Origin of the sequence: Sporosarcina sp. P13 (assembly GCF_002743055.1) — a bacterium.
Lineage (GTDB): Bacteria > Bacillota > Bacilli > Bacillales_A > Planococcaceae > Sporosarcina.
The window spans coordinates 1-55682 of record NZ_PDYM01000004.1; the positions used below are offsets into that span (position 1 = coordinate 1).

At 42.1% G+C, this 55682-nt stretch carries 71 protein-coding genes, 1 riboswitch and 1 other annotated feature (1 of these 73 running past the window's edge); all 71 genes read left to right on the top strand.

From position 1 onward, the window contains the following. Positions 1-179: 179 nt before the first annotated feature. A complete protein-coding gene (cysE, locus tag CSV79_RS03145; RefSeq protein ID WP_099687595.1) occupies positions 180-854 on the top strand; it encodes a serine O-acetyltransferase in 675 nt (224 codons plus the stop codon). Then, positions 835-2235, top strand: coding sequence for a cysteine--tRNA ligase (gene cysS / locus CSV79_RS03150; protein ID WP_099687596.1), 1401 nt, complete (start codon positions 835-837; stop codon positions 2233-2235). The genes cysE and cysS overlap by 20 nt, the downstream gene beginning before the upstream one ends. A 4-nt stretch (positions 2236-2239) precedes the next feature. Then, the gene (locus CSV79_RS03155; protein ID WP_304442580.1) at positions 2240-2659 is read left to right on the top strand and encodes a Mini-ribonuclease 3; all 420 of its coding nucleotides are present in this window, start codon (positions 2240-2242) and stop codon (positions 2657-2659) included. Continuing rightward, complete coding sequence (gene rlmB, locus CSV79_RS03160; protein WP_099687597.1) at positions 2656-3414, top strand: 23S rRNA (guanosine(2251)-2'-O)-methyltransferase RlmB; 759 nt, start codon at positions 2656-2658, stop codon at positions 3412-3414. Before CSV79_RS03155 ends, rlmB begins: the two co-directional genes overlap by 4 nt. After that, a complete protein-coding gene (locus CSV79_RS03165; protein WP_099687598.1) occupies positions 3411-3926 on the top strand; it encodes an NYN domain-containing protein in 516 nt (171 codons plus the stop codon). The genes rlmB and CSV79_RS03165 overlap by 4 nt, the downstream gene beginning before the upstream one ends. An 82-nt stretch (positions 3927-4008) precedes the next feature. Next, a complete protein-coding gene (gene sigH, locus CSV79_RS03170; RefSeq protein ID WP_099687746.1) occupies positions 4009-4647 on the top strand; it encodes an RNA polymerase sporulation sigma factor SigH in 639 nt (212 codons plus the stop codon). 83 nt (positions 4648-4730) lie between these two features. Beyond that, positions 4731-4877: a 50S ribosomal protein L33 gene (gene rpmG, locus CSV79_RS03175; RefSeq protein ID WP_369824913.1), complete on the top strand. Its 147-nt coding sequence runs from the start codon at positions 4731-4733 to the stop codon at positions 4875-4877. Between the two features lie 56 nt (positions 4878-4933). Then, positions 4934-5119, top strand: a complete 186-nt coding sequence (gene secE, locus CSV79_RS03180) for a preprotein translocase subunit SecE (protein WP_099687600.1) — start codon at positions 4934-4936, stop codon at positions 5117-5119. A gap of 107 nt (positions 5120-5226) precedes the next feature. Continuing rightward, entirely contained in the window at positions 5227-5763 is a 537-nt protein-coding gene (nusG, locus tag CSV79_RS03185) for a transcription termination/antitermination protein NusG (protein WP_099687747.1), read from the top strand. 172 nt (positions 5764-5935) lie between these two features. After that, a complete protein-coding gene (gene rplK, locus CSV79_RS03190; RefSeq protein WP_029053289.1) occupies positions 5936-6361 on the top strand; it encodes a 50S ribosomal protein L11 in 426 nt (141 codons plus the stop codon). A 121-nt stretch (positions 6362-6482) separates the two neighbouring features. Further along, complete coding sequence (gene rplA / locus CSV79_RS03195) at positions 6483-7181, top strand: 50S ribosomal protein L1 (protein ID WP_099687601.1); 699 nt, start codon at positions 6483-6485, stop codon at positions 7179-7181. A gap of 43 nt (positions 7182-7224) precedes the next feature. Continuing rightward, positions 7225-7364, top strand: a sequence feature (ribosomal protein L10 leader region). Between the two features lie 30 nt (positions 7365-7394). After that, positions 7395-7895 (top strand): 50S ribosomal protein L10, encoded by a 501-nt coding sequence (gene rplJ, locus CSV79_RS03200; RefSeq protein WP_099687602.1) that lies wholly within the window; start codon positions 7395-7397, stop codon positions 7893-7895. A gap of 66 nt (positions 7896-7961) precedes the next feature. Continuing rightward, entirely contained in the window at positions 7962-8321 is a 360-nt protein-coding gene (rplL, locus tag CSV79_RS03205; RefSeq protein ID WP_099687603.1) for a 50S ribosomal protein L7/L12, read from the top strand. Between the two features lie 88 nt (positions 8322-8409). Next, a complete protein-coding gene (locus CSV79_RS03210) occupies positions 8410-9012 on the top strand; it encodes a class I SAM-dependent methyltransferase (RefSeq protein WP_099687604.1) in 603 nt (200 codons plus the stop codon). A gap of 220 nt (positions 9013-9232) precedes the next feature. Continuing rightward, positions 9233-12778, top strand: a complete 3546-nt coding sequence (gene rpoB, locus CSV79_RS03215) for a DNA-directed RNA polymerase subunit beta (protein ID WP_199171863.1) — start codon at positions 9233-9235, stop codon at positions 12776-12778. A gap of 293 nt (positions 12779-13071) precedes the next feature. Next, positions 13072-16665 (top strand): DNA-directed RNA polymerase subunit beta', encoded by a 3594-nt coding sequence (gene rpoC / locus CSV79_RS03220; RefSeq protein WP_099687606.1) that lies wholly within the window; start codon positions 13072-13074, stop codon positions 16663-16665. A 301-nt stretch (positions 16666-16966) separates the two neighbouring features. Continuing rightward, complete coding sequence (gene rpsL / locus CSV79_RS03225) at positions 16967-17386, top strand: 30S ribosomal protein S12 (protein WP_099687607.1); 420 nt, start codon at positions 16967-16969, stop codon at positions 17384-17386. 34 nt (positions 17387-17420) lie between these two features. Then, positions 17421-17891, top strand: a complete 471-nt coding sequence (gene rpsG / locus CSV79_RS03230; RefSeq protein WP_099687608.1) for a 30S ribosomal protein S7 — start codon at positions 17421-17423, stop codon at positions 17889-17891. 48 nt (positions 17892-17939) lie between these two features. Then, positions 17940-20018 (top strand): elongation factor G, encoded by a 2079-nt coding sequence (gene fusA / locus CSV79_RS03235; protein WP_099687609.1) that lies wholly within the window; start codon positions 17940-17942, stop codon positions 20016-20018. A 119-nt stretch (positions 20019-20137) separates the two neighbouring features. Continuing rightward, the gene (gene tuf, locus CSV79_RS03240; RefSeq protein ID WP_099687610.1) at positions 20138-21325 is read left to right on the top strand and encodes an elongation factor Tu; all 1188 of its coding nucleotides are present in this window, start codon (positions 20138-20140) and stop codon (positions 21323-21325) included. Positions 21326-21674: 349 nt separating this feature from the next. After that, a complete protein-coding gene (rpsJ, locus tag CSV79_RS03245; RefSeq protein WP_029053278.1) occupies positions 21675-21983 on the top strand; it encodes a 30S ribosomal protein S10 in 309 nt (102 codons plus the stop codon). Positions 21984-22020: 37 nt separating this feature from the next. Then, on the top strand, positions 22021-22650 hold the full coding sequence (gene rplC, locus CSV79_RS03250) for a 50S ribosomal protein L3 (protein ID WP_099687611.1): 630 nt from the start codon (positions 22021-22023) through the stop codon (positions 22648-22650). Between the two features lie 25 nt (positions 22651-22675). Then, on the top strand, positions 22676-23299 hold the full coding sequence (gene rplD, locus CSV79_RS03255; RefSeq protein ID WP_099687612.1) for a 50S ribosomal protein L4: 624 nt from the start codon (positions 22676-22678) through the stop codon (positions 23297-23299). Then, positions 23299-23583: a 50S ribosomal protein L23 gene (gene rplW, locus CSV79_RS03260; RefSeq protein ID WP_099687613.1), complete on the top strand. Its 285-nt coding sequence runs from the start codon at positions 23299-23301 to the stop codon at positions 23581-23583. Before rplD ends, rplW begins: the two co-directional genes overlap by 1 nt. 32 nt (positions 23584-23615) lie before the next feature. Continuing rightward, complete coding sequence (gene rplB / locus CSV79_RS03265) at positions 23616-24446, top strand: 50S ribosomal protein L2 (protein ID WP_099687614.1); 831 nt, start codon at positions 23616-23618, stop codon at positions 24444-24446. A 60-nt stretch (positions 24447-24506) separates the two neighbouring features. Further along, the gene (rpsS, locus tag CSV79_RS03270; protein WP_081243208.1) at positions 24507-24785 is read left to right on the top strand and encodes a 30S ribosomal protein S19; all 279 of its coding nucleotides are present in this window, start codon (positions 24507-24509) and stop codon (positions 24783-24785) included. 19 nt (positions 24786-24804) lie between these two features. Continuing rightward, positions 24805-25149, top strand: coding sequence for a 50S ribosomal protein L22 (gene rplV / locus CSV79_RS03275; RefSeq protein ID WP_099687615.1), 345 nt, complete (start codon positions 24805-24807; stop codon positions 25147-25149). A gap of 3 nt (positions 25150-25152) precedes the next feature. Next, on the top strand, positions 25153-25809 hold the full coding sequence (rpsC, locus tag CSV79_RS03280) for a 30S ribosomal protein S3 (protein ID WP_099687616.1): 657 nt from the start codon (positions 25153-25155) through the stop codon (positions 25807-25809). A gap of 2 nt (positions 25810-25811) precedes the next feature. Continuing rightward, complete coding sequence (gene rplP, locus CSV79_RS03285; protein WP_099687617.1) at positions 25812-26246, top strand: 50S ribosomal protein L16; 435 nt, start codon at positions 25812-25814, stop codon at positions 26244-26246. Further along, a complete protein-coding gene (gene rpmC, locus CSV79_RS03290) occupies positions 26236-26436 on the top strand; it encodes a 50S ribosomal protein L29 (protein ID WP_009499049.1) in 201 nt (66 codons plus the stop codon). The genes rplP and rpmC overlap by 11 nt, the downstream gene beginning before the upstream one ends. A gap of 17 nt (positions 26437-26453) precedes the next feature. Further along, complete coding sequence (rpsQ, locus tag CSV79_RS03295; RefSeq protein ID WP_081243204.1) at positions 26454-26717, top strand: 30S ribosomal protein S17; 264 nt, start codon at positions 26454-26456, stop codon at positions 26715-26717. Between the two features lie 38 nt (positions 26718-26755). Continuing rightward, a complete protein-coding gene (rplN, locus tag CSV79_RS03300) occupies positions 26756-27124 on the top strand; it encodes a 50S ribosomal protein L14 (protein ID WP_099687618.1) in 369 nt (122 codons plus the stop codon). A gap of 36 nt (positions 27125-27160) precedes the next feature. Continuing rightward, positions 27161-27472 (top strand): 50S ribosomal protein L24, encoded by a 312-nt coding sequence (gene rplX, locus CSV79_RS03305; RefSeq protein ID WP_099687619.1) that lies wholly within the window; start codon positions 27161-27163, stop codon positions 27470-27472. A gap of 26 nt (positions 27473-27498) precedes the next feature. Beyond that, positions 27499-28038 (top strand): 50S ribosomal protein L5, encoded by a 540-nt coding sequence (rplE, locus tag CSV79_RS03310; RefSeq protein ID WP_099687620.1) that lies wholly within the window; start codon positions 27499-27501, stop codon positions 28036-28038. A gap of 20 nt (positions 28039-28058) precedes the next feature. Next, entirely contained in the window at positions 28059-28244 is a 186-nt protein-coding gene (locus CSV79_RS03315) for a type Z 30S ribosomal protein S14 (protein WP_008298870.1), read from the top strand. Positions 28245-28274: 30 nt separating this feature from the next. Further along, entirely contained in the window at positions 28275-28673 is a 399-nt protein-coding gene (gene rpsH / locus CSV79_RS03320; protein WP_029053265.1) for a 30S ribosomal protein S8, read from the top strand. Positions 28674-28703: 30 nt separating this feature from the next. Further along, complete coding sequence (gene rplF / locus CSV79_RS03325) at positions 28704-29243, top strand: 50S ribosomal protein L6 (protein WP_099687621.1); 540 nt, start codon at positions 28704-28706, stop codon at positions 29241-29243. Between the two features lie 33 nt (positions 29244-29276). Beyond that, positions 29277-29639: a 50S ribosomal protein L18 gene (gene rplR / locus CSV79_RS03330; RefSeq protein ID WP_099687622.1), complete on the top strand. Its 363-nt coding sequence runs from the start codon at positions 29277-29279 to the stop codon at positions 29637-29639. 22 nt (positions 29640-29661) lie between these two features. Further along, positions 29662-30162: a 30S ribosomal protein S5 gene (rpsE, locus tag CSV79_RS03335; protein ID WP_099687623.1), complete on the top strand. Its 501-nt coding sequence runs from the start codon at positions 29662-29664 to the stop codon at positions 30160-30162. 13 nt (positions 30163-30175) lie between these two features. After that, positions 30176-30358, top strand: a complete 183-nt coding sequence (rpmD, locus tag CSV79_RS03340) for a 50S ribosomal protein L30 (protein ID WP_099687624.1) — start codon at positions 30176-30178, stop codon at positions 30356-30358. A gap of 32 nt (positions 30359-30390) precedes the next feature. Beyond that, entirely contained in the window at positions 30391-30831 is a 441-nt protein-coding gene (rplO, locus tag CSV79_RS03345; RefSeq protein ID WP_099687625.1) for a 50S ribosomal protein L15, read from the top strand. Beyond that, entirely contained in the window at positions 30831-32123 is a 1293-nt protein-coding gene (gene secY, locus CSV79_RS03350) for a preprotein translocase subunit SecY (protein ID WP_099687626.1), read from the top strand. The genes rplO and secY overlap by 1 nt, the downstream gene beginning before the upstream one ends. A 47-nt stretch (positions 32124-32170) precedes the next feature. Beyond that, positions 32171-32824, top strand: a complete 654-nt coding sequence (locus CSV79_RS03355; RefSeq protein ID WP_099687627.1) for an adenylate kinase — start codon at positions 32171-32173, stop codon at positions 32822-32824. 345 nt (positions 32825-33169) lie between these two features. Continuing rightward, entirely contained in the window at positions 33170-33388 is a 219-nt protein-coding gene (gene infA / locus CSV79_RS03360; RefSeq protein WP_040759924.1) for a translation initiation factor IF-1, read from the top strand. Positions 33389-33426: 38 nt separating this feature from the next. Further along, the gene (gene rpmJ / locus CSV79_RS03365; RefSeq protein WP_076758849.1) at positions 33427-33540 is read left to right on the top strand and encodes a 50S ribosomal protein L36; all 114 of its coding nucleotides are present in this window, start codon (positions 33427-33429) and stop codon (positions 33538-33540) included. A 24-nt stretch (positions 33541-33564) separates the two neighbouring features. Beyond that, complete coding sequence (gene rpsM, locus CSV79_RS03370; protein ID WP_099687628.1) at positions 33565-33930, top strand: 30S ribosomal protein S13; 366 nt, start codon at positions 33565-33567, stop codon at positions 33928-33930. 25 nt (positions 33931-33955) lie between these two features. Further along, on the top strand, positions 33956-34345 hold the full coding sequence (gene rpsK / locus CSV79_RS03375; RefSeq protein ID WP_099687629.1) for a 30S ribosomal protein S11: 390 nt from the start codon (positions 33956-33958) through the stop codon (positions 34343-34345). A 124-nt stretch (positions 34346-34469) separates the two neighbouring features. Continuing rightward, on the top strand, positions 34470-35414 hold the full coding sequence (locus CSV79_RS03380; protein WP_009499030.1) for a DNA-directed RNA polymerase subunit alpha: 945 nt from the start codon (positions 34470-34472) through the stop codon (positions 35412-35414). A 31-nt stretch (positions 35415-35445) separates the two neighbouring features. Next, positions 35446-35826: a 50S ribosomal protein L17 gene (gene rplQ, locus CSV79_RS03385; protein WP_099687630.1), complete on the top strand. Its 381-nt coding sequence runs from the start codon at positions 35446-35448 to the stop codon at positions 35824-35826. Positions 35827-36094: 268 nt separating this feature from the next. Next, on the top strand, positions 36095-36952 hold the full coding sequence (locus CSV79_RS03390; protein WP_099687631.1) for an energy-coupling factor ABC transporter ATP-binding protein: 858 nt from the start codon (positions 36095-36097) through the stop codon (positions 36950-36952). Next, positions 36928-37803 carry an energy-coupling factor ABC transporter ATP-binding protein gene (locus CSV79_RS03395; RefSeq protein WP_099687632.1) on the top strand — a complete coding sequence of 292 codons (876 nt, stop codon included), beginning with the start codon at positions 36928-36930 and terminating at the stop codon, positions 37801-37803. The genes CSV79_RS03390 and CSV79_RS03395 overlap by 25 nt, the downstream gene beginning before the upstream one ends. Next, complete coding sequence (locus tag CSV79_RS03400) at positions 37797-38594, top strand: energy-coupling factor transporter transmembrane component T family protein (protein ID WP_099687633.1); 798 nt, start codon at positions 37797-37799, stop codon at positions 38592-38594. The genes CSV79_RS03395 and CSV79_RS03400 overlap by 7 nt, the downstream gene beginning before the upstream one ends. A gap of 5 nt (positions 38595-38599) precedes the next feature. Then, positions 38600-39337 carry a tRNA pseudouridine(38-40) synthase TruA gene (truA, locus tag CSV79_RS03405; RefSeq protein ID WP_099687634.1) on the top strand — a complete coding sequence of 246 codons (738 nt, stop codon included), beginning with the start codon at positions 38600-38602 and terminating at the stop codon, positions 39335-39337. Between the two features lie 172 nt (positions 39338-39509). Further along, positions 39510-39947 (top strand): 50S ribosomal protein L13, encoded by a 438-nt coding sequence (gene rplM, locus CSV79_RS03410; protein WP_099687635.1) that lies wholly within the window; start codon positions 39510-39512, stop codon positions 39945-39947. A gap of 19 nt (positions 39948-39966) precedes the next feature. After that, entirely contained in the window at positions 39967-40359 is a 393-nt protein-coding gene (gene rpsI, locus CSV79_RS03415; RefSeq protein WP_099687636.1) for a 30S ribosomal protein S9, read from the top strand. A 232-nt stretch (positions 40360-40591) separates the two neighbouring features. Continuing rightward, positions 40592-40768, top strand: a riboswitch (cobalamin riboswitch). A gap of 132 nt (positions 40769-40900) precedes the next feature. Continuing rightward, positions 40901-42559, top strand: coding sequence for a precorrin-3B C(17)-methyltransferase (cobJ, locus tag CSV79_RS03420; protein WP_099687637.1), 1659 nt, complete (start codon positions 40901-40903; stop codon positions 42557-42559). A gap of 9 nt (positions 42560-42568) precedes the next feature. After that, a complete protein-coding gene (cobK, locus tag CSV79_RS03425) occupies positions 42569-43351 on the top strand; it encodes a precorrin-6A reductase (RefSeq protein ID WP_099687638.1) in 783 nt (260 codons plus the stop codon). Further along, positions 43341-44006: a precorrin-8X methylmutase gene (locus CSV79_RS03430; protein ID WP_099687751.1), complete on the top strand. Its 666-nt coding sequence runs from the start codon at positions 43341-43343 to the stop codon at positions 44004-44006. Before cobK ends, CSV79_RS03430 begins: the two co-directional genes overlap by 11 nt. A gap of 16 nt (positions 44007-44022) precedes the next feature. Beyond that, entirely contained in the window at positions 44023-45117 is a 1095-nt protein-coding gene (locus CSV79_RS03435; protein ID WP_369824914.1) for a cobalt-precorrin-5B (C(1))-methyltransferase, read from the top strand. Then, positions 45092-46285, top strand: coding sequence for a precorrin-6y C5,15-methyltransferase (decarboxylating) subunit CbiE (gene cbiE, locus CSV79_RS03440; RefSeq protein ID WP_099687750.1), 1194 nt, complete (start codon positions 45092-45094; stop codon positions 46283-46285). The genes CSV79_RS03435 and cbiE overlap by 26 nt, the downstream gene beginning before the upstream one ends. Continuing rightward, complete coding sequence (cobI, locus tag CSV79_RS03445; protein ID WP_099687639.1) at positions 46285-46989, top strand: precorrin-2 C(20)-methyltransferase; 705 nt, start codon at positions 46285-46287, stop codon at positions 46987-46989. Before cbiE ends, cobI begins: the two co-directional genes overlap by 1 nt. Beyond that, complete coding sequence (gene cobM, locus CSV79_RS03450; RefSeq protein ID WP_099687752.1) at positions 46989-47771, top strand: precorrin-4 C(11)-methyltransferase; 783 nt, start codon at positions 46989-46991, stop codon at positions 47769-47771. Before cobI ends, cobM begins: the two co-directional genes overlap by 1 nt. Next, positions 47764-48900: a cobalt-precorrin 5A hydrolase gene (locus CSV79_RS03455; RefSeq protein ID WP_099687640.1), complete on the top strand. Its 1137-nt coding sequence runs from the start codon at positions 47764-47766 to the stop codon at positions 48898-48900. Before cobM ends, CSV79_RS03455 begins: the two co-directional genes overlap by 8 nt. Beyond that, on the top strand, positions 48897-50255 hold the full coding sequence (locus tag CSV79_RS03460; protein ID WP_099687641.1) for a cobyrinic acid a,c-diamide synthase CobB: 1359 nt from the start codon (positions 48897-48899) through the stop codon (positions 50253-50255). The genes CSV79_RS03455 and CSV79_RS03460 overlap by 4 nt, the downstream gene beginning before the upstream one ends. Next, positions 50252-50881: a precorrin-2 dehydrogenase/sirohydrochlorin ferrochelatase family protein gene (locus CSV79_RS03465; protein WP_099687642.1), complete on the top strand. Its 630-nt coding sequence runs from the start codon at positions 50252-50254 to the stop codon at positions 50879-50881. The genes CSV79_RS03460 and CSV79_RS03465 overlap by 4 nt, the downstream gene beginning before the upstream one ends. Then, complete coding sequence (cobA, locus tag CSV79_RS03470; RefSeq protein ID WP_099687643.1) at positions 50878-51639, top strand: uroporphyrinogen-III C-methyltransferase; 762 nt, start codon at positions 50878-50880, stop codon at positions 51637-51639. Before CSV79_RS03465 ends, cobA begins: the two co-directional genes overlap by 4 nt. Next, on the top strand, positions 51633-52187 hold the full coding sequence (locus CSV79_RS03475) for a nitroreductase family protein (protein ID WP_099687644.1): 555 nt from the start codon (positions 51633-51635) through the stop codon (positions 52185-52187). Before cobA ends, CSV79_RS03475 begins: the two co-directional genes overlap by 7 nt. Before the next feature lie 13 nt (positions 52188-52200). Further along, positions 52201-52740: a cob(I)yrinic acid a,c-diamide adenosyltransferase gene (locus CSV79_RS03480; RefSeq protein ID WP_099687645.1), complete on the top strand. Its 540-nt coding sequence runs from the start codon at positions 52201-52203 to the stop codon at positions 52738-52740. Continuing rightward, positions 52740-54221 (top strand): cobyric acid synthase, encoded by a 1482-nt coding sequence (locus tag CSV79_RS03485; protein WP_099687646.1) that lies wholly within the window; start codon positions 52740-52742, stop codon positions 54219-54221. The genes CSV79_RS03480 and CSV79_RS03485 overlap by 1 nt, the downstream gene beginning before the upstream one ends. A 36-nt stretch (positions 54222-54257) precedes the next feature. Further along, complete coding sequence (locus tag CSV79_RS03490; protein WP_099687647.1) at positions 54258-55097, top strand: class I SAM-dependent methyltransferase; 840 nt, start codon at positions 54258-54260, stop codon at positions 55095-55097. Then, positions 55090-55682, top strand: the 5' portion of a protein-coding gene (locus CSV79_RS03495) for a FecCD family ABC transporter permease (protein ID WP_099687648.1). The gene runs 448 nt beyond the window's last position; 593 of the gene's 1041 nt are visible here — the first part of the coding sequence; the start codon lies at positions 55090-55092; the stop codon falls past the right edge of the window. Before CSV79_RS03490 ends, CSV79_RS03495 begins: the two co-directional genes overlap by 8 nt.

Genomic DNA, 55682 nt, shown 5'->3' on the forward strand with positions numbered 1-55682 from the left:
GGAAAGCGCCGTTCAGCCTCGAAAGGCGTTGGAGGGCTAGTCACAAAAGGTGCGCACTTTGCACCTTTTTGAAAAGACCGAAACGACCCGAGAGGCTGGCGCTTGGAACTGGATGTAATCAAAAGTGGAAAGCGTCGCCTAGTCTAGGGGTTTATATAAGAAAAAAAGGGGGAAGTTCATTGTTTAAACGCATGAAAGAAGATATCCACTGCATTTTTGAGCAAGATCCAGCTGCTCGCAGCACAGTTGAAGTGATTTTGACGTATTCAGGGTTACATGCCATTTGGTTGCATCGTGTGGCGCACGCTTTCTATAAGCGCAATCTTCGCTTTTTAGCCCGTGTTGTCTCGCAGGTTAGTAGGTTTTTTACAGGTATCGAAATTCATCCAGGGGCAGTGATTGGAAGAAGGCTTTTTATTGACCACGGAATGGGTGTAGTCATTGGGGAAACTTGTGAAATTGGGGATGATGTTACGCTTTATCAAGGCGTGACGCTAGGTGGAACGGGGAAAGAAGGCGGTAAGCGACACCCGACGCTGTGCGATAACGTATTAGTCGCGTCGGGGGCCAAAGTTCTTGGATCAATTACGATCGGAGAAAACAGCAAGGTGGGCGCTGGATCAGTTATTCTTAAAGAAGTACCACCTAATTCCACAGTTGTTGGAATACCGGGTAAAATAGTCATATCAAACGGTGTTCGTGTAAAAGATAAACTAGACCATTCATTGCAAGATCCTATATCAGATGAAATCAAACGTTTAGAACAGCAAATTCAAGAGTTACAGCTGCGGACGCAACAGCTAGAAACACCGAACGAAAAAAAAGGAGATTTACATGAGCATTCAACTTTATAACACATTGACTCGAAAAAAAGAAAGGTTCGTTCCATTGGAAGAAGGAAAGGTCAAAATGTATGTCTGTGGCCCAACGGTCTATAACTATATTCATATTGGTAATGCACGGCCTGTTATCGCATTTGATACCGTCCGTCGCTACCTAGAATACCGTGGATATGAAGTAAACTACGTCTCGAACTTTACAGATGTTGACGATAAAATCATTAAAGCGGCAAACGATTTGAATGAAGAAGTTGGAGAACTGACAGAACGTTTTATTCAAGCGTATTTCGAAGATGTTCACGCGCTAGGTTGTGAGAAAGCGACAGCTCACCCGCGGGTAACAGAACATATTGAAGATATCGTTAAGTTTATTCGATTACTAATCGAAAAAGGGTATGCGTATGAAACCAATGGTGATGTTTACTACCGCACACGTGAATTTGATGGGTACGGTAAGTTGTCTCACCAATCTATTGATGAATTAAAGGTTGGAGCGCGTATTGAAGAAAATGTGATAAAATCGGATCCGCTAGATTTTGCATTATGGAAAACAGCTAAAGAAGGCGAGGTCTCATGGGATAGTCCGTGGGGGAAAGGACGTCCAGGTTGGCATATTGAATGTTCTGTTATGGCAAGAGAACTTCTTGGTGACACGATTGATATTCATGCGGGCGGGCAAGATTTAACATTCCCTCATCACGAAAATGAAATTGCGCAATCCGAAGCGGCAACAGGTAAGACATTTGCCAACTACTGGATGCATAATGGATATATTAATATCGATAATGAAAAGATGTCCAAATCACTTGGAAACTTCGTTTTAGTACATGATATCCGTAAGCAAATCAATCCGAAAGTGCTTCGTTTCTTTATGCTTTCTGTTCATTATCGTCATCCGGTTAACTTTGCACAAGAGTTAGTGGAAAGTGCTGCGAATGGACTAGAGCGAATTCAGACAGCGTACAATAACTTGCAACACAGACTTACGCTTTCTGCTGATTTGGCGGAGGATTCGCAACAGTGGATCACGGGTATTGACGAACAAATCACAGCATTTGAAACGGCGATGGATGATGATTTCAATACAGCGAATGCTATTGCGGTTGTTTTTGAATTATCGAAACAGGCAAATATCTATTTACTAGAAAAAAATACGGATTCTTGCGTGCTGCAACGATTCATTGAAGCTTTCGATTTGTTGATGGGCGTGCTTGGCTTGCCTTTCGAAACGGCAGCTGAATTAGTGGATGATGAAGTAGATTCTCTTATCCAAGAGCGTTTGGAAGCACGTAAGAACCGTGACTTTTCGCGAGCGGATGAAATTCGCGATGAATTGAAAGCAAAGGGTATTGTGCTAGAGGATACAGCGCAAGGTACTCGCTGGAAAAGAGGGTAATCGCGTGGGGAATTTGCGTGATATAGACGTCAAACAACTAAACGCTCTTGCTCTCGCATATATGGGAGATGCGGTGTATGAACAAGCGGTTAGAGAACATTTATTGCGAAGTGGCCGTGTGAAACCGCAAATTCTGCATAAAGAGGCTACACAATTTGTCTCTGCTAAAGCTCAGGCGCGAATTATTATGACGATGAAAGAACGAAAACTGTTGACAGAGGAAGAAGAGGCCGTCATGCGCCGTGGCCGTAACGCGAAAGCGGGCTCTGTTCCTAAAAGTACGGATGTTACTACGTATAATTATAGTTCCGCGTTCGAAGCAGTTCTTGGGTATGTGTATCTTTTGAACCGACAAGAACGTCTTGCTGAGTTGATAGCTAAAGCGATTCGATACGTAGAACACCCTGAGGAGGAAATGGTATGACAGAGCAAGAAGTTGAATTGATCGGCGGTAGAAATCCGGTTGTTGAAGCATTACGGTCTGGTCGGCAACTAAATAAAATATGGGTTGCGGAAGGAGTCAATAAGAAAAGTATTGGCGAAATTATGAAGCTTGCGAAAGAAGCGGGAGTAATCGTTCAGACATCTCCAAAACAAAAGTTGGATGGAATGACGGATATTAGTCATCAAGGGATTGTTGCTTCGGTTGCAGCATACGGTTATGCGGAACTAGATGATTTATTTGCAGTTGCAAAAGAGAGAGTGCAGGATCCTTTGTTCATCATTCTTGATGAACTTGAAGATCCTCATAACTTAGGTTCTATTTTGCGAACTGCAGATGCTTCCGGCGTTCATGGGATTATTATTCCGAAAAGAAGAGCGGTTGGCTTGACGGGGGTTGTAGCGAAAGCGTCAACAGGTGCAATTGAGCATATCCCGGTTGTGCGAGTAAATAATTTAGCGCAAACAGTGGAAGACTTAAAAAAACGTGGGGTGTGGATTGCTGGAACGGACGCGGCCAATTCAACTGATTATCGCCATATGGATGCGACATTACCACTCGCTATCATTATCGGTAGTGAAGGTAAAGGGATGTCAAGAATCTTACGTGAGAAATGTGATTTTCTTTATAGTTTGCCTATGGTTGGGCAAGTAACCTCTTTAAATGCTTCGGTAGCGGCAGCTTTGCTGATGTATGAAGTTCTACGAAAGCGTCAATCTGCCCAGGCTACATCATGAAAAAAGATGTGCTGCTCGTTGATGGCTACAATGTCATCGGGGCATGGCCGGAATTACAAGAATTAAAAAAAGATGATTTAGCGCAAGCGCGAGATCGTTTAATAGAGCGGATGGCGGAATTCCAAGCGACCAAGGGATGGCGTGTCATTATTGTGTTCGACGCGCATCTCGTTCCGGGAATTGAAAAGCGCAAGAAGCAATACCGTGTGGAAGTGGTCTTTACTAGAGAAAATGAAACTGCGGATGAGCGAATTGAAAAACTCGTATCAGAATTATCGAATCGATTAACACAAATCCACGTCGCAACTTCCGATCTGGTAGAACAATGGGTTGTGTTTGCGCAAGGAGCCTTACGAATATCGGCTCGTGAACTAGAAATTGCTATGAAAGAAGTCGATTACTTAATTGCCCGGAAAGTTAGGAATTCCAGGGAAGAACGTCCTCTTTCAAAGATACCGCTGTCAGAAGAAGTTGCTAAAGCATTTGAAAAAATGAGACGTGGGGAACAATGAGCGGTTGACGGAAAAAAGTACCACGTCTATACTGACTTGATAAAACCAATAAAACTCTGGGGTGGAGAGGTTGGTGCGGAATATGGAATATGAGAAGACTAGAAATGACTTTTCTGTACTTTCAGATGAAGAGATGATTGAACTGATACATCTGGGAAACTCCGATGTGCTAGAATTTTTGATCACTAAATTTCAGCCGATTGTTCGGATGAAAGCTAGAACGTATTTTATCATTGGCGGAGATAGGGAAGATATCGTACAAGAAGGAATGATCGGACTTTATAAGGCAATTCGAGATTTTCGACCGGATCGATTGAGTTCTTTCAAAGTGTTTGCTGAGCTTTGTATTACAAGACAAATTATTACGGCTATTAAAACGGCGACCCGGCAAAAACATATTCCGCTTAATACTTCAGTTTCGCTGGACAAGCCTATATATGACGAAGAGCAAGAACGCACACTGTTAGATATCATTGCTGGCTCTACAATTGATGATCCTGAAGACTTGATGATTCATAAAGAAAGCTTTTCTTTTATGGAAGAGGAGATGAATAAAGTATTGAGCGCACTAGAAAAAGAAGTACTCACACTTTATTTGGAGGGTCAATCCTATCGGGAAATTTCAGAAGTGTTGAATCGCCAAGTGAAGTCTATTGATAATGCACTTCAACGCATCAAACGTAAGCTGGAGCATTCAATGGCAATGGATCTTGTACGCTGACCGCGTGGAAAGTGAATTGACATGTCGTGTGTTAAATGGTACTCTTTAGCAAGACTATTGTCTTGAATAGGTGAAACTACGTGGTGAAAAAAATAATCATTTGCTGTGAAAAATGCGGCTCGCGAAACTATACTTTACCTGCTAGTAATCAAGCGCGTGAAGGAAGAATTGAATTGAAAAAGTTTTGCAGTCATTGCAACGCGCACACGCTGCATAAGCAAACCATTTGACCAGTTACATAGAGTTCTAGGTTGGACGCTATGTCATTCGGAAGGGTTGGAGAAGAATGAGCAAGATCAGCGATTTTTTGAAAAAGGTCATTTCGGAAATGCGGAAAGTCAGTTGGCCGAAGCGTAAGGAATTGACGAAGTATACTGTGGTTGTTATTTCAACTGTCATTTTTATGGCTGTTTATTTTGGGCTAGTAGATATGGGTATTTCAGGTGTTATGAAATGGTATACTGGTCTCTAATAGTGAAAGTATGAATAGCTTGAGAATATCCCGTTTTGATGAATAAACGGGTTTTTTCAGTTCTAATTAGAAGGAGGGACGGACGCGCAGTCCTCAACATGATGGAAATGGATAAAAATTGGTATGTAGTCCATACATACTCGGGATATGAGAATAAAGTAAAAGCGAATCTTGAAAAACGTGTTGAAACAATGGGTATGTCAGATAAAATTTTCCGTGTCGTCATTCCGGAAGAAGAAGAAACGGATATTAAGGAAGGCAAAAAGAAAACGGTTATGCGTAAGACGTTCCCTGGTTATGTGCTTGTGGAATTGATTATGACAGACGATTCTTGGTACGTTGTACGTAATACGCCGGGAGTGACAGGGTTCATCGGATCTTCAGGTGGTGGAGCAAAACCGACTCCGTTGTTACCGGAAGAAGTTGAATTTATTCTGAAGCAAATGGGTATGAAAGAGCAACGTATAGATGTAGATTTTGAAGTAGGTGAAAGCGTTACTGTGCTAGAAGGGCCGTTTGCACACTTTGAAGGTAAAGTGGAAGAAATTGAACTCGACAAAGGTAAAGTAACTGTTACTGTCGATATGTTCGGTCGCGAAACGAAGATGGAACTATCGTTTGATCAAGTAGAAAAAATGGATTGATAAGGTAATGGATTAATTTTCTCTTGCAAAAAGTATGTAAAGGTGATATCATTTCAAAGGTCAGACTTAGTCTGAACGGATTAACCAATTCTACCGACATTGTCGGCAGGCACATATTTGAGTGGGAGGGGCAACCCAATTACCACATCACGGACTTAAGGAGGTGTGTCTCGTGGCTAAAAAAGTTACTAAAGTAGTGAAATTGCAAATTCCAGCTGGTAAAGCAAACCCAGCACCACCGGTAGGGCCGGCATTAGGTCAAGCAGGTGTTAACATCATGGGATTCTGTAAAGAATTTAACGCTCGCACAGCTGATCAAGCAGGTCTTATTATTCCTGTTGAAATCTCTGTATTCGAGGACCGTTCATTTACATTCATCACAAAAACTCCGCCGGCAGCAGTATTGCTAAAGGTTGCAGCAAACGTTCAAAAAGGTTCAGGCGAGCCTAATAAAAACAAAGTTGCTACAGTTAAGCGTGATAAAGTTAGAGAAATCGCAGAACAAAAGATGCCAGACTTAAACGCGGCGTCAGTTGAAGCGGCGATGGCAATGGTCGAAGGTACTGCTCGCAGTATGGGATTCAAAATCGAAGACTGATTTTGGTTCTTCTTAATAAAGCAATGGTTTGAAGGTGGAGGCTGCGGTCAAATGAGATGCGCAGCCTTCATTAAGTGGGAGGTTTAATCCGTTAAAACCACAAATGAGGAGGAAAATTCTGATGGCTAAAAGAGGTAAAAAATTCGTAGAAGCAGTAAAGCTTGTCGATCGTACAGCTACATATTCTGCGAAAGAAGCAATTGAACTTGCTAAAAAAACAAGCACAACAAACTTTGATGCAACAGTTGAAGTAGCTTTCCGTCTTGGTATTGATACTCGTAAAAACGACCAGCAAATCCGTGGAGCGGTAGTGCTTCCGAACGGTACTGGTAAAACTCAACGTGTATTAGTATTTGCAAAAGGCGAAAAGTTGAAAGAAGCAGAAGCTGCAGGCGCAGACTACGTAGGCGACGCAGAATATATTGCTAAAATTCAACAAGGTTGGTTCGATTTCGACGTAATCGTTGCTACACCTGACATGATGGGCGAAGTTGGTAAGATTGGTCGAGTTTTAGGGCCAAAAGGTCTTATGCCGAACCCGAAAACAGGAACAGTAACATTCGACGTAACAAAAGCTGTTGAAGAAATCAAAGCAGGTAAAGTTGAATACCGTGCAGACAAAGCTGGAATCATCCACGCGCCAATCGGGAAAGCATCTTTCGATAACGAGAAGTTGGAAGAAAACTTCTTGACTATCTTTGAAACTATTCAAAAAGCTAAACCGGCTGCAGCAAAAGGTACGTTCATGAAATCAGTAAACGTTACAACTACAATGGGTCCTGCTATTAAAGTTGATCCGTCAAGTGTAACTGTAAAATAATTATTGACAAGCATAAAGTGATCTGTTAAGATTACGCTTGTTATGATGATAACCATTTGTACCGAAGACAGCAGGTGTGGCTTGCCACTTAATGCTCCTGCCGAGGACAAGACGCTCTTTTTTTAAAGATGACGACTTTTCTGCCCTCATGTCTTAGACATTGAGGGCTTTTTATATCGGTATAAGTGACCCTAATTTTCAGGAGGTGTCAACATGAGCAAAATTTTAGAAGCTAAACAAGCGGTTGTAACAGAAATCGCTGATAAGTTGAAAGGAGCTGCTTCTGTAGTTGTTGTAGATTACCGTGGTTTAACGGTTGCGCAAGTTACAGAATTGCGTAAACAACTTCGTGAAGCAGGCGTTGAGTTCAAAGTTTACAAAAACTCTATGACTCGTCGTGCAGCAGAATCAGCAGGTCTTGAAGCTTTGAATGAAAACCTTACAGGACCAAACGCTATTGCCTTCTCAACAGAAGACGTGGTAGCGCCAGCGAAAATCTTGAACGATTTCGCTAAAAAGAATGAAAAGCTTGAAATTAAAGCAGGTGTGATCGAAGGTAACGTCGCATCAGCAGAAGACGTAAAAGCATTGGCTACTCTACCATCACGCGATGGTCTACTATCTATGCTACTCAGCGTACTTCAAGCGCCGGTACGAAACTTCGCACTTGCTACAAAAGCAGTTGCAGAGAAAAAAGAAGAACAAGGCGCTTAATTTTGCGTCTTGACCACGACCGGAACAAACGATCCGGTTAATACAACTTCCCAGGAGGAACTTAAAATGACTAATGCACAAATCCTAGACGCAATTAAAGAAATGACAGTTCTTGAACTAAACGACCTAGTAAAAGCAATCGAAGAAGAATTCGGCGTAACAGCAGCAGCACCAGTTGCAGCAGCTGGAGCAGTTGCTGAAGCGGCTGAAGAGCAATCAGAATTCGACGTAATCCTTGCATCTGCAGGTGCTGAAAAGATTAAAGTAATTAAAGCTGTTCGTGAAATCACTGGCCTAGGCTTAAAAGAAGCTAAAGCTCTTGTAGACGAAGCTCCTAAAGCTGTTAAAGAAGGCGTAGCTAAAGAAGAAGCTGAAGAATTGAAAGCGAAACTTGAAGAAGTTGGCGCATCTGTAGAAGTTAAGTAATTTCTACTTCCCTGAGAAAGGCCCGTCTATTTGACGGGCTTTTTTCTTCATATACAGTTACTTAATAGGGTTTAAGCGGGAGGTATATATGGGAGAACATTATTACTCAAAAAGTCCTCGAGTATCGAGTGCGCCGAAACAATGGAAAGTGGAACTGCGTAACAAATTGTTCACGTTTACGACGGATGCAGGTGTCTTTAGTAAAAGTGGTCTAGATGAAGGGTCGAAATTATTGGCTGAAACGTTTAACGAACCCTCTGTAGGGGGAGACTTGTTAGAAATCGGTTGTGGTTATGGTCCGATTGCGTTGTCTATTGCATCTGATTTCCCTGAACGTTTAGTTCATATGGTAGATGTCAATGAACGTGCGTTAGCTCTTTCCGAAACAAATGCTCAAAACAATCAGCTTCGAAACGTGAAGATTTATGAGAGTAGTGGTGTAGATCAAGTTGAACAAACTGATTTTGCTGCTATCTTGACGAATCCGCCTATAAGGGCAGGCAAGCAGACGGTGTTTTCTATTTATAAAGGAGCCCATGAAAAACTTGCTCCTGGTGGAGAGCTGTGGGTTGTGATTCAAAAGAAACAAGGTGCGCCTTCTACTATAGGGTACTTAAAAGAGTTGTTTGGTAATGTCGAGACGGTTGCCAAGAAGAAGGGGTATTTCATTTTGTTAGCAAAAAAAGATTGACAGTGTCAAAAGGTTGTAGTAGCATTATTAAATGCATAAATAATTATATTGCAGCTGTATGCCCTTTTGCGTGATTTAGAAGAGGGAAAGGCATACTGATGTTTGGATAAAGATTGTGAAATCGAAAATGAGCTCTTGTCGGAACTCGTTTTCTTTTTGTTTTTTCGAAGTCACAGCTGAATTTCTGATTTTGCAAAAACTAATATTGTCTTAATGAGGGGTGAATGAGTTGACAGGTCATTTAGTTCAGTATGGTCAACATCGTCAGCGTAGAAGTTTCGCGCGAATCAACGAAGTGCTCGATCTGCCAAATTTGATTGAAATTCAAACGGCATCGTATGAGTGGTTCTTAGAAGAAGGGTTACGTGAAATGTTCCGGGATATTTCTCCTATCCAGGATTTCACAGGTAACCTGTCCTTGGAATTTATCGATTACAAACTGGGTGAACCAAAATATCCAGTGGACGAATCAAAAGAGCGCGATGTGACATACGCAGCACCACTTCGTGTAAAAGTACGTCTTCATAACAAAGAAACAGGCGATGTCAAAGAACAAGACGTTTTCATGGGAGATTTCCCACTGATGACTGAAAACGGTACATTCATTATTAATGGAGCGGAACGAGTTATCGTTTCACAGCTCGTTCGTTCGCCGAGTGTTTATTACAATGATAAAACGGACAAAAACGGTAAACGTGGTTTCGGTGCTACTGTTATTCCGAACCGTGGTGCGTGGCTTGAGTATGAAACAGATGCTAAAGATGTAGTACACGTCCGTATCGATAGAACTCGAAAATTACCGATCACTGTGTTGCTGCGTGCATTAGGTTTCTCTACGGATCAAGAAATCATTGATCTAATAGGTGATAACGAGTATTTGCGTAATTCACTTGAGAAAGATAATACCGAAACTTCGGAAAAAGCTATGCTTGAAATCTATGAGCGACTTCGTCCGGGTGAACCACCAACATTAGACAGCGCAAGAAGTCTGTTATATTCTCGTTTCTTTGATCCGAAACGCTATGATTTAGCGAATGTTGGACGTTATAAGATGAACAAGAAGCTTCACTTGCAAAACCGCTTGTTTAATCAAACGGCTGCGGAAACACTCGTTGATCCAGAAACTGGTGAAATTCTTGTAGAAAAAGACCAGTTAATCGATCGTCGTACGTTAGATAAATTGCTACCATTCTTATCTGAAGGTATTAATACGCAGTCGATTGAACATGTTGGATCTATTTTAGAAGAGCCGATGATCATTCAAACATTGAAGATTTACGCTCCTAAAGGTGAAGAAAAACAAGTACTCAATGTTATTTCTAATGCTGAAGTAGACGAGTCTGTTAAACATATTACCCCTTCAGATATTGTAGCTTCTATCAGCTATTTCTTTAACCTGCTACATGGCGTAGGAAATACAGACGACATTGATCATCTAGGTAATCGTCGTTTGCGTTCTGTAGGTGAATTGCTTCAGAATCAATTCCGTATCGGTCTATCCCGTATGGAGCGAGTGGTAAAAGAAAGAATGTCTATCAATGATACACAGTCTATCGTACCGCAACAATTGATCAATATTCGTCCGGTTATTGCGTCTATTAAAGAGTTCTTCGGTAGCTCACAGCTTTCCCAGTTCATGGATCAAACAAATCCGTTAGCTGAATTAACGCACAAACGTCGTCTATCAGCACTAGGGCCAGGTGGTTTGACGCGTGAACGTGCAGGAATGGAAGTTCGTGACGTACACTACTCTCACTATGGTCGTATGTGTCCGATTGAAACACCGGAGGGTCCGAACATTGGACTGATTAACTCGTTATCAACATTCGCAAAAGTAAATCGTTTTGGGTTCATTGAAACTCCTTATCGTAAGGTAGACCCTGAAACGGGTCGTGTAACAGCGCAAATCGATTACTTAACAGCGGATATTGAAGATAACTATGTAGTAGCACAAGCGAATGCGCCACTTGAAGAAGATGGAGCATTTACAAATGAAGATGTTGTTGGTCGTTTCCAAGGGGATAATACTGTTTTCCGCCGCGATCAAATCGACTATATGGACGTTTCACCTAAGCAAGTTGTGTCTGCGGCAACTGCATGTATTCCATTCTTGGAAAACGATGACTCCAACCGTGCGCTTATGGGCGCAAACATGCAACGACAAGCCGTTCCTTTGTTGAATCCTGAAGCGCCGTTCGTTGGGACAGGGATGGAACACATCTCAGCCCGTGATTCTGGTGCGGCTGTCGTTTCTAAACATCACGGAATTGTAGAGCACGTAGAGGCGAAAGAAGTTCGTATTCGTCGCATTGAAGAAGTAGACGGTAAAGAAGTGAAGGGTGACCTAGCAGTTTACCGTTTATCCAAATTTATCCGTTCCAACCAAGGAACTTGTTATAATCAGCGTCCGATTGTTAGAGTGGGTGACCGAGTTAAGCCGCTTGATATTCTTGCGGACGGTCCATCTATGGAACAAGGAGAACTCGCACTTGGTCGTAACGTTCTAACTGCGTTTATGACATGGGATGGCTATAACTATGAGGATGCTATTATCATGAGCGAACGTCTAGTGAAAGATGACGTCTTCACATCGGTTCATATTGAAGAATATGAGTCGGAAGCGCGTGATACGAAACTAGGGCCGGAAGAAATTACTCGTGATATTCCGAATGTCGGAGAAGATGCGTTGCGCAACTTGGACGATAGAGGAATCATCCGCGTAGGTGCAGAAGTGCGCGACGGTGATATCTTAGTTGGGAAAGTAACGCCTAAGGGAGTTACTGAACTTACTGCTGAAGAACGTCTATTGCACGCAATCTTCGGGGAGAAAGCACGTGAAGTCCGCGATACGTCGCTCCGGGTACCACATGGCGCAGGCGGAATCGTTCTAGACGTCAAAGTGTTCAATCGTGAAGATGGTGACGAGTTATCACCGGGTGTTAACCAATTAGTTCGTGTGTATATCGTGCAGAAACGTAAAATTTCTGTAGGAGATAAAATGGCTGGACGTCACGGTAACAAAGGGGTAATCTCTCGAATCCTACCTGAATCCGAAATGCCGTATCTACCAGATGGTACGCCAATTGATGTTATGTTAAATCCGCTAGGTGTTCCATCACGTATGAACATCGGGCAGGTTCTTGAAATGCACCTTGGTATGGCTGCGCGAAGTCTTGGTATCCACACAGCTTCTCCTGTATTTGATGGAGCAAACGAGGAAGATGTTTGGTCTACAATGGAAGAAGCGGGTATGAACCGTGATGGTAAAACAGTGCTATATGATGGTCGTTCAGGTGAACCATTTGATAACCGCGTATCTGTCGGTGTCATGTACTTGATCAAGCTTGCGCACATGGTAGATGATAAGTTGCATGCACGTTCTACTGGACCATACTCACTCGTTACACAGCAACCACTCGGCGGGAAAGCGCAGTTTGGTGGACAGCGTTTTGGTGAGATGGAAGTATGGGCACTAGAAGCATATGGTGCTGCTTACACATTACAAGAGATTCTAACAGTCAAATCCGATGACGTCGTGGGCCGTGTGAAAACATACGAAGCGATTGTCAAAGGTGACAGTGTTCCTCAACCAGGCGTACCGGAATCATTCAAAGTACTAATCAAAGAACTGCAAAGTCTTGGATTGGACGTTAAAATGCTAACGGAAGAGTTCGAAGAGATAGAGTTGCGTGACTTGGATGACGAAGAGGATCTGCAGCCAACGGACGCACTAAACTTGATGAAAGAAGATCAACCGATAGGTTAAAGCGGAAAGTGCTAGTTACCTCGACATGCGTTGAAAGACTGGTGGTAACAGGTGATTGATTCTTTTGAGACAGGCCTGAAACGACCCGAGAGGCTGGTACTTGTAGCTAGATGTTAGCTAAAGTGTTGATCTGAAATAACATAAATAATGCAATCACAACAGAATAGAAGAGGGCTTCGAGCACCCTCTTCTATTCTATTCAGTTGAAGATGTACTTTTGACTGAATGCGATATTATAAGTAAAGTTGCCTGACAAGCCATTGCGGCGATTAGACTAAAGGGAGGTAGGCTCCTTGATAGATGTTAATAATTTTGAGTATATGAAAATTGGCCTAGCTTCACCAGACAAGATTCGTTCTTGGTCATATGGAGAAGTGAAGAAACCCGAAACTATAAACTACCGTACGTTAAAGCCAGAGAAGGACGGATTGTTCTGTGAAAGAATTTTCGGACCTACAAAAGACTGGGAATGTCACTGTGGAAAGTATAAGCGGGTTCGTTATAAAGGTGTCGTCTGTGATCGTTGTGGCGTAGAAGTAACGCGTCAAAAAGTGCGTCGTGAACGAATGGGACACATCGAACTTGCGGCACCAGTTACGCATATATGGTATTTCAAAGGAATACCAAGCCGTATGGGATTAATCTTGGATATGACACCGCGTGCATTGGAAGAAATCATTTATTTCGCTTCTTACGTAGTTGTTGAGCCGGCAGACACACCGCTTGAGCGAAAGCAGTTGTTATCTGAAAAAGAATATCGACTATATCGTGAAAAATATGGTTCTAAGTTCCAAGCGGCAATGGGAGCTGAGGCTATTGAACAGCTTTTACGTGCGATTGATTTAGATAAAGAGACAGATTCACTGAAAGAAGAGTTGAAAACAGTTCAAGGTCAGCGTCGTACACGTGCAATCAGACGTTTAGAAGTTGTGGAGTCATTCCGTAACTCTGGAAATCGTCCAGAATGGATGGTCTTAGAAGTTCTTCCGGTCATCCCTCCTGAATTGCGTCCAATGGTACAGCTAGACGGCGGACGTTTCGCTACTTCTGACTTGAATGATTTATATCGTCGGGTCATTAATCGGAATAACCGTCTGAAGAGACTTTTAGACTTAGGTGCACCTGGCATCATCGTCCAAAACGAGAAGCGGATGCTACAAGAAGCGGTAGATGCGCTTGTAGATAACGGTCGTCGTGGAAGACCGGTTACAGGTCCAGGTAACCGTCCATTGAAATCTCTCTCTCATATGTTGAAAGGGAAGCAAGGCCGTTTCCGTCAGAACTTACTTGGAAAACGAGTAGACTATTCCGGTCGTTCTGTAATCGTAGTAGGTCCAAATCTTAAAATGTATCAATGCGGTCTGCCGAAAGAAATGGCGATCGAGTTGTTTAAACCGTTTGTTATGAAGGAATTAGTAGAACGTAATTTAGCGCATAATATTAAAAGTGCGAAACGCAAGATTGAACGTCTGCATTCAGAAGTTTGGGATGTGCTAGAAGACGTCATCAAGGAGCACCCGGTACTTCTTAACCGAGCGCCAACACTTCACCGTTTGGGAATACAAGCATTCGAACCGATACTTGTAGAAGGTCGTGCGATTACATTGCACCCACTCGTTTGTACAGCTTATAACGCTGACTTCGACGGTGACCAAATGGCTGTTCACGTACCGCTTTCTGCAGAAGCGCAAGCCGAGGCGCGATTGTTGATGTTGGCTGCTCAAAACATCTTGAATCCAAAAGACGGAAAACCAGTTGTTACACCTTCACAGGATATGGTTCTTGGAAATTATTATTTAACAGTCGAGCGTAAAGACTCAGCTGGAGAAGGTTCAGTATTCAGTGATCCGAATGAAGCGTTAATTGCTTATCAAACAGGTCACGTTCACTTACACTCTCGTATTGCGATCCAAGCAGGCAGTATTAATAATCCAACGTTTACGGAACAACAAAATAGACAACTATTGCTTACTACGGTAGGTAAAGTAATCTTTAATGAAATCTTGCCGGAGTCATTCCCTTACATTAATGAACCGACGCTCAATAACTTGCAAGTGGAAACACCTGCTAAGTACTTCATTGACGGAACGGTAAATGTTAAAGAACACTTGCGAGACGCAGAATTGGTTACACCGTTCAAAAAGACAATTCTTGGAGAAATTATTGCGGAAATTTTCAAGCGATTCCATATTACAGAAACGTCTAGAATGCTAGACCGCATGAAAAATCTCGGGTTTAAATACTCTACACGCGCTGGAATCACAATCGGTATTTCTGACATCGTAGTTTTACCGAATAAAGCTGAAATCCTTCACGATGCACAGGAAAAGGTAGACAAGGTGACTCAGCAGTTCCGACGTGGTTTAATTACTGAAGAAGAACGCTATGACCGTGTTATCTCGTACTGGAGTACAGCGAAAGATATCATTCAGAATAAGTTGATGGACTCACTTGATAATGAAAACCCGATCTACATGATGAGTGACTCTGGAGCCCGTGGTAACGCATCTAACTTTACGCAACTTGCAGGTATGCGAGGATTGATGGCCAACCCGGCTGGACGAATTATCGAACTTCCGATCAAGTCTTCATTCCGTGAAGGTCTGACGGTACTCGAATACTTTATCTCTACACACGGTGCGCGTAAAGGTCTTGCCGATACAGCACTGAAGACAGCCGACTCAGGTTACTTGACTCGTCGTCTAGTAGACGTGGCACAAGATGTCATTGTCCGTGAAGATGACTGTGGAACTGACCGAGGTTTAGAAATTGCTGCTCTTACAGAAGGTAATGAAATGATTGAAACATTGCAAGAGCGGATTGAAGGTCGTCATACGAAAAAGACGATCAAACATCCTGAAACAGGCGAATTGATTCTTGAAAAGAACGGTTTGATCACGGCGGATGTTGCGAACGTAATTATTGCAGCTGGATTTGAGAAGGTAACTATTCGTTCTGCATTCACTTGTAATACAAAACATGGTGTATGTAAAAAGTGTTATGGTATCAACTTAGCTACAGGAGAAGCGGTAGAAGTAGGAGAAGCGGTAGGAATCATCGCAGCTCAATCTATTGGTGAACCTGGTACGCAGCTTACAATGCGTACATTCCACACAGGTGGGGTTGCTGGAGATGATATTACACAAGGTCTTCCTCGTATTCAGGAGATTTTTGAGTCTCGGAATCCGAAAGGGCAAGCGGTTATTTCTGAAATTGCAGGTACAGTTATTGAAATTGACGAAATCCGTGAAGGCCAAAAAGAGATCACAATTGAAGGTGAAGTGGAAACACGTAAGTATTTGGCGCCGTACAATGGTCGCTTGAAAGTTGAAGAAGGCGATTTAATTGAGCGAGGTCAAACGCTAACAGAAGGTTCTATAGATCCGAAAGAATTGATCATAGTAAAAGACGTAGCAACTGTACAAGAATATCTATTAAAAGAAGTGCAAAAAGTTTATCGTATGCAAGGGGTAGAAATTGGGGATAAGCACGTAGAAGTAATGGTTCGCCAAATGCTTCGTAAAGTGCGTGTGATCGAAGCTGGAGATACAGATCTTCTACCAGGTTCGTTGCTTGATATCCACCAGTTCTCTGAAGCGAATAACAAAGTGTTATTGGCAGGAAAAGCACCAGCGACTTCACGTCCGGTGATCCTCGGAATTACAAAAGCATCTCTTGAAACAGAATCATTCTTATCTGCGGCATCCTTCCAAGAAACGACGAGAGTACTTACAGATGCGGCGATCAAAGGTAAAACTGATGAATTGCTTGGTTTGAAAGAGAACGTCATTATTGGTAAGTTAGTGCCGGCGGGTACGGGAATGCAAAGATACCGTCAGATTAAAATGCAACATGAGGAAGACGAAGAAGCAATTGCGGTAGATTAAAAAAATAAACGGGACATCGTTCCCGTTTATTTAACTAAAATTGTTGACAAGGCTTTCTGTAGATGATAATATACAAAAGGTTGATAGTTGTGGTTGATACTTTTTGATGAAATTAGATTTTCTTCAAATGGGTAAGAGACGCGAAGCAATCATCATTATAAAATAACAGTAAATAAGAGATCTCTAAACTTTACTGACGCCCGTTTTTGTGTGTGCACGCACAAAAACTTTGTTTTTACCTAAAAATGAACCACCTGGGTGTGTGGGATTACAAAAAAAGTTTGGAAGGAGGAACAACCTGATGCCTACAATTAACCAATTAGTCCGTAAACCTCGTAAATCGAAGTCGGAGAATTCTAAATCACCGGCTCTAGGAAAAAGCTATAACAGCTTTAAAAAGTCTATGACAAACGTGAACTCACCACAAAAAAGAGGTGTTTGTACACGTGTTGGTACTATGACACCTAAGAAACCGAACTCGGCACTTCGTAAGTATGCTCGTGTTCGTTTAACAAATACATTGGAAGTTAACGCTTATATCCCAGGTGAAGGCCACAACTTGCAAGAACACAGTGTGGTACTAATTCGCGGAGGACGCGTAAAAGACTTACCGGGTGTTCGTTACCATATCGTACGTGGAGCGCTTGATACAGCTGGAGTTACTGGCCGTATGCAAAGCCGTTCACAATATGGAGCTAAAAAGCCCAAAGTAAAGAAGTAATATAATCTAATGATATCGAAAGGAGGAACTAATTATGCCTCGTAAAGGTCCAGTTGCAAAACGCGATGTACTACCTGATCCGATTTATAATTCCAAGCTTGTAAGCCGCCTTATCAACAAAATGATGGTAGACGGTAAGAAAGGTACTTCACAAAAGATTCTTTATGGAGCGTTCGAAATTGTTAAAGAACGTTCTGGTCAAGAGCCACTTGAAGTATTCGAAGCTGCACTAAATAATGTAATGCCAGTTCTTGAAGTGCGTGCTCGCCGTGTTGGTGGAGCTAACTATCAAGTACCAGTTGAAGTTCGTCCAGAACGTCGTACAACTCTAGGTCTTCGTTACCTTGTTAACTATTCACGTACACGTGGAGAGAAAACAATGGAAGAGCGCCTAGCAAACGAAATTCTTGACGCATCAAACAACACAGGTGCTTCTGTTAAACGCCGTGAAGAAATGCATAAGATGGCGGAAGCTAACAGAGCATTCGCTCACTATCGTTGGTAACACCGGATATACTATAACGGTAATCCGAAAACGGAAGGAGTTCACAAAATGGGTAGAGATTTCTCCTTAGAGAACACTCGTAACATTGGTATCATGGCTCACATTGACGCTGGTAAGACAACAACAACTGAGCGGATCCTTTATTACACAGGTAAAATCCACAAAATTGGTGAAACGCACGAAGGTGCTTCACAGATGGACTGGATGGAGCAAGAACAAGAACGTGGAATCACGATTACATCTGCTGCAACAACAGCAGCTTGGAAAGGCCACCGTGTAAACATCATCGATACACCAGGACACGTAGACTTCACTGTTGAAGTTGAACGTTCACTACGTGTATTAGATGGAGCTGTTACGGTACTTGATGCACAATCAGGTGTAGAACCGCAAACAGAAACAGTTTGGCGTCAAGCGACAAACTACAAAGTACCACGTCTTGTATTCGTAAACAAAATGGATAAAACGGGTGCAGATTTCCTTTACTCTGTAGGCACACTACGTGACCGTCTACAAGCTAATGCTCACCCAATCCAATTGCCGATCGGTTCGGAAGATAACTTCTCTGGAATTATCGACTTAATTGAAATGAAGGCTACTTTGTATCCTAACGATCTAGGCACAGATACTACAGTAGAGGATATCCCTGCTGAGCACCTGGAACTAGCGAATGAATATCGCGAAAAACTAATTGAAGCAATTGTAGACTTCGATGAAGATCTAATGGAAAAGTATCTTGGCGGCGAAGAGCTTACAATTGATGAAATTAAAACAGCAATTCGTAAAGCGACATTAGCAGTTGAATTCTACCCTGTAGTTTGTGGAACAGCTTTCAAAAACAAAGGAGTACAATTAGTGTTGGATGCAGTAGTCGACTACTTACCATCACCACTTGATATTCCACCAATGGTTGGTCTGAACCCTGACACAGAGCAAGAAGAAGAGCGTCATTCTAGCGATGAAGAGCCATTCTCGGCACTTGCATTTAAAGTAATGACGGATCCTTATGTAGGGAAACTTACATTCTTCCGTATTTATTCAGGCGTTCTACAAGCTGGTTCTTACGTTGTAAACTCTACAAAAGGCAAGCGTGAGCGTGTAGGTCGTATTCTACAAATGCATGCTAACAGCCGTGAAGAGATATCTGAAGTGCATGCGGGTGAAATTGCTGCTGCTGTAGGATTGAAAGATACGACGACAGGTGACACACTTTGTGACGAGAAAGCATTGATCATTCTTGAATCAATGGAATTCCCTGAACCTGTTATTTCCGTAGCTATCGAGCCGAAAACAAAGGCAGACCAAGATAAAATGGGTCAAGCTCTTGGTAAGTTACAAGAAGAAGATCCGACATTCCGTGCACATACAGATCAAGAAACTGGAGAAGTTATCATCGCAGGTATGGGTGAACTTCACTTGGACATCATTGTTGACCGTCTACGACGTGAATTCAAAGTGGAAGCAAACGTGGGCGCGCCACAAGTTTCTTACCGCGAAACATTCCGTCAGTCAGCTGAAGTCGAAGGTAAATTCGTTCGTCAATCAGGTGGACGTGGACAGTTTGGTCACGTATGGATCGAATTTGGTCCGAACGAAGAAGGAAAAGGATTCGAATTCGTAAACAACATTGTTGGTGGTTCTGTTCCTCGTGAATACATCCCGGCAGTTGAAGCGGGTCTTCGTGATTCATTAGATAACGGTCCTTTGGCTGGATATCCATTAATCGATGTGAAAGCACGTCTATTTGACGGCTCATACCACGATGTTGACTCCAACGAAATGGCCTTCAAAGTTGCTGCATCAATGGCTTTGAAAAATGCAGCATCTAAATGTTCACCAGTACTTCTTGAACCAACAATGAGAGTTGAAGTTATCATTCCGGAAGAATACATGGGCGATATCATGGGTGATATTACATCACGCCGTGGCCGTGTAGAAGGTATGGAAGCTCGTGGTAACGCACAAGTCGTTCGCGCGATGGTTCCACTTGCTGAAATGTTTGGTTATGCAACAGCGTTACGTTCAAATACGCAAGGTCGTGGAGTATTCTCTATGGTGTTCGATCACTATGAAGAAGTTCCAAAGTCGGTTGCTGAAGATGTAATCAAGAAAAACAAAGGTGAATAATAAAGTTCATCCTTGTTTCCGATAAGAAATACTTGTAAGATATGGATAGTCAAGGGGACGCCTTTGACTTCCATACTATAAAAAACTAAACTTTTTTAAATTAAGGGAGGATCTCTAAAATGGGTAAAGAAAAATTCGACCGCTCCAAGGAGCACGCAAACGTAGGAACAATTGGTCACGTTGACCATGGTAAAACAACTTTAACTGCTGCAATCGCGACAGTTCTTTCTAAAGCAATGGGTGGAGAAGCAGAGTCATACGCTGACGTTGATAATGCACCTGAAGAAAAAGAGCGTGGAATTACAATCAGTACTTCTCACGTTGAGTATGAAACTGAAAAGCGTCACTATGCACACGTTGACTGCCCAGGTCACGCTGACTACGTTAAAAACATGATCACTGGTGCTGCACAAATGGACGGCGGAATCTTAGTAGTATCTGCTGCTGACGGCCCAATGCCACAAACTCGTGAGCACATCCTTCTTTCACGTCAAGTAGGTGTTCCTTACCTAGTTGTATTCATGAACAAATGTGACATGGTGGACGATGAAGAACTACTTGAATTAGTAGAAATGGAAATCCGTGAACTTCTTTCTGAGTATGACTTCCCTGGCGATGATATTCCAGTAGTTCGTGGATCTGCACTTAAAGCTCTTGAAGGAGAGCCTGAGTGGGAAGAGAAAATCCTTGAATTGATGGCAGCTGTTGATGACTATATCCCAACACCAGCTCGTGATACTGAAAAGCCATTCATGATGCCAGTAGAGGACGTATTCTCAATCACTGGTCGTGGTACAGTAGCAACTGGACGTGTTGAGCGTGGAGTTGTAAAAGTCGGAGATGTTGTTGACATTATCGGTCTTTCTGAAGAGCCAAGACCTACTACTGTAACTGGAGTAGAAATGTTCCGTAAACTTCTTGACTATGCAGAAGCTGGAGACAACATCGGTGCACTTCTACGTGGTGTTTCACGTGAAGATATCGAGCGTGGACAAGTTCTTGCTAAGCCGGGTACAATCACTCCACACACTCAGTTCAAATCTGAAGTTTATGTTCTATCAAAAGAAGAGGGTGGACGTCACACTCCATTCTTCTCAAACTACCGTCCTCAGTTCTACTTCCGTACAACTGACGTAACTGGAATCATCCAACTTCCTGAAGGTGTAGAAATGGTTATGCCTGGAGATAACGTTGAAATGACAGTTGAACTGATTTCCCCAATCGCGATTGAAGAAGGTACTAAATTCTCAATCCGTGAAGGTGGACGTACAGTAGGCGCTGGCGTTGTAGCTACAATTACAAAATAATTTCTTTTGGAATCCCGTCCTTGTGGCGGGATTTTTTTATTCGCTGAAAATAGTAGGCACTAGTTTTCATCATGGTGTGCATTAATGACTAAGATGTAATATAAAAAGGCTAAATAAAATACGTGCATATACTAGCGAAACCTGTTAAGATAATAAACGGGTTAAAAAACAAACTAATTTCTTTAAAAGGGTTGCACAAACCTAAAACATTATGTATAATGTTGAATGTTGGTCTTTGACTGCGAAGAAGCGAGAGGTTGCCGATACACCCGGCCGCTTTGCCATGGCGTGTGTGTGGGAAATTTTCGTGGAGAATTGTCTAGAAAATAGGCGAAAGGGAGGGAAAGTAATGGCAAAACAAAAGATTCGTATCCGATTGAAAGCTTACGATCATAGAATGATTGATCAGTCAGCTGAAAAGATTGTTGAAACGGCTAAACGTTCTGGAGCTAGTGTTTCAGGTCCAATTCCGTTGCCAACTGAAAGATCAGTTTACACGGTATTGCGTTCAGTTCACGTTTATAAAGATTCACGTGAGCAATTTGAAATGCGTACACACAAACGTTTAATCGATATCGTAAATCCAACTCCACAAACTGTGGACGCGTTAATGAAGCTTGATTTACCATCAGGCGTCGACATCGAAATCAAACTATAAAAAATACAAAACAACAATATTACAGGAGGTGTGACTAATGACCAAAGGAATCTTAGGAAGAAAAGTCGGTATGACGCAAATATTTGCTGAAAACGGCGATCTAATCCCAGTAACAGTGATTGAAGCTACTCCAAACGTAGTTCTTCAAAAGAAGACAATCGAAACGGATGGCTATGAATCAATCCAACTTGGATTTGATGACAAACGTGAAAAGCTTTCAAACAAACCTGAACAAGGCCATGTTGCAAAAGCTAACACGGCACCTAAGCGCTTCATTCGCGAAGTTCGCGGAGCTGACGTTAGTGCATACGAAGTTGGTCAGGAAGTCAAAGTTGATACATTCGCAGCAGGCGATGTAGTCGATATTACAGGAGTTTCAAAAGGTAAAGGATTCCAAGGTGTGATTAAGCGTCACGGTTTCTCACGCGGACCAATGTCACACGGATCACGTTTCCACCGCGCACCAGGTTCTCTAGGCGCTGTAGATGGACAACGAGTATTCAAAGGAAAAAAATTACCTGGACGTACTGGTGGCAAAACAGTAACGATCCAAAACGTAGAAATTGTACGAGTTGATGAAGAACGCAACTTGTTACTAGTTAAAGGTAACGTTCCTGGAGCTCGCAAATCACTAGTACAAGTGAAAAGTGCAATTAAAGGGAACTGAGTAAAACAGAAAGGAGGAAATAGGAATGCCTAAAGTATCTGTAGTAAGTCAAACAGGTTCTGCAGTTGGCGACATCGAGTTAAACGAAGCCATCTTCGGAATCGAACCGAATGAAGCAGTATTGTTTGAAGCAATTATTCAACAGCAAGCTTCTTTACGCCAAGGAAACCACAAGGTTAAATCTCGCGGGGAAGTAGCAGGCGGCGGTCGTAAACCGTGGCGTCAAAAAGGCACAGGCCGTGCTCGTCAAGGTTCAATTAGATCACCACAATGGCGTGGAGGCGGTATCGTATTCGGTCCAACACCACGTAGCTATAGCTATAAAATGCCTAAGAAAGTTCGTCGTTTAGCACTTCTTTCCGCACTTTCAACGAAAGTACGTGCAGAAGAATTAATTGTACTAGACAACTTAGCATTTGACGCACCACAAACAAAAGGCTTTGTTAAAGTGCTTGAAGACCTTTCAATCACAAAGAAAGCATTATTTGTTACAGCTGACCTAGAAGAAACAGTAGCATTGTCTGCTCGTAATATTCCTGGAATCAGCGTTGTTACAGCGAATGGTATCAATGTACTTGACCTAGTCGGACATGACCAACTCGTTATGACAAAAGCAGCAGTAGAAAAAGTTGAGGAGGTGCTTGGTTAATGGAAGCACGTGATATTTTGAAGCGTCCGGTCATTACCGAGCGTACTTCTGAGCAAATGGAATTCAGAAAATACACATTTGAAGTTGATACACGCGCGAATAAAACGCACGTTAAACAAGCTATCGAAGAAATCTTCGGTGTGGAAGTTGAAAAAGTTAATGTTCAGAACTATAAAGGCAAGTTCAAGCGTATGGGAAAACATGCTGGTTATACAAACAAGCGCCGCAAAGCAATTGTTACGTTAACTACTGATTCCAAGGATATCGAACTTTTTGAAATGTAATTAACGAACAATAAATGAAGGAGGGAACACAAATGGCGATCAAGAAGTACAAAGCTACCTCCAACGGACGTCGTAATATGACTTCTTCTGACTTTGCTGAGATTACTACAGACAAACCAGAAAAATCATTGCTTGAACCAGTCAAGCGTAAAGGCGGACGTAACAACCAAGGTAGAATGACAGTTCGTCACCAAGGTGGAGGACATAAGCGCCAATACCGTGTCATCGATTTCCAACGTCGGAAAGATGGCATTCCAGGACGCGTTGCTACGATCGAATACGATCCAAACCGTTCAGCAAACATCGCATTAATTAATTATGCAGATGGAGAAAAGAGATACATCCTTGCTCCTAAAGGGTTGCAAGTAGGTTCTACAATTATGTCAGGACCTGAAGCGGATATCCGCGTAGGAAATGCTCTACCACTAGAGAACATTCCAATGGGTTCTACAATCCATAACATTGAAATGAAACCAGGTAAGGGTGGACAATTAGTTCGTTCTGCTGGAACTTCAGCTCAATTGCTTGGACGTGAAGGTAAATATGTTATCATTCGTCTACAATCAGGCGAGGTACGTATGATTCTTTCAGCTTGCCGTGCAACTATCGGACAAGTAGGAAACGAACAGCACGAATTGATCAACATTGGTAAAGCAGGTCGTTCACGTTGGTTAGGCAAGCGCCCATCCGTTCGTGGATCTGTAATGAACCCTAACGATCACCCACACGGTGGTGGTGAAGGACGTACGCCGATCGGTCGTCCAAGTCCTGTTACTCCTTGGGGGAAACCAACTCTTGGATTCAAGACACGCAAAAAGAGCAATAAATCAGACAAGTTTATCGTTCGTCGTCGTAAAAAATAATTTTGTTGCACTGCGGTTCATTAGATGGACCGTAGTACAAACTCGGAAGGAGGTTCCAGAATGGGCCGCAGCTTGAAAAAAGGACCTTTTGCAGATGACCACTTATTAAAAAAGGTTGATGCACAAAAAGATTCAGAAAAGAAGCAGGTAATTAAAACATGGTCTCGCCGTTCAACAATCTTCCCGACTTTCATCGGATTGACAATTGCAGTATATGATGGACGCAAACATGTTCCTGTTTATGTAACAGAAGATATGGTAGGTCACAAACTAGGTGAATTCGTACCTACGCGCACTTATAAAGGCCATGGTGCCGACGATAAGAAAACAAAACGCTAATTGAGAGGAGGTTATCCTGATGCAACAAGCTAAAGCATCTGTACGCACAGTCCGCATTGCTTCTCGCAAGGTTCGTTTGGTCGTTGATCTTATTCGCGGCAAGAATATCGGTGAAGCTATGGCGATTCTACGACTTACGCCTAAAGCGGCATCTCCGGTTGTAGAAAAGCTTTTAAAATCAGCAATTGCAAATGCTGAGCATAACTACGAAATGAACACTGAGAACTTATACGTCAGCGAAGTATTCGTAGACGAAGGACCAACAATGAAACGTTTCCGTCCACGTGCACAAGGTCGTGCGAGTGCGATTAACAAACGTACAAGCCACATTACATTAGTGGTATCTGAAAAGAAGGAGGGGTAATTAGTGGGCCAAAAAGTACATCCTAATGGACTGCGTGTCGGTGTCATCCGTGACTGGGACTCGAAATGGTACGCGGAAAAAGATTATGCGTCCTTATTACACGAAGACTTAAAGATTCGTGAATACATTGAAAAACGTCTTGTAGATGCATCACTTTCTAAAGTAGAAATTGAGCGTGCTGCTAAGCGTGTAAATATTACAATTCACACTGCAAAGCCAGGTATGGTTATCGGTAAAGGTGGTTCCGAAGTTGAAACACTTCGTAAAAATCTTAACGAAATCACTGGCAAGCGTGTACACATAAACATCGTAGAAGTAAAACGTGCTGATTTGGATGCGAGACTAGTCGCAGAATCTATCGCTCGTCAATTGGAAAGCCGTGTTTCTTTCCGTCGTGCTCAGAAACAAGCGATTCAACGTACAATTCGCTCTGGAGCTAAAGGAATCAAAACACAAGTGTCTGGTCGTCTCGGCGGTGCTGATATCGCTCGTGCTGAACACTATAGTGAAGGAACTGTCCCTCTTCATACATTACGTGCTGATATAGATTATGCACATGCTGAAGCTGATACTACTTATGGTAAGCTTGGCGTAAAAGTATGGATTTATCGTGGTGAAGTCCTTCCAGTCAAGAAGAACTCTGCGGAAGGAGGCAAATAATAATGTTAATGCCTAAACGTGTTAAACATCGTCGTGTATTCCGTGGGAAAATGCGCGGTCAAACAAAAGGTGGCGCTACTGTTCAATTTGGTGAGTTTGGTCTTCAAGCTCTTGAATCAGGTTGGATCACGAACCGTCAGATTGAATCTGCTCGTATTGCCATGACTCGTTATATGAAGCGTGGTGGTAAAGTGTGGATCAATATTTTCCCGCACAAACCATATACAAAAAAGCCTCTTGAAGTCCGAATGGGTTCCGGTAAAGGTGCTGTAGAAGGCTGGGTAGCAGTTGTTAAGCCTGGTCGAGTAATGTTCGAAATTGCAGGTGTTTCAGAAGAAGTAGCTCGTGAGGCATTAAGACTCGCATCGCACAAACTTCCTGTAACAAGCAAGTTTGTAAAACGTGAAGAAATTGGTGGTGAGTCTAATGAAAGCTAAAGAAATTCGTGACTTAACAACTGCAGAGATCGAGCAAAAAGTGAAATCACTTAAAGAAGAGCTTTTCAACCTTCGCTTCCAGTTAGCGACAGGTCAATTAGAAAACACTGCACGCATCCGTGAAGTACGCAAATCGATTGCGCGCATGAAAACTGTAATACGTCAAAGAGAAATCAGTGCAAATAACTGATGAAGGAGGTTGCAGCCATGACTGAGCGTAACCAGCGCAAAGTATACACAGGCCGTGTCGTTTCCGACAAAATGGATAAAACCGTTACGGTAATGGTAGAAACATACAAAAAACATTCTTTATACGGTAAGCGTGTAAAGTACTCTAAAAAATTCAAGGCCCATGATGAGCTTAACGAAGCAAAAATTGGCGATGTTGTTCGTATTATGGAGACTCGTCCATTATCGGCAACTAAGCGTTTCCGTCTTCTAGAAGTCGTCGAAAAAGCGGTCATCATCTAATAGGTTTTTAACTCAGATTTTGGAAGGAGGTAACCTCGATGATTCAACAGGAAAGTCGAATGAAAGTTGCTGACAACTCTGGCGCACGTGAAGTACTGACAATTAAAGTACTAGGTGGATCAGGTCGTAAAGTAGCTAATATCGGTGACATAGTTGTTGTTACGGTTAAGAAAGCAACACCAGGTGGAGTTGTTAAGAAGGGTGACGTTGTTAAAGCGGTCATCGTTCGTACGAAAAGTGGAGTTCGTCGTAAGGACGGTTCTTACATTACATTTGATGAAAATGCTTGCGTTATTATCCGTGATGATAAAGGGCCACGTGGAACACGTATTTTCGGACCAGTTGCTCGCGAACTACGCGACAATAACTTCATGAAAATCATTTCACTTGCTCCAGAAGTTCTTTAATTCTAATGACAGAGCCAGTCAAGGAGGTGCGATAGAATGCACGTTAAAAAAGGCGACAAAGTTATGGTGATCTCTGGGAAAGACAAAGGTAAAACAGGTGTGATCCTAACTGCTTATCCAAAAAAAGACCGTGTGCTAGTTGAAGGTATTAATATCGTTAAAAAACACACGAAGCCGAACCAAGAGAATCCTCAAGGCGGAATTGTAAGTCAAGAAGCTGCGATTCATGTCTCAAACGTGATGGTCATCGATCCTAAAACAGGCGAACCGACTCGTGTGGGTTATAAAGTGGAAGACGGTAAAAAAGTACGTATTGCAAAAAAATCCGGTGAAGCACTGGACAAGTAAGCTAGGCATGAAAGGAGGTCCGACTGATGAGTCGATTGAAAGAGAAATTTACTAAAGAAATCACACCTGCTCTAATGAGCAAGTTTGAATATACATCTGTTATGCAAGTACCTAAAGTAGATAAAATCGTTATCAACATGGGTGTTGGTGATGCAGTTCAAAATACAAAAGCACTTGATGCAGCTGTTGAAGATCTAGCAACTATCTCAGGTCAAAAGCCAGTCATAACAAAAGCAAAGAAATCTATCGCTGGTTTCCGTTTGCGTGAAGGTATGCCGATCGGAGCTAAAGTAACGCTTCGCGGTGAGCGCATGTACGAGTTTCTTGACAAATTAGTTTCTATCTCATTACCACGTGTACGTGACTTCCGTGGCGTTTCTAAAAAAGCGTTCGATGGTCGTGGGAACTATACACTAGGTGTGAAAGAACAACTTATTTTCCCTGAAATTGACTACGATAAAGTATCAAAAGTACGTGGAATGGACATCGTCATCGTGACGACTGCAAACACTGATGAAGAAGCACGCGAATTGCTTACACAGTGTGGCATGCCGTTCCAAAAGTAAAATAATAGGGAGGCGAAAACGTGGCTAAGAAATCAATGATCGCTAAACAGAAACGTACGCCAAAGTACAAAGTACAAGAATATACTCGCTGCGAACGCTGTGGTCGTCCACATTCAGTATATCGCAAATTTAAACTTTGCCGTATTTGTTTCCGCGAACTTGCATATAAGGGACAACTTCCTGGCGTTAAAAAAGCCAGCTGGTAAACCCCTAATTAGGGAAGGAGGTTAATTCAAATGACAATGAGTGATCCGATTGCAGATATGCTTACACGCATCCGTAACGCGAACATGGTTCGCCACGAGAAGCTTGAGGTACCTGCTTCAAACGTAAAAAAAGAAATCGCTGAAATCTTAAAACGAGAAGGTTTCGTTCGCGATGTGGAATACGTGGAAGATAACAAACAAGGCATCATCCGCATTTTCCTAAAATACGGTCAAGATAACGAGCGCGTCATCAATGGCTTAAAACGTATTTCTAAACCAGGACTTCGTGTGTATGCAAAATCAAATGAAGTACCTAAAGTATTGAATGGTCTAGGTGTTGCACTAGTTTCTACATCAAACGGTGTACTAACAGACAAAGAGGCCCGCGCTAAACAAGTCGGCGGAGAAGTCGTCGCTTACGTTTGGTAATCAGCTACAAATGAATGGAGGTGCAATTGAATGTCCCGTATTGGTAATCGTCAGATCGATGTTCCTGAAAATGTTACTGTAACAATTTCAGCTGAGAACTTCGCAACTGTTAAAGGACCGAAAGGTGAACTTTCGCGTCAATTAGATAAAGATATCACGATCAATCAGGAAGGCAATGTCATTACATTGACTCGCCCTTCTGAATCTAAAGCTCACCGTTCAATCCACGGTACTACACGTTCTGTGCTTAACAACATGGTAGTTGGTGTATCTACTGGATTCGAGCGCACACTAGAATTGGTTGGGGTTGGATACCGTGCGTCAATGCAAGGCAAGAAGCTTGTATTGAACGTTGGGTACTCACATCCAGTCGAATTCACACCAGAAGAAGGTGTAGAAGTTGAAGTTCCAGCGAACACTAAAATTATTGTTCGTGGCTACAACAAAGAACACGTAGGTGCTCTTGCTTCTAACATCCGTCAAGTACGTCCGCCAGAGCCGTATAAAGGCAAAGGTATTCGTTATGAAGGCGAAATCGTTCGTCGTAAAGAAGGTAAAACAGGTAAATAATACCGCCTGAGGTATTTGGAAGGAGTGACCACGATGATTACGAAACAAGATAAAAACGCTGTCCGTAGAAAACGTCACGCACGTGTGCGTTCGAAAATCAGCGGAACTGCAGAGCGTCCACGTCTAAACGTTTACCGTTCAAACAAACATATCTATGCACAATTGATTGACGACACAAATGGTGTAACAATCGTTAGTGCTTCTACAATGGATAATGGCGTTGAAGCTGGATCTACAGGTAACACTGAATCTGCAGCTAAAGTTGGCGAGCTTATTGCAAAGAAAGCTGTTGAAAAAGACGTCAAAAAGGTTGTCTTTGACCGTGGCGGATATCTTTTCCATGGCCGTGTTAAAGCTCTTGCTGACGCTGCACGCGAAAATGGACTTGAATTTTAATTAAGAAGGAGGGACATATTTCATGCGTCGTAATGATCAAAACAAAAGTGAGTTTGAAGAACGCGTAGTAACGATCAACCGAGTTGCGAAAGTTGTAAAAGGTGGACGTCGTTTCCGCTTTACTGCACTTGTCGTAGTCGGAGATAAAAACGGTCGTGTCGGTTTTGGTACTGGAAAAGCACAAGAAGTTCCAGATGCAATCCGTAAAGCAATTGAAGATGCAAAGAAAAACTTGATTGTAGTACCAATGGTTAAGGGTACAACTCCACATGAAGTAATCGGCCGTTTTGGTGCAGGACAAATCCTCATCAAACCAGCTGCTCCAGGTACTGGAGTTATTGCGGGTGGACCTGTCCGTGCGGTACTCGAACTTGCAGGTATCACGGATATTCTTTCTAAATCACTTGGATCAAGCACTCCAATCAACATGGTACGTGCAACAATCGAAGGATTGCAGAATTTGAAACGCGCAGAAGATGTAGCAAGATTGCGTGGTAAATCTGTAGAAGAACTTTTAGGTTAAGGGGGGAAACACAATGGCGAACAAACTTGCAATCACCCTTACGAAAAGTGTAATCGGTTCTAAGCCGACACAACGTAAAACAATTGAAGCATTAGGTCTTCGAAAGTTAAATCAAGTAGCTGAGCATCAAGATAATGCTTCGATTCGTGGTATGATCACTAAAGTCAGCCACTTGGTAACAGTTAAAGAAATTTAAGTAACACTTTATAATAAGGAGGTGCCGATAAGATGAAGTTACACGAACTAAAACCAGCTGAGGGATCACGTAAAAACCGTAAACGCGTTGGTCGTGGGATCGGATCTGGAACAGGAAAGACTTCCGGTAGAGGTCACGATGGTCAAAACTCACGTTCAGGCGGCGGTGTACGTCTTGGTTTCGAAGGTGGACAAATTCCTCTTTTCCAACGACTTCCTAAGCGTGGGTTCACGAACATCAATCGTAAAGATTATGCAATCGTTAACCTTGACACGTTGAATCGTTTTGAAGAAGGCACGGAAGTAACGCCGGAATTGCTACTTGAAACTGGTGTTGTAAGTAACGCTAAATCTGGTATCAAGATTCTTGGAAATGGAACTCTTGACAAAAAGATTACCGTGAAAGCAAACAAATTCTCCGCTTCTGCAAAAGAAGCAATTGAAAAAGCGGGCGGGCAAACAGAGGTGGTATAATGTTTCAGACAATCTCTAATTTCATGCGTGTGAAAGAGATCCGGTCTAAAATAATTTTCACCCTCCTAGTGCTTATCGTATTTAGACTCGGGACATTTGTTCCGGTTCCTAACGTTGATGCAACTGCTTTACAACAATCAAATAACCAGTTTATTGGTTTCTTGAACACTTTCGGTGGAGGAGCACTTTCCAACTTTTCAATCTTTGCGATGGGGATCATGCCGTACATTACGGCTTCCATCATTGTACAGCTCTTGCAAATGGACGTTGTGCCGAAGTTTACTGAGTGGTCTAAACAAGGGGACGTCGGAAGACGTAAGCTTGCACAGTTCACGAGGTACTTCACGATTGTTCTTGCCTTTATCCAAGCTATCGCTATGTCCTTTGGTTTCAACCAAACATTCGGCGGTGCGCTAATTAAAGATAACAGTGTGTCTACATATGTCGTCATTGCGATTGTGTTGACTGCAGGAACAGCTTTCCTTTTATGGCTTGGTGAGCAAATTACTGCAAAAGGTGTTGGGAATGGTATTTCCATCATTATTTTTGCAGGGATTGTCGCGGGTATTCCGAATGCTGTAAACCAGTTGTATGTAACGCAAATACAAGACGCTGGAGATGCACTATTCATTCGAATTGCAACAATGATCTTACTGCTACTCGTAATCGTAGCTATTGTTGTCGGAGTTATCTACTTCCAAGAAGCATTGCGGAAAATTCCAATTCAATATGCGAAGCGTGTTTCAGGACGTAGTCAATCCGTTGCAAGTCAACAAACTCATTTACCTTTGAAACTGAATGCTGCGGGTGTTATTCCAGTAATCTTTGCGGTGGCTTTCTTTATCACACCACAACAAATTGCTCCATTTTTCGGTGAGAACAGTGTAACTAAAACAATCATTCGGATTTTCGATTATACGAATCCGGTTGGTATGATTTTATACGTAACACTTATTATCGCGTTTACTTATTTCTATGCGTTCATTCAAGTGAACCCAGAGAATATGGCAGACAACTTAAAAAAACAAGGTGCATATATTCCAGGAATTCGTCCGGGTGCAAACACTCAATCGTATTTAACTAGTACTCTGTACAGATTAACATTCGTCGGCTCGATTTTCCTTGCTGTCGTTGCTGTTATGCCAATCTTCTTCATTAATCTAGCGAATCTTCCTCAATCTGCCCAAATCGGTGGAACGAGCTTGCTTATCGTAGTCGGCGTTGCCCTTGAAACGATGAAGCAATTGGAATCGCAGTTAGTGAAAAGACATTACAGAGGATTTATGAAATAAAAAGCAATAGCCTGACCTATTGTGAACCAAATGGAGGGCAAGGACGTATGAATATCGTATTAATGGGTCTGCCGGGTGCTGGTAAAGGTACGCAAGCAGACAAAATTGTCGAGAAGTACGGAATCCCTCATATTTCTACAGGCGATATGTTCCGTGCTGCCATCAAAGATGGCACGGAACTTGGAGTTAAAGCGAAATCGTTCATGGATCAGGGCGCATTAGTTCCTGATGAAGTTACTATCGGTATCGTACGTGAACGTTTAAGCAAATCGGATTGTGACAAAGGTTTTCTTCTTGATGGATTTCCTAGAACAGTTCCTCAAGCTAAAGCACTAGATGCCTTGCTTGAAGACTTAGATAAAAAAATCGAGTATGTATTAGACATTGAAGTCGATACAGAAAAATTAGTTGCAAGATTATCAGGACGTCGTATTTGTAAAGTGTGCGGAACTTCTTACCACTTGATTTTCAATCCACCAGAGGTTGAAGATGTTTGTGATAAAGAGGGTGGCGAACTTTACCAGCGTGCAGATGATAATCCCGAGACTGTCATGAATCGTCTGGAAGTAAATATGAATCAGACAGCACCTTTACTCGACTTTTACGGCGAAAAAGGCGTGTTGACGAAAATAAATGGTCAACAAGACATTACTCTCGTATTCAAAGACTTGGATGCAGTTTTACAACAAAGTACAAAGTAATCAATCCTTTTCGGGCACATCTGCATCACTGTTCGGAAAGTAATGGTTGAAAACGAGCTGCAAAAGCGTAAAGTGCCCGGTATTGGACAAATGGGAGTTTAAATTGATTCTTCAGTTGTTGCTACATGCATTATCTTGCAAATCGCGGTATAATGTGTAATTGGTAACATCTGTGAGAACAATAAAGGATCTCACTCGCAGAGATGCGAAACAGCGAAATGTGGCAGACGTCTTTCGAACATCACTCATGCAAACTGGACATATGTTGAAGGAAGCTTTTTTGAAGGCGACTGATGCCGCTCGATGGTGAAAGCCTTTATTGGATATAGAAGGGAGACAGGATTGATGGCGAAGGACGACGTAATTGAGGTAGAAGGAACTGTTCTTGAAACGTTGCCGAATGCGATGTTTAAAGTGGAGTTAGAAAACGGACATACGGTACTAGCACACGTATCGGGTAAAATTCGTATGCACTTTATTCGTATATTGCCTGGCGACAAAGTGACAATGGAACTTTCGCCTTACGATTTGACACGTGGTCGTATCACATACCGTTTTAAATAAACTTTTGCACTCCGGAATACTGAAGGAGGTTGGGTAAGATGAAAGTAAGACCATCTGTAAAACCGATCTGCGAAAAATGTAAAGTTATTCGTAGACGCGGCCGAGTAATGGTAATCTGTGAAAATCCAAAACATAAACAAAGACAAGGCTAAAACACAAGGAGGTGCACAACTTATATGGCACGTATTGCTGGTGTAGACGTTCCGCGCGATAAGCGCGTTGTCATTTCATTGACATACATTTTTGGTATTGGTAAGACAACTGCAAAAAGCATTTTGAATGCAGCTGAAATTTCTGAAGAGACTCGAGTTCGTGACTTAACAGAAACTGAACTTGATAAAATTCGTGAACAAATCGACGGTTTGAAAGTAGAAGGAGATCTACGTCGTGAGACTTCTTTAAACATCAAGCGTTTGATGGAAATTGGTAGTAACCGTGGAATCCGTCACCGTCGTGGATTGCCTGTTCGTGGTCAAAACACGAAAAACAATGCTCGTACGCGTAAAGGTCCAAAACGTACAATTGCAAACAAGAAAAAATAATAGGTAAAGGAGGGCTCTTTCCAACATGGCACGTAAACAACAAACTCGTAAACGTCGTGTAAAAAAGAATATTGAAACTGGTATTGCACATATCCGTTCGACGTTCAATAATACTATCGTTACTATTACAGATAGCCACGGTAATGCACTTTCATGGTCTAGCGCTGGTGCACTTGGCTTTAGAGGTTCCCGTAAATCCACTCCATTTGCTGCACAAATGGCTGCTGAAACTGCAGCGAAAACAGCAATGGAACATGGTTTAAAATCATTGGAAGTAACAGTTAAAGGCCCTGGTGCTGGTCTTGAAGCGGCTATCCGTTCACTACAAGCTGCAGGTCTTGAGGTTACAGCGATCAGAGACGTAACTCCGGTTCCGCACAATGGTTGCCGCCCGCCAAAACGTCGTCGCGTATAATCGGTTTGAATCTATTGGATTAAGAAAGACAATATTTGTTAATACTGTTGAAATAGACTATCTATTATCAGTGAATTCAATATGGTTAAACCACTATAGAAGACGTTTTGAGGAGGGTAAATAAATGATCGAGATTGAGAAACCAAAGATTGAAACAGTAACAATTGGTGAAGATTCGCAGTTTGGTAAGTTTATTATCGAACCACTAGAGCGTGGATATGGAAATACCCTTGGGAATTCCTTACGTCGCATTCTTTTATCTTCATTGCCAGGAGCTGCTGTGACATCTATTCAAATCGATGGAGTACTTCATGAATTCTCAACAATTGAAGGTGTCGTTGAAGACGTATCAACAGTTATTTTGAATGTGAAGAAACTTGCTCTCAAAATTTACTCAGATGATGAGAAAGTTATTGAGATCGATGTGAAGGGTGAAGGCGTCGTGACGGCTGCAGATATCACACATGATAGTGATGTCGAAGTATTAAATCCAGATCTCCCGATTGCTACTCTCGGTAAAAATGGACACTTACGTATGCGTATGTATGCTGTACGTGGACGCGGATATGTTCCTTCCGATCAAAACAAACGTGAGGATCTAGCGATTGGTGTGATTCCAATCGACTCGATTTACACTCCAGTTTCACGCGTTAATTTCCAAGTTGAAAATACTCGCGTCGGCCAAAGTACCAACTTTGATAAGTTGACACTCGATGTATGGACAGATGGTAGCATAGGTCCTAAAGAGGCTGTTTCACTTGGTGCTAAAATTTTAACCGAACACTTAAATATATTCGTTGGTATGACTGACGAAGCACAAACTGCAGAAATTATGGTAGAAAAAGAAGAAGACCAAAAAGAAAAGGTTCTAGAGATGACTATTGAAGAACTTGACCTTTCTGTCCGATCTTATAACTGCTTGAAGCGTGCAGGCATCAATACTGTTCTAGAACTTGCTAACAAGTCCGAAGACGAAATGATGAAAGTGCGAAACTTAGGCCGTAAATCACTTGAAGAAGTGAAGGCTAAATTAGACGAGCTAAACCTTGAGTTACGCTCTGAAGAATAACTGACATATACTTGAAGGAGGGTAACTTCAAATGGGATACAGAAAACTTGGACGCACAAGTTCACAACGTAAAGCAATGCTACGCGACCTAACGACGGATTTAATCGTTCATGAGCGCATCCAAACAACTGAAGCACGCGCAAAAGAATTGCGTTCTGTAGTTGAAAAGATGATCACTCTTGGTAAACGTGGGGATCTTCATGCACGTCGTCAAGCTGCTGAATATATGCGTCGTGAATTGGTGACTGTTGAAAACGAAGAGGGCGAAGAGGCAACTGTTTATGCACTTCAAAAACTTTTCGATACAGTAGCACCACGTTATGCAGATCGCCAAGGCGGTTATACACGTATAATGAAAATGGGACCTCGCCGCGGCGATGGAGCACCAGTAGTAATTATCGAATTAGTGTAATTCCATACATGTAAAGGGTGTGTCTGTCACGCACAGCCACACCCTTTTATTACAATTATAAGATTTATACGACTTAAAAGCTGAGTGTTATGATCCGCGAGCAATCGACTGGTCTAGCTCTACGTACCTCATCTGAGATGTCGGCATGAGCACCCGGCATTTACGTTTGTAAAAAGCGCATTCCTTAGATGAGGTACGCGCTTTTTTTTTATACATAAGAATTGTTGCTTACTGAATACTACATAGCATACTAAAAGGAGGAGTCCGGATGAAGGAAATTGCGTCGATGCATCATGTGATTTTTTCATATGATACAGAAGAGGATGAGTCATCACATGTTCCAAAGAAAGCTCTGGATGATGTGTCTTTTACGTTGTATGAAGGAGAGTGGCTAGCAGTCGTAGGTCACAATGGATCGGGAAAATCGACACTTGCCAAGATGCTAATCGGCTTGCTATTTCCTTCCTCGGGTGAAGTGAACCTCTTTTTGGAAAAGTTGAGTGAAGAAAACTTATGGGAGACACGATCACGGATGGGGATTGTCTTTCAGAATCCGGACAACCAATTTGTTGGCTCAACAGTTCAGGACGATGTAGCATTTGCACTAGAGAACAATGGAGTGCCTCACGATATTATGGTGAAGCGTGTGCATGAAGCGTTACATCAGGTGAAAATGGCTGATTATATCAATCATGAACCACATCATTTGTCTGGGGGGCAGAAGCAACGGGTGGCAATTGCTGGGGCACTTGCGTTGCAACCAGAATTATTAATATTAGACGAAGCAACTTCTATGCTCGATCCCCAAGGTCGTGAGGAAGTTATTGAAATCGTGAAAAAGCTGCGTTCTGACATCGGTTTGACAGTTGTGTCGATTACGCATGATTTGGAAGAAGTCTTGCTAGCGGACCGGATTCTAGTTATGAATGAAGGCAATGTTCTGATGACAGGAACACCACAAGAGATATTTGCAAAAGGTACCGAGCTTGAAAACATTGGGTTAGACTTACCGTTTGCTTTACGTGTTTCAGAATTACTTAGAGAATCAGGTGTCAAGCTTCAAGGCGACTATATGACAGAAGAAGAGTTGGTGAATGAATTGTGGACATTTCACTTCAGCAAGTAGGTTATTTATACGCGAAAGATTCACCTTTTGAAAAGCGAGCATTGCAGGACGTGACTGCCATTATTCCTTCAGGCTCTTATACGTCAATCATCGGGCATACGGGGTCAGGCAAATCGACACTGTTGCTTCATTTGAATGGCTTGTTAAAACCATCTGAAGGTGTGGTTAAGATTGGTGATACAATAATCACCGCACAGACGAAAGGCAAACAAATGAAGGAAGCGCGACAGCAGGTTGGAATCGTTTTTCAATTTCCAGAGCATCAGTTATTTGAAGAGACTGTAGAAAAGGATATAATGTTTGGCCCAATCAATTTCGGTGTATCAAAAGAAATAGCACGTGAGAGAGCCCATGAATTGGTGAAATTGCTCGGTCTGCCTGAAGATGTCCTTCAAAAGTCGCCGTTTGAGCTCTCAGGCGGTCAAATGCGGCGTGTGGCGATAGCTGGAGTACTAGCATTCAAGCCGTCTGTATTAGTGCTGGACGAGCCAACAGCAGGTCTAGATCCTAGGGGACGTAAGGAAATTATGGAACTGTTTCATCAGCTGCATGAACAGGAAAATCTAACGACGATTTTAGTAACACATAGTATGGAAGATGCAGCTCGCTATAGTGACCGGATTGTTGTCATGCACGGAGGGACAGCCGTCATGGAAGGTACGCCAGAGGAAATATTCAATCAAGAAGAACTACTGCGTTCTTATAGACTTAGTATTCCGCGATCTGTTCGTTTCCAACGGACAATAGAAAAAATGATTGGTCAGCGATTTAGCCGCCTTGCATTGACTGAGGAAATACTGGCGCAAGAGTTATCCACAACTATCGCTGGAAAAGGAGAACGGCCATGCTAGAAAAAATGATTATTGGCCGTTTTATACCTGGAAATTCTATAGTCCATAGGATGGATCCTCGTTCTAAGTTATTATTTGTGTTCTTATTCGTTGTTGCTGTCTTTTTGGCAAATAATGTTACATCTTATGCTGTATTACTAGCCTTTACAGTATTCGTTATCGCACTTGCTAGAATTAGACCTTACTTTTTAGTGAATGGATTAAAGCCAGTTATATTTTTGATTGTCTTTACGTTGTTATTGCATATTTTCTTTACGCGTGAAGGACCGATTATCTTTGAGTGGAAGTTTATTAAAATTTATGAAGAAGGATTGCGAATGGGTATTTTCATTTCTGTCCGATTCCTAGTACTCGTATTGGTCACGACTGTTTTGACGCTGACAACTTCTCCAATATCTATCACTGATGGACTAGAGACGTTACTAAATCCGTTTAAGAAGCTCAAATTGCCTGTTCATGAGCTAGCGTTAATGATGTCAATTTCATTGCGTTTTATTCCAACTTTGATGGATGAAACAGATAAAATTTTGAAAGCTCAATTAGCGAGAGGTTCTGACCTAAGTACTGGAACGATTAAGGAGCGGATCCAAGCAGTTATTCCATTGCTCGTTCCTTTATTCGTCAGTGCATTTAAGCGAGCCGAAGATTTAGCAGTCGCTATGGAAGTGCGAGGCTATCGTGGTGGTGAGGGACGGACAAGGTTCCGCCAATTATCCTGGCAAATGAAAGATACAGCTGTACTAATTGCATTTGTATTATTAGTTGTGGTGCTCTTGTGGGTAAGGAAGTGAATAATATGAAACGAATGAAAGCAATCGTGTGCTATGATGGGACGAATTTTGCGGGTTATCAATCGCAGCCTGGTATGCGCACGGTTCAGTCTGAAATTGATAAAGTATTAGTTAAATTGCATAAGGATCCGTCTATTCACTCAGTAGCGAGTGGCCGCACAGATTCCGGTGTTCATGCAATCGGACAAGTCATCCATTTTGATACGCCACTTGATTTGGCTGATCGGTGGGTGACTGCGCTGAATGTATTATTGCCGAAAGATGTACGCATAACGAAAGTAGAGGTCGTGGCTGACGATTTTCATGCGCGATACGGAGCGAAAGGTAAGACGTATAGATATAAATGGTCCTACAGTGAAGTTCAAAGCCCTTTCGAACGAAATTTTGCAGTACATTTAGGTAGATGGAATCCAGACATTGGGCGAATGAATGCAGGAGCTAAACATTTAATTGGGACGCATGATTTCACGAGTTTTTGTTCAGCAAAAACTGCAACGACCAATAAAGTTCGAACTATTCGTAAATTAACACTTGAACGGCAACAGGATGAATTAATATTGGAAGTAGAAGGCGATGGCTTTCTTTACAATATGGTGCGCACGATTGCGGGTGTTTTACTAGCGGTAGGAATTGGCTGGGATGAGCCGGAAGACGTCTACAAGATCCTTCAGGCAAAAGATCGTCAAAAGGCTGGCAAGACAGCGCCAGCACATGGTTTGTACCTACTGGAAGTCACCTATTGAAGTCATGGCAACTAATCCTGGCGTTTTCATAAAAACGCTTGACTTTATTGGTAATAAAGGTTAACATGATAAATGGTATTTCAATAACCCCACAATAAGCCCCGGAAGTTTATTTGTGTTTAGGGATAGAGAAAACAATGGAACAGATTGATATTTTTAGGAGGATTACAATATGCGCACAACATTCATGGCTAAAGGTCACGAAGTAGAACGTAAATGGCTAGTTGTCGACGCTGAAGGACAAACGCTTGGTCGTCTTGCTTCAGAAGTTGCAACACTATTACGCGGTAAACATAAACCAACGTTTACACCACATGTTGATACTGGTGATCACGTCATCATTATCAATGCAGAAAAGATTCAATTGACTGGTAACAAGTTAAAAGACAAAATGTATTACCGTCACTCTGGGTACACAGGTAGCATCAAGTCTCGTACAGCGCTTGAAATGCGTACTAACTACCCGGTTAAAATGCTTGAACTTGCGATCAAAGGAATGCTTCCAAACGGTCCTCTAGGTCGTCAAACAATTAAGAAGTTACACGTTTATGCTGGTCCAGAACATCAGCACGCAGCACAAAAACCAGAAGCATTTGAGCTTCGCGGATAATTAAGAGGAGGAAACACACTTGGCACAAGTACAATATATCGGCACTGGCCGTCGTAAAAGTTCAGTAGCTCGTGTACGTCTAGTTCCTGGCGAAGGCAAAATTGTCGTCAACAACCGTGACGTAGAAGACTACGTACCATTCGAAACACTTCGTGAAATCATCAAACAACCACTAGTTGCAACGGAAACACTTGGAAGCTATGATATCCATGTTAACGTAAACGGTGGAGGTTACACAGGTCAAGCAGGAGCAATCCGTCACGGCGTAGCTCGTGCATTGCTAACTGTAGATCCAGATTTCCGTCCAGTATTGAAATCAGCTGGACTTCTAACACGTGACCCACGTATGAAAGAACGTAAGAAGCCAGGTCTTCGCGGCGCTCGTCGTGCACCTCAGTTCTCTAAACGTTAATATTGGTTTTATACCAATCTTTACAGCCTCTTTCCGAGTTTATCGGGAAGGGGTTTTTTAGAATTTTAAACTCCTTGCCCAGACCGTAAAGAGAAATAAGAAGTGAAACTAAAGAACAGAATAGAAATTACAATTATCCATAGCGGAGCAATAAGCTATTTTAAGGATCCAGTAAATAAACCTAGTGTATATTTGTAGATTCAGAGATTGTATGTTATATTTATGAAAATTAAATAAACTAATTTAAATAAGTGCTCACATTGTGAGGTAAAAGGGAAACTAGTGAAAGTCTAGTACAGCCCCCGCTACTGTAAAAGCTGATGAAATTACAATACCACTGAGAAATCGGGAAGGTGTAAGAGTAAAATGAAGCTTGAGTCAGGAAACCTGCTTATTTAAACGACACTTACTTTTCGGAGGGAGAAGTATAGGCGAGACAATAAGATTAATTGTTTTATGTTTCAGTATGATTTCTATTATACTTTCACATGCCTACACTTCCTTGAAAAGGAGTGTAGGCATTTTTATTTGGAGGGAAACCATGAAAAAGGGAAAAATTTTTGTCGTTGGATTCGGCCCCGGAGCTACTGAACATATTACAGGACGGGCGTTAACGGCACTGCAAGAAAGTGAGTATATTATTGGTTATAAAACGTACGTAGATCTGATTAAGCATTTAGTGACAGCAAAGTCCATTGTTAGCACAGGCATGACCGAAGAAGTGTCGCGTGCAATAGATGCTGTTAAGAAAGCGGAGGCGGGCGGTATTGTCTCAGTAATTTCCAGCGGTGATTCAGGTGCGTATGGTATGGCAGGATTAGTGTATGAAGTGCTTGTCGAAAAGGGTTGGACTGAAGCAGAAGGAATTGAAGTAGAAATTGTTCCAGGTATATCAGCAATTAATTCATGTGCGAGCTTACTGGGCGCACCTGTCATGCATGATTCTTGTACGATCAGTTTAAGTGACCATCTAACACCATGGACTGTTATCGAAAAACGTATTGAAGCGGCGGGGATGGCGGATTTTGTAATTGCTTTATACAATCCGAAAAGTGGACGTAGGACGCGCCAAATTGTAGAAGCGCAAAATATCTTACTAAAATATCGTTCTCCTGATACACCTGTAGGGCTAGTGAAAAGCGCTTATCGTGAAAATCAACATATTATCCTGACAACATTATCTGAAATGCTTGAGCATGATATCGGAATGTTGACAACTGTCATTATAGGTAACTCTTCCACTTTCTTTTATGATGATAAAATTATTACGCCAAGGGGCTATCAACGAAAATATACTTTAGGCGAAGGTAAACAAAGGTTAAAACCGCATCAGCGTTTAAAAAAGGAAGCGGAACCATGGGCGCTTGATCAAGAAACTGGAGAGGCGCTATCAGGGTATGAGGAAATTATCGGAAAGACACCTGAGCAAGCTCCAATGCAACAACAAAAACAAGAACAAAAAGTTCAGTCAATGGATATGGCATTAAAGGCTTTATCAATGGTGTCAAAAGAAGAAGTGCAAAATCCATTTTTGGTGAGACAATCGATCGAGAATATATTTGAATTTTCCGTTTCACCTGGTGTTGCTAATAAAATGATCACAGCAGAGCAAATGCGTGTATTAGCTGAAGTCGTTGGCGAGAATGGTACATTGGAATATACACCGGATCATCATTTTTTAGTAAAGGTTACAACAGATAGTCCTGAAGCGATTGTTGAAAAGCTTGAAAAAAGTCATTTGACAGTCATGCCGGCAGGGGAAGTATTAAAAGTCAAAGCCTGTGATTTCTGTTACGGGGAAAAAGCAGACTCTATCCCATATGCAGAAGAAATCGCAGCAAAGTTTGAAGGGATGAAGCTTCCAAAGCAGTTGCATGTTGGTTTCAACGGCTGCGGAATGGCTTGTTATCGCCCTGTATTTGATGATATTGGGATCGTTTACCGGAAGAAAAAATTTGATTTATTTATTGGTGCAAAGCCAGTTGGTCGTACTGCCCATGCTGCTCAACCCATCGCAGAAGGGATTGAGCCAGAAGATTTAATCCCACTAGTAACCAAAATTATAGAAGAATATGAACAAAACGCACACCCTAACGAACGTTTCTTTAAGTATTTTAAACGTGTCAAAAAAGTTTTGAACTATGACTATTACGACATGAGTTGCAAGATTGAAGTAGAGCCAGCACCTTGTGGAGATTAGGAGGAAACTATGATTTTATTTTTAGCAGGCACTAGCGATGCTAGAGCACTAGCCATTCATTTGCAGAGTCTAGGCTACCCTTTGATAGCCACAGTAGTTACCGAATCTGCGGCAGAAAGTTTAAAAATGAATGATATCTCGTATCAGGTGGGCCGGTTAACAGTGGATGATATGGTGGCGCTGATCCAGAAACATGAGATGACTTGTGTAGTGGATGCCAGTCATCCATATGCGGAAGAAGCTTCGAAAACCGCTATGGAAGCAGCAAAGGCATGTGGTGTTCCATATATTCGCTATGAACGTCCAAAAGAAAAGTTTGTTTCTCCGCTGATTACAGAGGTAGACAGTTATGAAGACGCTGCTAAGCTAGCTCAAACGCATAAAGGGACAATTATGTTAACAACGGGTAGTAAGACGTTGGAAGTGTTTACGAATTACTTATTGCGTGATGAAATTAGATTGATTTGCAGAATGCTACCAAACATAGGCAATATGGAAAAATGCGATAGGTTAGGAATCAAACAAAAGGATATTATCGCAATACAAGGACCGTTTTCTGAATCACTCAATAAGTCTTTGTGCGAGCAATATGATGTGACGTTAATGATTACTAAGGAAAGCGGCAAAGTAGGATCTGTCGATGAGAAAATAACTGCCGCCTTAGAATTAGAGATACCTGTTATTTTGATTAAAAGACCAAAGCTTCAATATGAAAATTTTTGTACATCATTTGAAAAAGTTACACAACTATTAGGAGGTTATACTTTTGAAAAATCCAAACATGAACTTTAATACAAAATTTATACCACTTACTGTAGATCCAGATAAAATTTATGATCACAGTTTCTCAATTATCAAAGAAGAGATGGGAGAACACCCGTTTACAGACGAGCAGTGGATGGTTGTTCGCCGCGTTATTCATGCTTCAGCGGATTTTGAGTTAGGCCGTAGTATGATTTTCACACCTGATGCACTTGAAGCAGGAATCCAATCGATTTTGTCAGGCCATCACGTAGTGGTGGACGTGCAAATGATTGAGAGTGGTTCAGGTCGCAAACGTTTCCAAAAACACGGTAGCGACTTACATTGTTACATTGCGGATGAGGATGTTGCAAAAGAAGCGAAGGCTGAAGGAACAACACGTGCGATCATATCGATGCAAAAAGCAACACGTTTACATAAAGGTGGGATTTACGCTATTGGTAATGCGCCAACTGCATTGCTAGAGTTAATTCGTTTAATTAAAGAGGGCATCGCCAAACCAGATTTAATTATTGGAATGCCAGTGGGCTTTGTTTCGGCGGCAGAATCAAAAGAGGAGCTAGCAGTCCTTGAAGGAATTCCGTTTATTACTAATGTAGGGAGAAAGGGTGGCAGTACAGTGACAGTAGCTGCACTGAATGCCATTTCGATTATGGCAGATGAGCGCGCAAAGCAAACAAACTAAAAAAGATCCATCAAAAATGCGCCATGGCTACACTACAGGATCTTGTGCAACTGCGATGACGAAAGCGGCATTGCAAGGGTTGGTGACGGGAAAAGTACCGGAAGAAGTCACTATTTATTTACCGATAGGCAAGTACGCTACATTCAAAGTATCAGCGTTTGAAGTAGTAGATGGCGGAGTAATGTGTGAGACCATCAAAGATGCTGGTGATGATCCTGATGCTACACACAAGGCGCGAATTCAAAGTACCGTTTACTATTCAAAAGAAGAAGGTATCCATTTAGATGGAGGGGTTGGTGTAGGGCGAGTAACAAAACCAGGACTTCCCGTACCTGTCGGTCAGGCAGCCATTAACCCAGTGCCACGTAAAATGATACTAGGTGTTGCACAAGAAGGATTCGATTACTACCAATTAAAACGCGGAATCGATGTGGTAATTTCCGTACCTGACGGAGAAGAGATTGCTAAAAAAACACTGAATGGGCGTCTTGGCATTATTGGAGGAATTTCAATCTTAGGAACTCGTGGGACAGTTGTTCCCTTTTCGAGTTCTGCCTTCATGGCAAGTATTGCGCAAGCGATTAGTGTGGCAAAAGAAGCAGGGTGCGATCATGTAGTTATCACAACGGGCGGCCGCAGTGAAAAATATGCTTTAAAACAATACCCGCATTTACCAGAAGAAGCCTTCATAGAAATGGGAGACTTTATCGGTTTTACGCTTAAGAATATTGCACGTAAGAAAATCCCTAAAGTATCCCTAGTAGGAATGATGGGGAAGTTTTCAAAACTGGCACGAGGCGTAATGATGGTTCACTCAAAAAGCGCGCCGATCAGCTTCGAATTTTTAGCGGAAATGGCAAATAGAGTAGGCGTAGATGAAGAAACACAGCAAGAAATTCTACAGGCTAATACGGCATCACAAGTTGGAGAAATACTTCGAGGAAACGATGCATTCTTTGAAGCACTCAGTAAAAACTGTTGCTACTATGCACTGAATCACATGAATGCCGAAATTGAAGTGTCGACATCATTGTATGCCATGAATGGAGACTGTTTAGGAAAGGCTGAGAATATTGACAAATTGGATGAAAATGATTGGTATAGGGGATAATGGCGCGGCAGGATTGCTCCCTCAATATATAGAGTGGATCAATGAATGTGATGTTCTCGTAGGTGGAGAACGCCATCTTCAATTCTTTCCTTCATTTGAAAAAGAGAAGAAAGTAATTAAGGGTGGTTTGTCAGCATTAACAGAGGAATTACAAGAAGAAACACGTAATGTAGTTATTTTGGTGTCCGGTGATCCATTGTTTTATGGACTGGGGGGCGTGCTTGCGAAAAAGCTGCCCCTGGAGATCTATCCATATACTAGCTCGGTTCAGCTGGCTTTTTCAAAAATGCAGGAAAGTTGGCACGATGCGTACATTGTCAGCTTACACGGCCGTTCTATAAAAGGTTTTGCGCAGAAAATAGACGGACGTAAGAAAATAGCTATTTTAACAGATGAAACGAACTCTCCGCAAGCCATTGCGACGTATTTAAAGCGCTTTAACATGATAGAATATGATGCCTTCGTTGCTGAGAATTTAGAAGGTGAAAACGAACGCTGTCGTTTTCTTTCATTAGATGAGATGGAACAAACCTCATTCTCCTCTTTGAATGTTGTGATTTTAAAGCAACGAAATATAGTTGAACGTGCTTCTCTTGGTATTCCGGATGATGAATTTCTACAGAGAAAACCAGATAAAGGCTTAATTACTAAAAGAGAAATACGAACACTTTGTTTGCAAGAGCTGAAACTTAAAGAAGATAGCATTGTTTGGGACATTGGAACTTGCACAGGATCTGTTGCGATTGAAGCAGCAAAAGTGGCGCGAGAGGGAGCAGTGTATGCCATTGAAAAAAATGAGGCTGACCTCGAAAATTGCTTAGGAAATCAATTGAAACATCGTACAGACTTTATTGCGGTGCTAGGTAAAGCGCCGGAACGCCTTGAAGAATTCCCAGATCCTCAAGCAATTTTTATTGGCGGTAATGGGGGGAATATGGAGCAGTTATTGCAAACCTGTATTTCACGACTACAGCCGAATGGTCGACTTGTCATGAATATTGCTACGATAGAGAATCTAGCTGAAGCGATGAGCCATTTAAAAGCGTTAGGTTGTGAAGTATCCATATTGCAGGCACAACTTTCAAAGAGTAAACCGATTTTACATTTAACACGTTTCGAACCATTAAATCCCATCTATATAGTGACAGCACAGAAAGGACAAGAATAATGACAATAGGAAAATTATACGGATTAGGCGTTGGACCAGGAGATCCTGAGTTAATTACAGTAAAAGCATTTCGTAAATTACAAGAATGCCCAGTCATTGCGTATCCCAAAAAATTAAGGGGCAGTAAATCTTATGCCCATCGTATTGTGGATGTATATATTCACCCAGCTGAAAAAGAGATGCTCGGTTTAGTATTCCCGATGACCAAAGACGAAGAAGTATTGCGTACTGCATGGGAAAAAGCAGCAGAAGAGATTTATGCCTACTTAGCAGAAGGAAAAGATGTAGCGTTTGTAACCGAAGGAGATCCGATGCTGTTTAGTACATTTATTCATCTATTGCGCTTAATGAAAACGAAGCATCCAGAGGTGCCAATTGAAACAGTGGCGGGTATTTCGTCATTTAACGGTTCTGCTAATCGTTTAGGCATTCCATTAGCCGAAGGTGATGACCATGTGGCGATGATTCCTGCTACAGATAATATGGAACAGATGCGTCAAGTAATCGAAAGTCACGATGCCATCGTCTTTATTAAGGTAGCCAAAGTTATAGATGAGATGCTGGATTTATTGGAGGAAATGAACTTACTGGAAAAAACGCATGTAGTTACAAAAGTTACATCTGACGAAGAAGTGATTTGGAATACGGATGAACTTAGAGGCGCGGATTTAAATTACTTGTCATGTATGGTGGTGCGCAAATGATGAAGAAAGTTTGGATTATCGGTGCAGGTCCAGGAGATCCCGACTTAATAACGGTAAAGGGTTTGAAGCTCTTACAACAAGCGGATGTTGTCATGTATACCGATTCACTCGTAAGCGAAACGTTAGTGGAGGAAGCGAAGGAATCGGCAGAAGTTATCCGTACGGCAGGGATGCATCTGCAAGAAATGGTAGATTGTATTGTCGAACGGGTCAATGCCGGAAAAATGGTTGTACGATTACATACGGGGGATCCAGCGATGTATGGCGCAACAATGGAACAAGTGGCATTACTGAAGCAGCATGATATTGGTTATGAAGTGGTGCCGGGTGTGAGTTCTGTTTTTGCAGCTGCAGCGGCAGTCGGTGCAGAGCTGACAGTCCCTGATTTAACACAAACACTTATTTTAACTAGGGCTGAGGGACGTACCCCGGTGCCAGAGCGCGAAAAGTTACAGAAACTTGCAAGTCATCATTGTACGATTGCTATGTTTTTAAGTGCGACATTGACAAAGAAAATTGTAAAAGAATTGCAAGCGGCGGGCTGGGCAGATGATACGCCAGTAGCTGTCGTGCAGCGTGCTACATGGCCGGATGAAAAAATTGTTCAGACAACATTGATTGAATTGGATGAGGCGATGCGTGTCAATGGTATTCGTAAGCATGCGATGATATTGGCAGGTTGGGCATTAGACCCGAATATTCATGAAAAAGAGTATCGTTCAAAGCTGTACGATAAAACATTTACTCACGGTTTCCGAAAAGGTGTGAAGGCGGATGATTAATTTACGAGAAGGTGAAATCCCTACCATCGAAAAACGTAAACCGTATGCTCTCGTCGCCATTACAAAACACGGGGTTGCCAATGCAAGAAGCTATACGGAAAAATTTCCATATGCAGATCTTTACTATATGAAGAAATTCGCTAAAGGTGATGAAGAAGCGCGCCAAATCCAATTGTTTGACGGCACGGTACGATTATTATTGCCTGCTTTGTTCCAGCATTACAAAGGAGTTATTTGCATCATTTCACTGGGCGCTGTCGTTCGTATGATTGCTCCAATTATGATTAATAAAATGAAAGACCCTGCCGTATTGGTCGTCGATGATCTAGGTCAATACGTCATAAGCGTATTATCGGGACATATTGGTGGTGCTAATGCACTGACATATGAATTTGCAAAAGCAATCGGTGCTGTCCCTGTTGTTACGACTGCATCTGATGTGCAAAAAACAATTCCTGTCGATTTATTCGGCGCTCAATTTGGCTGGATGTGGGATAGCGAAGAAAAACTGTTACCAGTCAGTGCATCGGTTGTTAATGAAGAGCATGTCGCAATCGTGCAGGAAACAGGTGAAAAAAATTGGTGGATGCATGATCGTGCAATGCCAACCAATTTGAAAATCTATCCATCAACGACAGAAGCAATTCAGGCAAAGCCGCAAGCAACCTTGCTTATAACCGATCGATTAATCGATGCGCATGAGGAAGTGTTGCTAGAAAAAGGAGTGATCTACCGTCCGAAATCAATTGTCCTCGGCATTGGCTGTAATCGTGGAACTGCACTAGAGGAAATTGAGCAAGTTGTAGACGAAACATTAACAGAACTGCGTTTGAGTAAAAAAAGTGTTAAAGCAGTAGCGACTATAGATTTGAAGAAAGACGAGATAGGGCTACTTGAATTAACTGCCAAGCATAATTGGCCATTTATTACGTATACGCCTGAACAGCTTAATGAAATGCCGCTTCTTAACCCATCTGAAACAGTATTTAAATATACAGGAGCATACGGTGTAAGCGAGCCGGCAGCATTGCGTTATGCGAATGCAAAAGAATTAGTATTAGAGAAAAAGAAAAGTGGCAATGTGACGGTATCCATTGCGCGCGTCAATTTTGAGGAGAGAGGACAATGAATCGATTTGTGCTAGCCGGTACAGGAAGCGGTGTTGGGAAAACAACATTCACGATTGGGATTATGCGTGCACTTATGAAGCGTGGTTTAACAGTACAAGGCTTCAAATGCGGTCCAGATTATATCGATCCAACATATCATACAGCTGTCACAAAACGCCCTTCTCGAAACATTGATAGTTACATGATGGCTCATGATATCATCCGTGCCATTGTCGCAAGAGCTAGTCAAGATACAGACGTAGCTATTATTGAAGGCGTGATGGGCTTTTACGATGGCAAATCCCCCTTATCAAATGAAGGGTCAGCTGCTCATATTAGCGAGATTACAAAAAGTCCTGTCATTTTAATTGTCAATGCAGCAAGTATGGCGAGAAGTGTAGCGGCAATCGTTAAAGGGTTCCAGTTGCTGGATGAAAACTCCAATATTGTCGGTGTTATTGCGAACCAATTGGGTAGTAAAAACCATTTCAACATTGTCAAAACAGCAATCGAAGAAGAGTGTGGAATTCCTGTTATCGGTTACTTGCCAAAGGATGCTGTCCCTGCGATGCCGAGCCGTCATTTAGGTTTAGTACCGGCCATCGAGCGTGGTGACCTAGATTCATATTTTGATAGCCTGGCAACGGTCATTGAAGAAACTGTAAATATTGATCAGCTGATGGAAATTACAAAAGCGCAACCGATAGAAGTATCCTCATCAATTTTTGATGTTCAGCCTTATAGACAAGTAGCCCATATTGCAGTAGCTAAGGATGCGGCGTTTAACTTCTATTATGAGGAGAATCTAGAATTACTACGTGCGCATGGCGCGATCCTGCATTTCTTCTCTCCGTTACAAAATGAAGAAGTTCCGAATGAAGCGCAGGGATTGTACATCGGTGGTGGTTTCCCAGAAGAGTTTGCAGAACAATTAGCAATAAACGAGAAAGCGAAGGAATCTATAAGAAACGCAATCAATCGTGGATTGCCGACATTAGCCGAATGTGGCGGTTTTATGTACTTAACAGCAGAAATAATAGATCGTCAGGAACAAGCGTTTCCAATGCTCGGAGTAATCCCAGGACGTGTGCTTATGCAAGATAAGCGAGCGGCACTTGGATATAGGGAAATTACAGGCGTTGCAGGCAATTTCTTAATTGATGAAGAGACACAGGCGAAAGGGCATGAGTTTCATTATTCAAAATATGAGGGAGAGCATACTAGCCCTGCTTATTTTAGTAAAGGTCGTTTTCGCGCACAGCAAGAAGGTTATTTACATAAAAATCTCGTAGCGGGCTTTACACAATTTCATTTTGCTTCGAATCCACAGCTTGTGGAAAATTGGTTGAAAGCATGTTTGGAGGGAGAGCAATGAGCTATTTTCCACTGTTAATGAATGTGGATTATAAAAAGGTTGTAATTGTTGGAGGCGGACATGTAGCACGTCAAAAAATAGAAGCCTTACTTCCAACAAAAGCAATGATAATCGTAGTTAGCCCATCGGTGACAGAGACGGTACAACAGTATGTTAGTGAAGGGCTTGTGACTTGGAAAGAAAAAGCATTTGAATCAGCCGATTTAGATGATGCCACATTGGTTTTTGCTGTTACAAATGATGAAGAAGTGAACAATGCTGTGGAAGAAGCAACTCAGCATTGGCAATTACTCAGCCGTGCGGATGCAAAAGGGCGTGTTGATTTTATCAATCCGGCCGTCGTTCGCCGCGGAGAATTTCTTGTGACTGTATCAACATCTGGGGCTAGTCCAGGTTTAACACGTAAAGTAAAAACGGATTTAGCGGAACAATTCGGAGACTATTATGCGTCATATGTGTCTTTCTTAAGGGAAGCTCGTCAGCAAGTCTTACAAGTGTTTACTGGAGACGCGAAAAAACAAGTTCTTGCGGAACTGCTGGATCCAAGACTTTTGCAGTGGATGGAGCAAGGCGAAAACCAAAAGTGTGAAGAGTGGTTACAACAACGGATAGGAGAACAACAGTGAGTGGATCTGTATATATTGTAGGGGCTGGTCCTGGTGACCCGAAACTATTGACAATTAGAGGATTAGAATGTATTCAGCAAGCAGACGTGATTTTATATGATCGTCTAGTAAATGTTGAATTATTACATCATGCGAAAGCGGATGCTAAGCTGATTTATTGTGGTAAAGAGCCAGGCAAACATGGAATGATTCAAGATGAAATCCATCGTGTGTTGGTTGAGCAAGCAAGTCTGGGCAAGCAAGTGTTGCGCTTAAAAGGTGGAGACCCATTTGTCTTTGGACGCGGTGCTGAAGAGGCGGCAGTTTTACGACAAGCACGTATACCATATGAAATTGTTCCAGGGATAACAGCAGGAATTGCTGCGCCAGCTTATGCAGGGATTCCGGTGACACATCGTGATCATGGCGCAAGCTTTGCAATTGTTCCAGGCCAAGGTCGTGCAGAAAAAGGGCAAGACTTTTTAAATTGGGCAGCACTTGCTCAAATTGATACTGTGGCGTTTTATATGAGCGTTGGTAACATCGAACATATTACGAAAAGCTTAATAGAAAACGGTAAAAAAGATACAACCCCTGTTGCAGTTATTGAATGGGGAACAACTGAAAACCAACGTACGATTACAGGTAATCTGGCAACAATTACACAAGAAATTCTAACACATCATATCTCGAATCCATCAATGATTTTAGTAGGTGATGTAGTAGGGGTACGTGAAGAAATTTCTTGGTTTGAAGAAAAGGAGCTAAAACCATGTTAGAAGCATTAAAAAAACGTCGTGCGATTCGACAATTTGAAACGCGTGAAGTGGAACGAGAAAAAATTGAGACGCTATTGGAAGCAGCAACATATGCACCAAACGACCGTATGCGAGAGCCTTGGCATTTCTATATTTTACAAGGTGATAGCTTGGCGCAGTATGAACAAGTGGCACTTGATTATTTACAAAAACGCTTTCCGACAAAACCACATTTAGTGGAAGGTTCAATGGAAGCGATCACACAAACCCCGCTTATTATCGTGGTAACTTCGGCTATCGTGGATGGAGATGAGGGTGCAACGAAGGATAATACCTTTGCAGTTAGCGGCGCCATTATGTCGATGTGGTTAATGGCAGAACAGCTAGGTTTAGGTATGGTATGGCGTACACGCGGTGTAGGTTTAGTGCATGAAACAGCATTACATACATTTATTGGCGCATCGGATAAAGAACAATTAATAGGAACGCTATGTATCGGGTACCCGACAGAAGAAATAACTTCTGCAAAAAAACGTACACCATTTACCGAAAAAACTACTTGGCTATAAGGGGGAATTGAATATGGCAAGACAAGGAATGTTGCTAGTGTATACAGGTGATGGCAAAGGAAAAACTACTGCTTCACTTGGTGTTACTTTACGTGCAATTGGTCGCGGCATGAAGGTGAAGTATTTTCAATTTATTAAATCACCCGAACGTACATATGGTGAGCAAATTGCTTTGCGGAAACTTGGTGTTGAAACCGTGCAATTAGGTATCGGATTCACATGGACGAAAACACCAGAAGAGCATCGGGAAGCACTTGCAAAAGCATGGCAAACGGTAAAAAAAGAGCTGCAAGATGAAACGACAGATGTCTTGGTGCTGGATGAGCTGAATAATGCGTTATCCATCACACGTTTTCCAGTCGATGATGTATTGCCGTTAGATGAAGTATTAGAGGCAATAGTAAACCGTCCAAAATCCATGCATTTAGTCATCACAGGACGCTCTGCGCATCCCTCCATTCTCTCATTAGCCGATTTAGTATCAACAATTGATGCAACAAAACATTATTATACTGAGCAAGATGTCCAAGCAATGAAGGGCCTTGAATTTTAATGAAAGCAATTATGATTCAAGGCACCGCATCGGATGTCGGAAAAAGTGTTTTATGCACTGCACTCTGCCGCATTTTAGTTAACGATGGGTACCAGGTTGCGCCATTTAAATCGCAAAATATGGCGCTAAATTCCTACGTCACTAAAGATGGAGGGGAAATTGGACGGGCACAAGGCGTCCAAGCAGAGGCTGCAAAAATTGATGCCACAACCGATATGAATCCAATTTTACTGAAACCGACAGGGAATATGGTGTCAGAAGTAATTTTACATGGCAAACGATTTGCTGATATGGATGCGGTTTCGTATCGCGAAAATTTCGTTGAGCAAGTAATGCCGGAAGTGCGTAAGTCGCTACGACGTTTAGAGGCACAATATAATGTACTGGTATTGGAAGGTGCAGGAAGCCCTGCTGAAATCAATTTGAAAAACCGTGATATCGCCAATATGCGTATGGCCCATGAAACAGATGCAGCCGTTATTTTAGTAGCCGATATTGAACGCGGCGGAGTTTTTGCATCACTTGTTGGTACTTTGATGTTACTAGATGATGAAGAGCGTGCGCGTGTAAAAGGGATTGTTATTAATAAATTCCGCGGCATGAAGGAATTGCTCGTTAGCGGCATCGATTGGCTGGAGGAGTATACAGGCATTCAAGTACTTGGCGTCATTCCGTACTTTGATGTGCAAATTGAAGCAGAGGATTCGATGGCCCTATCAAGCTTGCGTTTAAAAAAATCTCAGCATCAGGAGTTTGATATTGACGTGGCCGTCATTCGTTTCCCTATGATTTCCAATTTCACAGATCTTGATCCATTATTTGAGGAACCAGACGTAGGCGTGCGCTTTGTTTCCTCCTTAAAAGATTTGAAAAATCCGGATGTTATCATTCTACCGGGAACGAAGAATACAATTGAAGATTATTTGTGGTTGCAAGAAACAGGTTTGGCCCAAGAAATTTTACAACGGGCACGAAGAGGAAAGAAAATTATCGGAATTTGTGGCGGCTACCAAATGCTTGGTGAATCAATAGTAAATCAGCAGACGTTTGAAAACGAAGGCGGGACGTTTTCCACGCTTGGCTTACTGCCGATTGAAACTGTGTTAATTGGTGAGAATCAAACAACCCAAATCAAGGGTACGAACTATGCAGGTCAGGAAATGACAGGTTTTGTATTTCATCTAGGGCACAGTACACCAACGCAACCAATCCAAAGCTTTATCTGCCTGGATGATGGCAGACAGGATGGTGTGTATACAGAGCAAGTGATAGGTACATATTTACACGGGATTTTTCAAAATCGTTTGTTCACTCGGGAGTATTTCAATCAAATTCGTGTAGCAAAAGACTTAGAAGAAGTCTCAAGTGAAATTCTCTCGGACTATGAACGACGGGAGCAGGCGTATGAAATGTTGGATTATCATGTGCGTAAACATTTGAATATGGATAAAATCTATGAATTACTAGATGAATCAATGTAGCAATACGATTACAGAAAGCATTGAGGAGAAGGTTCAATGATGAAGGAATCCCCTTTACAAATCGATTTTGAAAAGTTCTGGAAAGAGGGCATGCTGGATTGGCACGGCAAGATGCCCGAACGCATGGTGGATGACGAGTTGGAAGAAGCATTTTGGGCGCAATCAATGAAGAAAAAAACATATAAGCAAATGGATGACTACGCAGAAAAAATCTATGAAAAAATGAAACGGTATATTCCGCAAGACGCAAGCTGCCTGGAGATCGGACCGGGGTGGGGCAATTATACATTCCAATTGAGTGAAGATGTAAAAAGTCTAACACTGGTAGATGGTTCCGAAAGTGTGCTTGCTTATTTAAAACAATACTATGAGGCCGATGCACCGGTTCAGTTTGTGTATAGTAAATGGGAAGAAGCGCAAATTGAGCCGCATGATGTTGTCGTCGGGGTGAACTGCTTTTATCGTATGTATGAAATGAAAGCAGCACTGAAGAAAATGAATGCACTTGCACAAAAACGTGCCATCATTGGCTTAACGACGGGTCCAATTCAACCGCATTATGTTGTCTTAGATAAGCAGTATGGCTATAAAATTAAATACCCGCGTCGCGATTATATTGCCATTCTCAACATTCTGTATCAGTTGGGCATTTATGCAGATTGTGAAATGCTCAAGCTAGAGCGTACATACCGTTACGAAACATTGGAACAACTTTATGAAGCACAAAGTAAAAAAATCTTATCATCACAGTTTGAAGAGGCGCATGTGAAATCCTCACTTACACCTTTTATTACGTTGGAGGATGGCCAATATGTGTACCGTCATCCATTTTATGCAGCAATCATTAATTGGGAGCCTTTGAATTTACATGACTAAGTTACGATTCACATTATTAATAGGAGCGTTAATAGCGGTGTTGCTTGCTTCTATGACATGTGCGGTGATGGTGGGCTCAGTTGGTATAACGCCAAGTATTATTTGGGAAGTCCTATTTTCGAAAATCGGTTTATCGATAGAGAACACGGCTTCAAAAGCACAGAGCATTATTATATGGGAAATTCGTTTACCACGGATAATACTTGCGGCGATTGTTGGAGCGGCCTTAGCAATCAGTGGCGCGGCAATTCAAGCACTAGTAAGGAACCCTATTGCAGATCCTTATATTTTAGGGGTATCGTCTGGGGCATCAGTTGGTGCGACATTGGTCATTTTACTTGGTGCATTCAGCTTTTTAGGAACTTATGCATTATCCTTTGCCGCTTTTTTGGGAGCTATTTTTGCAGTCGTAATCGTGTTTCTATTGGCACGTGTCAATGGACGAACGTCTGTTATTCGTCTGCTTCTAGCAGGGATTGCGATATCGATGGTGTTTTCGGCTATCACAAATTTCATGCTTATGACATCAAAACAACAAGGCGGTATTCAAGCTGTAATACATTGGATGCTTGGTAGTTTAGCGGG

What these genes read in the sequence shown, in the direction of transcription:
- cysS (WP_099687596.1), top strand. Translation starts at nt 835, where the DNA reads ATGAGCATTCAACTTTATAACACATTGACTCGAAAAAAAGAAAGGTTC.
- rlmB (WP_099687597.1), top strand. Translation starts at nt 2,656, where the DNA reads ATGACAGAGCAAGAAGTTGAATTGATCGGCGGTAGAAATCCGGTTGTT.
- CSV79_RS03165 (WP_099687598.1), top strand. Translation starts at nt 3,411, where the DNA reads ATGAAAAAAGATGTGCTGCTCGTTGATGGCTACAATGTCATCGGGGCA.
- sigH (WP_099687746.1), top strand. Translation starts at nt 4,009, where the DNA reads ATGGAATATGAGAAGACTAGAAATGACTTTTCTGTACTTTCAGATGAA.
- secE (WP_099687600.1), top strand. Translation starts at nt 4,934, where the DNA reads ATGAGCAAGATCAGCGATTTTTTGAAAAAGGTCATTTCGGAAATGCGG.
- nusG (WP_099687747.1), top strand. Translation starts at nt 5,227, where the DNA reads ATGGATAAAAATTGGTATGTAGTCCATACATACTCGGGATATGAGAAT.
- rplA (WP_099687601.1), top strand. Translation starts at nt 6,483, where the DNA reads ATGGCTAAAAGAGGTAAAAAATTCGTAGAAGCAGTAAAGCTTGTCGAT.
- rplJ (WP_099687602.1), top strand. Translation starts at nt 7,395, where the DNA reads ATGAGCAAAATTTTAGAAGCTAAACAAGCGGTTGTAACAGAAATCGCT.
- rplL (WP_099687603.1), top strand. Translation starts at nt 7,962, where the DNA reads ATGACTAATGCACAAATCCTAGACGCAATTAAAGAAATGACAGTTCTT.
- CSV79_RS03210 (WP_099687604.1), top strand. Translation starts at nt 8,410, where the DNA reads ATGGGAGAACATTATTACTCAAAAAGTCCTCGAGTATCGAGTGCGCCG.
- rpsL (WP_099687607.1), top strand. Translation starts at nt 16,967, where the DNA reads ATGCCTACAATTAACCAATTAGTCCGTAAACCTCGTAAATCGAAGTCG.
- rpsG (WP_099687608.1), top strand. Translation starts at nt 17,421, where the DNA reads ATGCCTCGTAAAGGTCCAGTTGCAAAACGCGATGTACTACCTGATCCG.
- fusA (WP_099687609.1), top strand. Translation starts at nt 17,940, where the DNA reads ATGGGTAGAGATTTCTCCTTAGAGAACACTCGTAACATTGGTATCATG.
- tuf (WP_099687610.1), top strand. Translation starts at nt 20,138, where the DNA reads ATGGGTAAAGAAAAATTCGACCGCTCCAAGGAGCACGCAAACGTAGGA.
- rpsJ (WP_029053278.1), top strand. Translation starts at nt 21,675, where the DNA reads ATGGCAAAACAAAAGATTCGTATCCGATTGAAAGCTTACGATCATAGA.
- rplC (WP_099687611.1), top strand. Translation starts at nt 22,021, where the DNA reads ATGACCAAAGGAATCTTAGGAAGAAAAGTCGGTATGACGCAAATATTT.
- rplD (WP_099687612.1), top strand. Translation starts at nt 22,676, where the DNA reads ATGCCTAAAGTATCTGTAGTAAGTCAAACAGGTTCTGCAGTTGGCGAC.
- rplW (WP_099687613.1), top strand. Translation starts at nt 23,299, where the DNA reads ATGGAAGCACGTGATATTTTGAAGCGTCCGGTCATTACCGAGCGTACT.
- rplB (WP_099687614.1), top strand. Translation starts at nt 23,616, where the DNA reads ATGGCGATCAAGAAGTACAAAGCTACCTCCAACGGACGTCGTAATATG.
- rpsS (WP_081243208.1), top strand. Translation starts at nt 24,507, where the DNA reads ATGGGCCGCAGCTTGAAAAAAGGACCTTTTGCAGATGACCACTTATTA.
- rplV (WP_099687615.1), top strand. Translation starts at nt 24,805, where the DNA reads ATGCAACAAGCTAAAGCATCTGTACGCACAGTCCGCATTGCTTCTCGC.
- rplP (WP_099687617.1), top strand. Translation starts at nt 25,812, where the DNA reads ATGTTAATGCCTAAACGTGTTAAACATCGTCGTGTATTCCGTGGGAAA.
- rpmC (WP_009499049.1), top strand. Translation starts at nt 26,236, where the DNA reads ATGAAAGCTAAAGAAATTCGTGACTTAACAACTGCAGAGATCGAGCAA.
- rpsQ (WP_081243204.1), top strand. Translation starts at nt 26,454, where the DNA reads ATGACTGAGCGTAACCAGCGCAAAGTATACACAGGCCGTGTCGTTTCC.
- rplN (WP_099687618.1), top strand. Translation starts at nt 26,756, where the DNA reads ATGATTCAACAGGAAAGTCGAATGAAAGTTGCTGACAACTCTGGCGCA.
- rplX (WP_099687619.1), top strand. Translation starts at nt 27,161, where the DNA reads ATGCACGTTAAAAAAGGCGACAAAGTTATGGTGATCTCTGGGAAAGAC.
- rplE (WP_099687620.1), top strand. Translation starts at nt 27,499, where the DNA reads ATGAGTCGATTGAAAGAGAAATTTACTAAAGAAATCACACCTGCTCTA.
- rpsH (WP_029053265.1), top strand. Translation starts at nt 28,275, where the DNA reads ATGACAATGAGTGATCCGATTGCAGATATGCTTACACGCATCCGTAAC.
- rplF (WP_099687621.1), top strand. Translation starts at nt 28,704, where the DNA reads ATGTCCCGTATTGGTAATCGTCAGATCGATGTTCCTGAAAATGTTACT.
- rplR (WP_099687622.1), top strand. Translation starts at nt 29,277, where the DNA reads ATGATTACGAAACAAGATAAAAACGCTGTCCGTAGAAAACGTCACGCA.
- rpsE (WP_099687623.1), top strand. Translation starts at nt 29,662, where the DNA reads ATGCGTCGTAATGATCAAAACAAAAGTGAGTTTGAAGAACGCGTAGTA.
- rpmD (WP_099687624.1), top strand. Translation starts at nt 30,176, where the DNA reads ATGGCGAACAAACTTGCAATCACCCTTACGAAAAGTGTAATCGGTTCT.
- rplO (WP_099687625.1), top strand. Translation starts at nt 30,391, where the DNA reads ATGAAGTTACACGAACTAAAACCAGCTGAGGGATCACGTAAAAACCGT.
- secY (WP_099687626.1), top strand. Translation starts at nt 30,831, where the DNA reads ATGTTTCAGACAATCTCTAATTTCATGCGTGTGAAAGAGATCCGGTCT.
- CSV79_RS03355 (WP_099687627.1), top strand. Translation starts at nt 32,171, where the DNA reads ATGAATATCGTATTAATGGGTCTGCCGGGTGCTGGTAAAGGTACGCAA.
- infA (WP_040759924.1), top strand. Translation starts at nt 33,170, where the DNA reads ATGGCGAAGGACGACGTAATTGAGGTAGAAGGAACTGTTCTTGAAACG.
- rpmJ (WP_076758849.1), top strand. Translation starts at nt 33,427, where the DNA reads ATGAAAGTAAGACCATCTGTAAAACCGATCTGCGAAAAATGTAAAGTT.
- rpsM (WP_099687628.1), top strand. Translation starts at nt 33,565, where the DNA reads ATGGCACGTATTGCTGGTGTAGACGTTCCGCGCGATAAGCGCGTTGTC.
- rpsK (WP_099687629.1), top strand. Translation starts at nt 33,956, where the DNA reads ATGGCACGTAAACAACAAACTCGTAAACGTCGTGTAAAAAAGAATATT.
- CSV79_RS03380 (WP_009499030.1), top strand. Translation starts at nt 34,470, where the DNA reads ATGATCGAGATTGAGAAACCAAAGATTGAAACAGTAACAATTGGTGAA.
- rplQ (WP_099687630.1), top strand. Translation starts at nt 35,446, where the DNA reads ATGGGATACAGAAAACTTGGACGCACAAGTTCACAACGTAAAGCAATG.
- CSV79_RS03390 (WP_099687631.1), top strand. Translation starts at nt 36,095, where the DNA reads ATGAAGGAAATTGCGTCGATGCATCATGTGATTTTTTCATATGATACA.
- CSV79_RS03400 (WP_099687633.1), top strand. Translation starts at nt 37,797, where the DNA reads ATGCTAGAAAAAATGATTATTGGCCGTTTTATACCTGGAAATTCTATA.
- truA (WP_099687634.1), top strand. Translation starts at nt 38,600, where the DNA reads ATGAAACGAATGAAAGCAATCGTGTGCTATGATGGGACGAATTTTGCG.
- rplM (WP_099687635.1), top strand. Translation starts at nt 39,510, where the DNA reads ATGCGCACAACATTCATGGCTAAAGGTCACGAAGTAGAACGTAAATGG.
- cobJ (WP_099687637.1), top strand. Translation starts at nt 40,901, where the DNA reads ATGAAAAAGGGAAAAATTTTTGTCGTTGGATTCGGCCCCGGAGCTACT.
- cobK (WP_099687638.1), top strand. Translation starts at nt 42,569, where the DNA reads ATGATTTTATTTTTAGCAGGCACTAGCGATGCTAGAGCACTAGCCATT.
- CSV79_RS03430 (WP_099687751.1), top strand. Translation starts at nt 43,341, where the DNA reads ATGAACTTTAATACAAAATTTATACCACTTACTGTAGATCCAGATAAA.
- CSV79_RS03435 (WP_369824914.1), top strand. Translation starts at nt 44,023, where the DNA reads ATGCGCCATGGCTACACTACAGGATCTTGTGCAACTGCGATGACGAAA.
- cbiE (WP_099687750.1), top strand. Translation starts at nt 45,092, where the DNA reads ATGAAAATGATTGGTATAGGGGATAATGGCGCGGCAGGATTGCTCCCT.
- cobI (WP_099687639.1), top strand. Translation starts at nt 46,285, where the DNA reads ATGACAATAGGAAAATTATACGGATTAGGCGTTGGACCAGGAGATCCT.
- cobM (WP_099687752.1), top strand. Translation starts at nt 46,989, where the DNA reads ATGAAGAAAGTTTGGATTATCGGTGCAGGTCCAGGAGATCCCGACTTA.
- CSV79_RS03455 (WP_099687640.1), top strand. Translation starts at nt 47,764, where the DNA reads ATGATTAATTTACGAGAAGGTGAAATCCCTACCATCGAAAAACGTAAA.
- CSV79_RS03460 (WP_099687641.1), top strand. Translation starts at nt 48,897, where the DNA reads ATGAATCGATTTGTGCTAGCCGGTACAGGAAGCGGTGTTGGGAAAACA.
- CSV79_RS03465 (WP_099687642.1), top strand. Translation starts at nt 50,252, where the DNA reads ATGAGCTATTTTCCACTGTTAATGAATGTGGATTATAAAAAGGTTGTA.
- CSV79_RS03475 (WP_099687644.1), top strand. Translation starts at nt 51,633, where the DNA reads ATGTTAGAAGCATTAAAAAAACGTCGTGCGATTCGACAATTTGAAACG.
- CSV79_RS03480 (WP_099687645.1), top strand. Translation starts at nt 52,201, where the DNA reads ATGGCAAGACAAGGAATGTTGCTAGTGTATACAGGTGATGGCAAAGGA.
- CSV79_RS03485 (WP_099687646.1), top strand. Translation starts at nt 52,740, where the DNA reads ATGAAAGCAATTATGATTCAAGGCACCGCATCGGATGTCGGAAAAAGT.
- CSV79_RS03490 (WP_099687647.1), top strand. Translation starts at nt 54,258, where the DNA reads ATGATGAAGGAATCCCCTTTACAAATCGATTTTGAAAAGTTCTGGAAA.